This is a genomic window from Alkalibacillus filiformis, from assembly GCF_030814115.1.
In the GTDB taxonomy this organism is placed as follows: domain Bacteria; phylum Bacillota; class Bacilli; order Bacillales; family Alkalibacillaceae; genus Alkalibacillus; species Alkalibacillus filiformis.
In genome coordinates, this window is sequence record NZ_JAUSUP010000010.1 from 1 (window position 1) to 57671 (window position 57671).

The 57671-nt window shown below is 38.7% G+C and carries 52 protein-coding genes (1 of these 52 running past the window's edge); 46 read left to right on the forward strand and 6 right to left on the reverse strand.

Features of this window, described 5'->3' with window-relative positions; genetic code table 11:
- Positions 1-300: 300 nt before the first annotated feature.
- Complete coding sequence (locus J2R98_RS11770; RefSeq protein WP_307069226.1) at positions 301-2046, reverse strand: glutathione ABC transporter substrate-binding protein; 1746 nt, start codon at positions 2044-2046, stop codon at positions 301-303.
- A gap of 402 nt (positions 2047-2448) precedes the next feature.
- Here J2R98_RS11770 and J2R98_RS11775 point away from each other — a divergent pair, with 402 nt between their 5' ends.
- The 6 genes from J2R98_RS11775 (at position 2449) to J2R98_RS11800 (ending at position 8692) form a co-directional block, all read left to right on the forward strand.
- Complete coding sequence (locus J2R98_RS11775; RefSeq protein ID WP_307069229.1) at positions 2449-3342, forward strand: ABC transporter permease; 894 nt, start codon at positions 2449-2451, stop codon at positions 3340-3342.
- 18 nt (positions 3343-3360) lie between these two features.
- Positions 3361-4284, forward strand: coding sequence for an ABC transporter permease (locus J2R98_RS11780; RefSeq protein ID WP_307069231.1), 924 nt, complete (start codon positions 3361-3363; stop codon positions 4282-4284).
- 25 nt (positions 4285-4309) lie between these two features.
- Complete coding sequence (locus J2R98_RS11785; RefSeq protein ID WP_307069234.1) at positions 4310-5341, forward strand: ABC transporter ATP-binding protein; 1032 nt, start codon at positions 4310-4312, stop codon at positions 5339-5341.
- Entirely contained in the window at positions 5310-6350 is a 1041-nt protein-coding gene (locus J2R98_RS11790) for an ABC transporter ATP-binding protein (protein WP_307069236.1), read from the forward strand. Before J2R98_RS11785 ends, J2R98_RS11790 begins: the two co-directional genes overlap by 32 nt.
- A 162-nt stretch (positions 6351-6512) precedes the next feature.
- A complete protein-coding gene (locus tag J2R98_RS11795; RefSeq protein ID WP_307069238.1) occupies positions 6513-7703 on the forward strand; it encodes a glycine C-acetyltransferase in 1191 nt (396 codons plus the stop codon).
- A 32-nt stretch (positions 7704-7735) separates the two neighbouring features.
- Positions 7736-8692: an L-threonine 3-dehydrogenase gene (locus J2R98_RS11800; RefSeq protein ID WP_307069241.1), complete on the forward strand. Its 957-nt coding sequence runs from the start codon at positions 7736-7738 to the stop codon at positions 8690-8692.
- A 428-nt stretch (positions 8693-9120) separates the two neighbouring features.
- On the opposite strand, the gene J2R98_RS11805 is transcribed toward J2R98_RS11800, so the two are convergent.
- A complete protein-coding gene (locus tag J2R98_RS11805) occupies positions 9121-9603 on the reverse strand; it encodes a tetratricopeptide repeat protein (RefSeq protein ID WP_307069243.1) in 483 nt (160 codons plus the stop codon).
- 338 nt (positions 9604-9941) lie between these two features.
- On the opposite strand from J2R98_RS11805, the gene J2R98_RS11810 reads away from it, so the two are divergent.
- From J2R98_RS11810 to J2R98_RS11875, 14 genes are all read left to right on the forward strand, one after another.
- On the forward strand, positions 9942-11507 hold the full coding sequence (locus J2R98_RS11810; protein WP_307069244.1) for a BCCT family transporter: 1566 nt from the start codon (positions 9942-9944) through the stop codon (positions 11505-11507).
- Between the two features lie 158 nt (positions 11508-11665).
- Positions 11666-12199: an acyl-CoA thioesterase gene (locus J2R98_RS11815; RefSeq protein ID WP_146813368.1), complete on the forward strand. Its 534-nt coding sequence runs from the start codon at positions 11666-11668 to the stop codon at positions 12197-12199.
- A gap of 96 nt (positions 12200-12295) precedes the next feature.
- Positions 12296-12745 (forward strand): histidine utilization transcription antiterminator HutP, encoded by a 450-nt coding sequence (gene hutP / locus J2R98_RS11820; protein WP_307069249.1) that lies wholly within the window; start codon positions 12296-12298, stop codon positions 12743-12745.
- A 71-nt stretch (positions 12746-12816) separates the two neighbouring features.
- Positions 12817-14337 carry a histidine ammonia-lyase gene (gene hutH, locus J2R98_RS11825; RefSeq protein WP_307069251.1) on the forward strand — a complete coding sequence of 507 codons (1521 nt, stop codon included), beginning with the start codon at positions 12817-12819 and terminating at the stop codon, positions 14335-14337.
- 62 nt (positions 14338-14399) lie between these two features.
- A complete protein-coding gene (hutU, locus tag J2R98_RS11830; protein ID WP_307069253.1) occupies positions 14400-16058 on the forward strand; it encodes a urocanate hydratase in 1659 nt (552 codons plus the stop codon).
- Positions 16059-16187: 129 nt separating this feature from the next.
- On the forward strand, positions 16188-17441 hold the full coding sequence (gene hutI / locus J2R98_RS11835) for an imidazolonepropionase (protein WP_307069254.1): 1254 nt from the start codon (positions 16188-16190) through the stop codon (positions 17439-17441).
- Positions 17434-18381, forward strand: a complete 948-nt coding sequence (gene hutG, locus J2R98_RS11840; protein WP_307069255.1) for a formimidoylglutamase — start codon at positions 17434-17436, stop codon at positions 18379-18381. The genes hutI and hutG overlap by 8 nt, the downstream gene beginning before the upstream one ends.
- 108 nt (positions 18382-18489) lie before the next feature.
- Positions 18490-18993 (forward strand): hypothetical protein, encoded by a 504-nt coding sequence (locus J2R98_RS11845; protein WP_307069257.1) that lies wholly within the window; start codon positions 18490-18492, stop codon positions 18991-18993.
- Positions 18994-19112: 119 nt separating this feature from the next.
- Entirely contained in the window at positions 19113-19292 is a 180-nt protein-coding gene (locus tag J2R98_RS11850; RefSeq protein ID WP_307069258.1) for an SE1832 family protein, read from the forward strand.
- Between the two features lie 250 nt (positions 19293-19542).
- Positions 19543-20085, forward strand: coding sequence for a signal peptidase I (locus J2R98_RS11855; RefSeq protein ID WP_307069261.1), 543 nt, complete (start codon positions 19543-19545; stop codon positions 20083-20085).
- A gap of 52 nt (positions 20086-20137) precedes the next feature.
- Positions 20138-20704 carry a TasA family protein gene (locus tag J2R98_RS11860; RefSeq protein WP_307069264.1) on the forward strand — a complete coding sequence of 189 codons (567 nt, stop codon included), beginning with the start codon at positions 20138-20140 and terminating at the stop codon, positions 20702-20704.
- A 71-nt stretch (positions 20705-20775) separates the two neighbouring features.
- Positions 20776-21306: a SipW-dependent-type signal peptide-containing protein gene (locus J2R98_RS11865; RefSeq protein ID WP_307069266.1), complete on the forward strand. Its 531-nt coding sequence runs from the start codon at positions 20776-20778 to the stop codon at positions 21304-21306.
- A gap of 108 nt (positions 21307-21414) precedes the next feature.
- Positions 21415-22011 (forward strand): LPXTG cell wall anchor domain-containing protein, encoded by a 597-nt coding sequence (locus J2R98_RS11870; protein WP_307069268.1) that lies wholly within the window; start codon positions 21415-21417, stop codon positions 22009-22011.
- A gap of 3 nt (positions 22012-22014) precedes the next feature.
- Positions 22015-22623, forward strand: coding sequence for a class D sortase (locus J2R98_RS11875; RefSeq protein WP_307069270.1), 609 nt, complete (start codon positions 22015-22017; stop codon positions 22621-22623).
- 40 nt (positions 22624-22663) lie between these two features.
- On the opposite strand, the gene J2R98_RS11880 is transcribed toward J2R98_RS11875, so the two are convergent.
- Entirely contained in the window at positions 22664-22993 is a 330-nt protein-coding gene (locus tag J2R98_RS11880) for a helix-turn-helix domain-containing protein (RefSeq protein WP_307069272.1), read from the reverse strand.
- Between the two features lie 314 nt (positions 22994-23307).
- Here J2R98_RS11880 and lipM point away from each other — a divergent pair, with 314 nt between their 5' ends.
- From lipM to J2R98_RS11930, 10 genes are all read left to right on the forward strand, one after another.
- Positions 23308-24129 (forward strand): octanoyltransferase LipM, encoded by an 822-nt coding sequence (gene lipM / locus J2R98_RS11885; RefSeq protein WP_307069335.1) that lies wholly within the window; start codon positions 23308-23310, stop codon positions 24127-24129.
- 23 nt (positions 24130-24152) lie between these two features.
- A complete protein-coding gene (gene lipA, locus J2R98_RS11890) occupies positions 24153-25082 on the forward strand; it encodes a lipoyl synthase (protein WP_307069274.1) in 930 nt (309 codons plus the stop codon).
- A 531-nt stretch (positions 25083-25613) separates the two neighbouring features.
- Positions 25614-27404, forward strand: coding sequence for a cation:proton antiporter (locus J2R98_RS11895; RefSeq protein ID WP_307069276.1), 1791 nt, complete (start codon positions 25614-25616; stop codon positions 27402-27404).
- 432 nt (positions 27405-27836) lie between these two features.
- Entirely contained in the window at positions 27837-28442 is a 606-nt protein-coding gene (locus tag J2R98_RS11900; protein WP_307069278.1) for a TRAP transporter small permease, read from the forward strand.
- Positions 28443-28467: 25 nt separating this feature from the next.
- Positions 28468-29733, forward strand: a complete 1266-nt coding sequence (locus J2R98_RS11905; protein ID WP_307069279.1) for a TRAP transporter large permease — start codon at positions 28468-28470, stop codon at positions 29731-29733.
- 36 nt (positions 29734-29769) lie between these two features.
- The gene (gene dctP / locus J2R98_RS11910; protein WP_307069281.1) at positions 29770-30813 is read left to right on the forward strand and encodes a TRAP transporter substrate-binding protein DctP; all 1044 of its coding nucleotides are present in this window, start codon (positions 29770-29772) and stop codon (positions 30811-30813) included.
- A gap of 171 nt (positions 30814-30984) precedes the next feature.
- Positions 30985-31791, forward strand: coding sequence for a TerC family protein (locus tag J2R98_RS11915; protein ID WP_307069283.1), 807 nt, complete (start codon positions 30985-30987; stop codon positions 31789-31791).
- 81 nt (positions 31792-31872) lie between these two features.
- Positions 31873-32952 (forward strand): hypothetical protein, encoded by a 1080-nt coding sequence (locus J2R98_RS11920; protein ID WP_307069286.1) that lies wholly within the window; start codon positions 31873-31875, stop codon positions 32950-32952.
- Positions 32953-33070: 118 nt separating this feature from the next.
- Positions 33071-34312 (forward strand): aminopeptidase, encoded by a 1242-nt coding sequence (locus J2R98_RS11925; RefSeq protein WP_307069288.1) that lies wholly within the window; start codon positions 33071-33073, stop codon positions 34310-34312.
- A gap of 15 nt (positions 34313-34327) precedes the next feature.
- A complete protein-coding gene (locus J2R98_RS11930) occupies positions 34328-35563 on the forward strand; it encodes a helix-turn-helix domain-containing protein (RefSeq protein ID WP_307069290.1) in 1236 nt (411 codons plus the stop codon).
- Positions 35564-35623: 60 nt separating this feature from the next.
- Here J2R98_RS11930 and J2R98_RS11935 read toward each other — a convergent pair whose 3' ends face one another.
- Entirely contained in the window at positions 35624-36982 is a 1359-nt protein-coding gene (locus tag J2R98_RS11935; RefSeq protein ID WP_307069293.1) for a YjiH family protein, read from the reverse strand.
- A 302-nt stretch (positions 36983-37284) separates the two neighbouring features.
- Here J2R98_RS11935 and J2R98_RS11940 point away from each other — a divergent pair, with 302 nt between their 5' ends.
- The 6 genes from J2R98_RS11940 to J2R98_RS11965 all read left to right on the forward strand — a co-directional run bounded on the left by J2R98_RS11940 (position 37285) and on the right by J2R98_RS11965 (position 41376).
- Positions 37285-37422, forward strand: coding sequence for a hypothetical protein (locus tag J2R98_RS11940; protein ID WP_307069296.1), 138 nt, complete (start codon positions 37285-37287; stop codon positions 37420-37422).
- Between the two features lie 176 nt (positions 37423-37598).
- A complete protein-coding gene (locus J2R98_RS11945) occupies positions 37599-38948 on the forward strand; it encodes a sodium-dependent transporter (protein WP_307069297.1) in 1350 nt (449 codons plus the stop codon).
- 48 nt (positions 38949-38996) lie between these two features.
- Positions 38997-39329 carry a DUF5327 family protein gene (locus J2R98_RS11950; RefSeq protein ID WP_307069299.1) on the forward strand — a complete coding sequence of 111 codons (333 nt, stop codon included), beginning with the start codon at positions 38997-38999 and terminating at the stop codon, positions 39327-39329.
- Positions 39330-39356: 27 nt separating this feature from the next.
- Positions 39357-39728 carry a DUF423 domain-containing protein gene (locus tag J2R98_RS11955; RefSeq protein WP_307069301.1) on the forward strand — a complete coding sequence of 124 codons (372 nt, stop codon included), beginning with the start codon at positions 39357-39359 and terminating at the stop codon, positions 39726-39728.
- 634 nt (positions 39729-40362) lie between these two features.
- Complete coding sequence (locus J2R98_RS11960; protein WP_307069303.1) at positions 40363-40785, forward strand: hypothetical protein; 423 nt, start codon at positions 40363-40365, stop codon at positions 40783-40785.
- Between the two features lie 69 nt (positions 40786-40854).
- A complete protein-coding gene (locus J2R98_RS11965) occupies positions 40855-41376 on the forward strand; it encodes a YwhD family protein (protein ID WP_307069304.1) in 522 nt (173 codons plus the stop codon).
- A gap of 147 nt (positions 41377-41523) precedes the next feature.
- On the opposite strand, the gene J2R98_RS11970 is transcribed toward J2R98_RS11965, so the two are convergent.
- Positions 41524-43482 (reverse strand): transglycosylase domain-containing protein, encoded by a 1959-nt coding sequence (locus tag J2R98_RS11970; RefSeq protein WP_307069306.1) that lies wholly within the window; start codon positions 43480-43482, stop codon positions 41524-41526.
- Positions 43483-43679: 197 nt separating this feature from the next.
- On the opposite strand from J2R98_RS11970, the gene J2R98_RS11975 reads away from it, so the two are divergent.
- Both J2R98_RS11975 and argS read left to right on the forward strand, forming a co-directional pair.
- Positions 43680-44120, forward strand: a complete 441-nt coding sequence (locus J2R98_RS11975; protein ID WP_307069308.1) for a YwiB family protein — start codon at positions 43680-43682, stop codon at positions 44118-44120.
- A gap of 1 nt (position 44121) precedes the next feature.
- On the forward strand, positions 44122-45792 hold the full coding sequence (gene argS, locus J2R98_RS11980; protein WP_307069311.1) for an arginine--tRNA ligase: 1671 nt from the start codon (positions 44122-44124) through the stop codon (positions 45790-45792).
- Positions 45793-46104: 312 nt separating this feature from the next.
- Here argS and J2R98_RS11985 read toward each other — a convergent pair whose 3' ends face one another.
- Positions 46105-47274 carry a phospholipase D-like domain-containing protein gene (locus J2R98_RS11985; RefSeq protein WP_307069313.1) on the reverse strand — a complete coding sequence of 390 codons (1170 nt, stop codon included), beginning with the start codon at positions 47272-47274 and terminating at the stop codon, positions 46105-46107.
- A gap of 180 nt (positions 47275-47454) precedes the next feature.
- Here J2R98_RS11985 and J2R98_RS11990 point away from each other — a divergent pair, with 180 nt between their 5' ends.
- The 8 genes from J2R98_RS11990 to J2R98_RS12025 form a co-directional block, all read left to right on the forward strand.
- On the forward strand, positions 47455-49572 hold the full coding sequence (locus J2R98_RS11990; protein ID WP_307069315.1) for a (Fe-S)-binding protein: 2118 nt from the start codon (positions 47455-47457) through the stop codon (positions 49570-49572).
- Positions 49573-49954: 382 nt separating this feature from the next.
- Complete coding sequence (locus tag J2R98_RS11995) at positions 49955-50977, forward strand: ABC transporter ATP-binding protein (protein ID WP_307069316.1); 1023 nt, start codon at positions 49955-49957, stop codon at positions 50975-50977.
- Positions 50958-51890: an ABC transporter ATP-binding protein gene (locus J2R98_RS12000; protein ID WP_307069318.1), complete on the forward strand. Its 933-nt coding sequence runs from the start codon at positions 50958-50960 to the stop codon at positions 51888-51890. The genes J2R98_RS11995 and J2R98_RS12000 overlap by 20 nt, the downstream gene beginning before the upstream one ends.
- A 7-nt stretch (positions 51891-51897) precedes the next feature.
- On the forward strand, positions 51898-52860 hold the full coding sequence (gene opp4B, locus J2R98_RS12005) for an oligopeptide ABC transporter permease (protein ID WP_307069320.1): 963 nt from the start codon (positions 51898-51900) through the stop codon (positions 52858-52860).
- Between the two features lie 26 nt (positions 52861-52886).
- On the forward strand, positions 52887-53807 hold the full coding sequence (locus tag J2R98_RS12010; RefSeq protein ID WP_307069321.1) for an ABC transporter permease: 921 nt from the start codon (positions 52887-52889) through the stop codon (positions 53805-53807).
- 106 nt (positions 53808-53913) lie between these two features.
- Positions 53914-55788 carry an oligopeptide ABC transporter substrate-binding protein gene (gene opp4A, locus J2R98_RS12015; protein ID WP_307069323.1) on the forward strand — a complete coding sequence of 625 codons (1875 nt, stop codon included), beginning with the start codon at positions 53914-53916 and terminating at the stop codon, positions 55786-55788.
- A gap of 262 nt (positions 55789-56050) precedes the next feature.
- A complete protein-coding gene (locus tag J2R98_RS12020; protein ID WP_307069325.1) occupies positions 56051-57238 on the forward strand; it encodes an acetyl-CoA C-acetyltransferase in 1188 nt (395 codons plus the stop codon).
- A gap of 30 nt (positions 57239-57268) precedes the next feature.
- On the forward strand, positions 57269-57671 hold the start of the coding sequence (locus J2R98_RS12025; protein ID WP_307069327.1) for a 3-hydroxybutyryl-CoA dehydrogenase. Its footprint extends 449 nt past the window's final position; 403 of the gene's 852 nt are visible here — the first part of the coding sequence; the start codon lies at positions 57269-57271; its stop codon lies off the right edge, out of view.

A 57671-nucleotide genomic window follows, 5' to 3' on the forward strand; every position in this document is an offset into this window, starting at 1 on the left:
GCTTTTTTTCTGGCATAATTACCCCTACCTTTTCTAGACTTAATTTCATGGAAACATTTTGCCTTAGAGTGTGTCCAATTTTGATACTAACCTTAATAGTAGAAGTCTAGATGCTCATAAAGTGGTTCAAGATGCTCAAAGTAGAAGTATAGATGCTCATAAAGCGGTTCAAGATGCTCAAAATAGAAGTCTAGGTGCTCACAAAACGGTTCAAAAAATCTCAAAGTTATCGTTGAAATTTCAAATAAGACAAACAAAAAAGGCTGGCGCAATGCCAGCCTTTTTATTATGACTTAAAGATTAATCGTTAATTGTTACATCTTTAAGCTGATAAATACCTAATGCGTCTACCCAGAAACCATCAACTTCTTCTCTTACACCAGTTAGGTAGTTCTGGTGGTGAACGTAAAGCATAGGAGCGATTTCAGTTAATAGCTCTTGTACTTCAGTGTAGATCTCTTGACGTGCTTCAGGGTCACCTTCACGACGACCAGCATCTAGAAGTTCATCTAGTTCTGGGTCATCAGTGAATGTACGGTTACCTGTTGCACCCATAGCGCTTGAATGGAATAGAGCGTATAGACCATAGTCAGCGTCAGCTGTTACTGTAGACCAACCTAGTACGAACATGTCATGTTCACCGTTAGCTGTACGGTCTAGGTAAGCACCCCATTCTAGCTCTTCGATTTCAACATCGATTCCGTAATCACCTAATACGTCTTGAACGTATAGAGCAGTTTCTACACGTTGCTCATTATCGTTAGTCCATAGTGTCGTTTCGAAACCATCACCGTAACCAGCTTCCTCTAGAAGCTCTTGAGCACGGTCAGAATCATAACCTAAACCAGATACGTTATCGTCATAACCGAAAACGTCTGGAGCTAATGGACCAATAGCTGGAATACCATTACCATCATAGATACCTTCAATGATTTCCTCTTGGTTTACAGCTAAGTTAATAGCTTGACGTACACGAGCATCATCAAAAGGTTCTTTTTCCATGTTGAACCCAATGTAAGATAAGCTTACAGATTCTTGAGTGTTAACATATGCGTCTTCTAAAGCTTCTACGTTAGAAACGTCAGTTGGCTGAATTGGATCAGCAATGTGAGAGTTGTAAGTTTCTAACTCTGCTAAACGAGCGCCAGGCTCAGGAATAACCTTGAACGTTACAGCACCTGGAAGTGCATTTTCACCCCAGTAATCTTCGAAACGCTCTAGAGTCGTTTCTTCACCAGAAGTACGCTCAAATAATTGGAAGTAGCCAGTACCGTGTGGGTTGCTTGCTACATAAGTACCAACATATTCAGCGATGTCTCCTGATACTTCTTCAAATTCTTCGCCACCTTCAGCGCGAAGCTCATAGTATTCTTCTACTGACATATCATAACCAGCTTCTTCTAAAGCTTGCTCGTAGTCAGTTGTGATTGCTTCTTCACTAATCATACCACCAGCATCGTGAGCTAAGTGAGCTAATAGTGGAGCAAATGGATATTCAGTTGTAATGTGAACTTCATAGTCACCTTCAACTGATACTTCTTCAATCATCTGGTATAGGAAAGTACGTGGAGACGCCATTGCAGGGTCTAGTACACGCTCTAGGTTAGCTTTTACTGCAGATGCTGTAAACTCTGAACCATCATGGAATTGTACTCCTTCACGTAGAGTGAAAGCCCAAGTAGTATCGTCTACTTCTTCCCAATCAGTTGCAAGACCTTCAACGATTTCCATATCTTCGTCTTGCTTAACTAGTGTTTCATAAATGTTACTACGAACGTTACTAGAAGGAACGTCGTTGTCTCCGTGTGGATCTAATGAAACTAAGTCTGAAGATACTGCAAGGATTAGATGATCGCCATCAACGTCGATATCAGCATCCACATCATCACCAGCTTCTTCGTCATCTCCACCAGCTTCTTCGCCTGTATCTGGATCTTCGTCAGTACCTGGATCCTCGTCACCAGTACCATCACCAGCACAAGCTGCTAGAAATAGTGAGAAAACTAGCATTACGGCTAATAGCCAAAATGTTTTGTTTGACTTCATGCTTGTGTTACCCCCTTGGTAATTTATAAGTATTTGAGTAGCCTAAATTATTAGGCATGCCCTCAAACATAATATAAATCATTTTCAAACTATTAGCAAGGTTATATTTTGTCAAAATTAATTTGTAATTGTTAATATAAAGACTCTATATAATGAAGAAACTATGTTTTTTTGATTATATTCAATATTATTAGCAAATTCTGAATAGACTTAATTTGGGGTAAATTATTGTATTATTCGAAATGTACGTTTATGATAGTTGAGAAAGTAGACTCACTAAAATATTTTTACCAAGAAACGACATAAAAAAGCGCTTACATTTGTGGTAGAATATTTAAAGTGAGGGTTCACAAAAATTAAATATTCAAAATTTTCGATGGTTAAAAAAAGGGGGTATAAGCTGTGTCAAATCAACAGGTAGAAGAAGGCGTACAACAAAAAGTTGAAAATCCAAGAGTTAAATCAGTAAAGGATTTTTACAAACGCCTAGCAAAAAATAAAGCAGCCTTGATTGGTTTTTACACCATTTTATTTTTAATAGTTGTATCAATTATAGGTCCTTTGCTAACGTCAAACCATCCGAATGATACGGATGTTATGAACAGATTCGAAGGCCCTTCAGCAGAGTTTTGGTTCGGCACGGACCATATGGGGCGTGACATATTTACGAGAATCATTCACGGTATGTCATTAACGTTAGGAATTGGTTTTGCCTCAGTAATTATGGGGGCGCTAATTGGTATCCCGATCGGTATCATCTCGGGTTATTACGGTGGTCGCATTGATAACATTATTATGAGGTTTATTGATATTCTTTTAGCTTTCCCAGGTATTTTACTAGCTTTAGCAATTGTAAGTATTTTAGGTGGAAGCTTAATAAACGTAACGATTGCCGTAGCTATTTATGCTGTACCAGGTTTCGCCCGTATTATTCGTGGTTCAACATTGGCAGCGAAAAAGCTTGAGTATGTTGATGCGATCCGAGCTTTAGGTGCAGGTGATGGACGAATCATCTTTAAGCACATTTTACCAAACGTATTATCACCAGTTATTGTTAACGCGACACTTTATATTGCAACAGCAATCTTAACAGCAGCTGGTCTATCCTTCTTAGGTATGGGTGCACAGCCACCAACGCCAGAGTGGGGCGCGATGTTAAATGATGGTAGAGGTTATATGAGAGATGCAGGGTATATCGCATTTTTCCCAGGTGCATTTATCGTTATTGTCGTATTAGCGTTTAACATCTTTGGTGATGGTTTACGTGATGCGTTAGATCCAAAAATGAAAAAGTAGAAAAGAGGTGCAAAATAGATGACTGTATATATAATCCGTCGTATCCTGCAACTGATTCCGGTATTGTTAGGTGTTACGGTTTTAGTGTTCCTTTTAATGCACTTAACGCCTGGTAACCCGGCCCAGTTGATGGCAGGGGAGAATGCTCCACCTGAGATGGTTGCGCAAATTGAAAACCGTTTAGGATTAAATGATCCATTGCCGGTGCAGTATTTTGATTATGTTGTAGGTGTTGTCCAAGGTGACCTTGGAACGTCCATGCGTTACAACACACCAGTAATTGATGAGGTAGCTCCTCGTTTTTGGGTAACAATAGAGTTAGCATTATACGCTACGGTATTAAGTATTTTCTTAGGTTTAATTGCAGGTATTATCTCTGCGGTACGCCAGTATTCAGTAGCTGACGTATCGATTATGATTGTTGCACTATTCGGTTTATCCATGCCGAACTTCTGGTTAGGCTTAATGTTAATGCAGTGGTTCTCTATTAACTTGGGCTGGTTCCCGCCAACAGGTTGGGGTTCACCAGAGCAAATATTACTACCAGTTATAACCTTAGGTACAGCCGGTGCAGCTATTATTGCACGTATGACACGTTCAAGTATGCTTGAGGTTATTTCACAAGACTATATTCGTACAGCACGTGCTAAAGGTGTTAAAGAACGTATTATCATTTATAAGCACGCGCTTAAAAACGCACTAATCCCGGTTGTAACTGTTGTCGGTCTACAATTCGGTGCATTATTAGCCGGTGCAGTTTTAACTGAGGAAGTATTCGCAATTAACGGAATGGGTAGGTTATTAGTTGACTCTATTATGAACCGTGACTTCCCAGTTGTTCAGGCGTGTATTCTAATTATTTCAGTCGTATTCGTTGTAGTTAACTTATTAGTCGATATTTCTTATAAATTCCTTAACAAGCGTATTGATCTTAACGATTAATTGATAGAAAGCGAGGTGTAGGATCATGAGTGATGAGAAAATTTTAGAAGTTAAAGACTTAAGAACGTCTTTCTTCATAGAAGGAAATGAAATTAAAGCTGTTGACGGTGTTACTTTTGACGTTCCTAAAGGTAAAACGTTAGGAATTGTAGGTGAATCAGGTTCTGGTAAAAGTATTAGTGCATTATCAATCCTTCAATTAATCGATTCGCCAGGTGAAATCGTCGGTGGAGAAATAAACTTCAAGGGTCAAAACCTTTTAGATTATAGTGAAGCACAAATGCGTAAAGTGCGAGGTAACCAAATTTCAATGATCTTCCAGGAGCCAATGACGTCACTAAACCCTGTTTATACAATTGGTCAACAAATTCGTGAAGCATTGAAAATTCACCGCGGTCTTGATAAGAAAGACGGTACAGAAAAATCGATTGAATTACTAGAGTTAGTAGGAATTCCGTCACCGAGAAAGCGTGTAACGCAGTATCCGTTCGAATTATCAGGTGGTATGCGCCAGCGTGTTATGATTGCAATGGCATTAGCATGTAATCCTGAATTATTAATTGCAGACGAGCCTACTACAGCGCTAGACGTTACGATTCAGGCACAAATTTTAGAGTTAATTAAAGAGTTACAGGACGAAATGGGCATGTCTGTTGTTATGATCACGCACGACTTAGGTGTTGTAGCAGAGACTTGTGATTATGTTGCCGTTATGTACTGCGGAAAAGTTGTTGAATACGCAGACGTTAAGACGTTATTCAAAAATCCAAGGCACCCATATACAGTAGGTCTATTAAATTCACTACCACGTAGTGATGTGGACCAAGAAGAATTAATTCCTATTGAAGGTACAGTTCCAGCGCCACATGAGATGCCTGATGGTTGTCGATTCGCGCCACGTTGCCCATTTGCAACTGATTTATGCCACAGCGAACTACCAAACCTAGATGACGTTGGTGAAGGTGAACAAGTTCGTTGCTGGATCTACACAGATGAATGGGATGGCGATCCGGAGGTGAAAGTGTATGAGCCAGAAAAAAGAACTTCTGAAGATTAATAATTTAAAACAATATTTCCCGATTAAAGGTGGAGTCTTAGGTCGTACGGTAAATAACGTAAAAGCTGTTGACGATGTTTCATTCACAATTTATGAAGGTGAAACAGTGAGTGTTGTTGGTGAGTCCGGTTGTGGTAAATCAACGACAGGACGTGCTATTTTGCGATTAGATGACCCTACTGACGGGACAATCGAATTTGATGGTACTGATTTACTTTCTTTAAATAAGAAAGAAATGCGTAAAATGCGTAAAGACTTACAAATTATTTTCCAAGACCCTTACGCATCTTTAAACCCACGTATGACAGTACGTCAAACGTTAAACGAAGCGATGGAAATCCAAAGCGCAGTGCCACGTGATGAGCGTAATGACCGTATTGCAGAATTAATGGAAACAGTCGGTTTACAGCCACACCAAGCTGACCGTTTCCCACACGAATTCTCAGGTGGTCAGCGTCAACGTATCGGTATTGCTCGTGCACTTTCAGTTAATCCGAAGTTAATTGTTTGTGACGAAGCAGTTTCTGCATTGGACGTATCGATTCAAGCACAGGTATTAAACCTGTTAAAGAAATTCCAAAATGAGTGGAATTTGACGTATTTATTTATCGCGCACGACTTAGGTGTTGTACGTCACATCTCAGATCGTATTATCGTTATGTATTTAGGGAAAATTGTTGAGATTGGTGACACGAAATCAATTTTCGAAAACCCTCAACACCCTTATACAAAAGCTTTATTATCAGCAATTCCTGTACCGGATCCAGAAAAGAAAACAGAGCGTATTTTCTTACAAGGTGATGTCCCTTCACCAATCGATCCGCCAACGGGTTGTCGCTTCCACACAAGGTGTCCATTTGCGACAGATAAGTGTGCTGAAGAAGTACCAGAATTGCGTAATGAAGACTACATGACTGATGGTCACGCAGCAGCTTGTCACTATATTAAAGCTATTGAATCTGGTGAACATCAGCCAACGAGAGAAACATCAAAAGTAAGAGATGTATAAGCTATGGTAACAGGGAGAGGTCATCTCCCTGTTTTCTTTTATGCTTTAAAGTGTCTTATTGATAAGAAACTTATGTAACGTGGTTTCCCCATAACTGCTTAAATCATGTTATGATACATATTGGGAAAACTACATTATGACAACTTTTTAGGAGGTAATTTAATGCCTAGTGAAACTTTAGATCGTTTTTTAAATGAAAATTTACAAGAGTTAAAAGATCAAGGACTTTACAATGAAATTGATCCTGTAGAAGGTGCGAATGGGCCTGAAATTACAATCAATGGTCAGAAATTAATAAACCTTTCCTCAAATAACTATCTTGGACTAGCAACTGACGAAAGACTTAAAGAAGTTGCTCAACAAGCAGTTGATTCTCACGGTGTAGGAGCAGGTGCAGTACGTACAATTAACGGTACACTTGATTTACACGTTAAGTTAGAGGAGAAAATTGCAGAGTTTAAAGGAACTGAGAGTGCAATTGCATACCAGTCTGGATTTAACTGCAATATGGCGGCGATCTCAGCCGTGATGGATAAAAATGATGCGATTCTATCTGATTCGTTAAACCACGCATCAATTATTGATGGTTGTCGTTTATCTAAAGCGAAAATTATTCCTTACGGTCACAATGACATGGAAGATCTTCGTCAAAAAGCGAAAGAAGCTACAGAGTCTGGCCAATACAACAAAGTAATGGTGATTACAGATGGTGTCTTCTCGATGGATGGCGACGTTGCAAAATTGCCTGAAATTGTAGAGATTGCTGAAGAATTTGACTTAATTACTTACGTAGATGATGCTCACGGTTCAGGTGTTCTAGGTAAAGGTGCTGGAACAGTTAAGCATTTCGGACTTCAAGACAAAATTGATTTCCAAATGGGTACATTATCTAAAGCGATTGGAGTTGTTGGAGGATACGTTGCAGGTAAACAAGAATTAGTAGACTGGCTAAAAGTACGCTCAAGACCTTTCTTATTCTCAACATCTTTATCACCTGCAGATGTAACAGCATCGACAAAAGCAATCGACATACTAATGGAGTCAACTGAGCTATACGATAAGATGTGGGAAAATGGAAATTACTTAAAAGAGGGCTTAAAAGGATTAGGTTTTAATATTGGTGAAAGTGAAACGCCAATTACGCCTTGTGTAATTGGTGATGAGAAGACGACACAACAATTTAGTAAGCGCCTAAACGAAGAAGGTGTTTATGCTAAAGCCATCGTTTTCCCAACTGTTCCACGTGGTACTGGACGTGTAAGAAATATGCCAACAGCAGCACATACAAAAGAGATGTTAGATAATGCCATTAAGATCTATGAAAAAGTCGGTAAAGAAATGGGCGTTATCTAAAAGCTTACAAGGGGATAGGAGGAACTATTACGATGAAGAAGATTTTAGTAACCGGCTCACTTGGCCAAATCGGTTCAGAGCTAACGATGGCTTTGCGTAATCAGTACGGTGCAGACAATGTTATTGCAACCGACATTCGTGAAGCTGATAGCCCAGTTGTGACGGAAGGCCCTTTTGAAACTTTGGATGTCATGCAAGGTAAAGAAATGCATGACATTGCAAACAAATACCAAGTTGATACAGTTATTCATTTAGCTGCTTTATTGTCAGCTAAAGCTGAAAGTAACCCACAATTGGCTTGGAATTTAAATATGAACGGTCTTATGAATGCATTAGAAGTGGCACGTGAACTTGATGCAAAGTTCTTTACACCAAGTTCGATCGGCGCGTTTGGTCCAACAACACCTAAAGACTTAACACCACAGCTTACAATCCAACGTCCAACAACGATGTATGGAGTGAATAAAGTAGCTGGTGAACTTTTATCTGATTATTACTTCCAACGTTTCGGCGTTGATACACGTGGTGTACGTTTCCCAGGTTTGATTTCGTATGTGACAGAACCAGGTGGTGGGACTACGGACTATGCAGTTGAAGTCTATTACGAAGCGTTAAAGAATAAGCATTATACATCTTATATTGGTCAAGGAACTCATATGGATATGATGTACATGCCTGATGCTGTTAAAGCGATTATCGATTTAATGGAAGCTGACCCATCTAAGCTTGTCAATCGTAATGCGTACAACGTTACAGCGATGAGCGCTGCACCTGAACATTTTGAACAGGCGATCCAAAAGCATATTCCTGAGTTCACACTAGATTATGAAGTAGACCCAGTAAGACAACAAATTGCCGACAGCTGGCCAAACTCAATTGATGCCTCTAAAGCAAAAGAAGAATGGGGCTTCTCAATCGATTACGATATCGACAGAATGAGTGAGGATATGTTAGAGAAATTAAAAACTAAATTAAATGTTTCTTTGTAAATAGAGGTTGGGACAAAAGATTTGCAGTGTAATGAAAACACGAGGAGTTAGCCAATCAGCTTAATTAAGCATAGAGCAGTCGCTTAGCGGAATCAAAATGCGTAGACTCCTGTGGGAGCAAAGGCCTGGGTGAGACCCCGTGGGATGCACCTGCGTCTTCTAGCTAATCTTTGAAGCATGCTTCCTCGGTGCAAAGCACAAGAGAAGATGACTCGAAGTAGTAGCTTGGCTCACACCAGCCGCCCCTGCATAGAAAACACTGCGACAAGCGACCTTAGGAAGCTTGAGCAGATGTTGCCCTTGTGCCCTGTGGGTAAAAGCGAAGCATTTTGATGGAGCGATAATCAGAAAAAGTCAAACCCGAACGAATTCAGATTATGATTTCGTTCGGGTTTTGTGTATTAACAATTAGTTCTGACTCAACCTAATTAGTTAAACGTCTCATCTAAACAACTGGCATAAAACTCAATAAACTCTTGGTGCTTAACTAAATCTTCATCACGCGTTGTTTCTAACAGCTTTTGTGCCATAATCTCCATCGCCAAATCATAATCACCTAAATTGTACAACGTAAACGCAAAATAAACATACATCGGGTTATAACTTGGATATTCACTCATACCAACCTCTAACGTTTCTTTCGCTTTATCATACAATCCAACAGCACGATAACTAATTCCAAGGCGAAGCAATGCTTCCTTTCTTTCTCCCTCATTTAAAGAAAGGTCTAATGCTTGTTGGTAAAAAGTGATCGCTTGGGGGAACATCTCAAGTTGCTCGTGTACATAGGCAGCAGCTAATAACGTTTCATGATCTTCAGGGTGGCTTTGAACGAGTTCTGCGAAAATAGGTTGTGCCTCAGAAAAATTTCCTTCTTCTTTCAACTTTAAAGCATTTTGTCGTTGTGTCATTTTGAGAATCTCCTTTTTCTATATCCTTCTATAGTTTTAGCAAAACTAATCCCTCATTTCAAATAAAGGACTTTTTTCAATACCAAGTATAATAATTTTTTAAAAGTAGCAAATAACATGATTAGAAGGTAAATAACTTTACCTATAACATGTCAGCATAAAATGGCTTTAAATTTCGCCAAATTTTAGCACTTTTTAAGTAAACAAAAATTTTGACGAAATATGTCTTTTTAAACTACAATTTAAAACTAATTGTGCGAAAACCTTAATAGCGGAAAGGAGCTGGAGGTAAACATCATTCGTACAGTTATATAAAAGCTTTTTACAGGAGGAAAAGGATGAAGAAAAAGTATTATACCGATGAGTATTTAGGAACAGGCACACAATGGGGCCCGTTTGCGATCAGTGGAGGGTTCTTGCTTTTATTCTTATTATTAGCTTTCTTTACGCCAGATTTCGCATCTGAGGCTGTAAGTGCATCATTCGATTTTTCAGCTAGGTACTTCGGTTTATTTTGGCAATTATTAATGCTTGCAACATTGATTGTCAGTTTGATTTTAATGTTCTCACGTTATGGACGTGTCCGTTTAGGTAATAAAGAAGAGCCACAGTACGGTAACTTCCGTTGGGTGGCGATGATTTTAACGACGTTATTAGCAGCAGGTGGTGTTTTTTGGGCAGCAAGTGAGCCAATTCAACACTATTTAGATACACCTCCTCTGTTTAATTCAGATGGAATGAGTGAATGGGAACGTGTTGTACCAGGTATGTCACAAGCCTTCTTCCACTGGGGATTCTCAGCTTGGGCTGTGTTAGGTACGGTAGCAACGATTGTGATTATGTATGCACACTATCATAAAGGTATGCCGTTAAAGCCAAGAACGATGCTTTACCCATTATTAGGGGATAAAGTGTTCAAACGCTTTAATTTCTGGGGTGTATTAGCAGACGTTACATCAATTATTGCAGTAGCTGCTGGTACAATTGGTGCGATCGGATTTTTAGGATTACAAGCAGCTTACGCATTTGAAGATATATTTGGTGTTCCAAGTACGTTATTTACACAAATATCATTTATCGTTATTTTAGTGACGATTGCGACGATTTCAGCGATTACTGGTGTCGATCGTGGTATTCAAATATTAAGTCGATTTAATGTTAGCTTTGCGGTTGTTTTAATGATTATCATTTTAATTGTTGGTCCAACGATGTTCATTTTAGATGCATTCGTTACCGCAGAAGCTTTCCAATTACAAAATTATTTAATGATGAGCTTAACACGAGGCGATGAAGTATGGTTAGCATGGTGGACCGTCTTCTTCTGGGGTTGGTTTATTGGCTTCGGACCGATGATGGCGATCTTTATTAGTCGTATTTCAAGAGGTCGTACAATTCGTGAGCTTGTCGTAGCGGTAGCTATTATGGCTCCGATTGTAAGTAACTTCTGGTTTGCAACGATTGGAGGTACAGGAGTTTGGTTTGAAATCCAAAACCCTGAGAGTATTTCTGTTCCGCTGGCCGAAGTCGGACAAGAGGCTGCGGTTGCATCGATTTTAGAGCAGTTACCGTTTGGAGGTTTATTGGCCTTTGGTTTCTTGATTGTAACGGTGATCTTCGTTGCTACAACAACAGACTCGATGTCCTATGCCTCAGCAGTAGCCGTGACAGGTAATGATGAACCGAGCACTTATGTTCGTGTATTCTGGGCTCTTCTATTTGGTGCCATTGCTATTGCGTTAATTACAATTGGTGAAGGTAGCGGTGATAGTATCGGTATGTTACAAAACTTTATCGTTGTAACCGCCGTACCAGTGTCACTCTTATTGCTCCCGCCAATTTGGGATTCAGTTAAAGTGGCCAAAAGGCTTGCTGAAGAACAAGGAATTAAAAAGAAAGATGATTAAATAATTAAGCTTACTGGTGAGAGCCAGTAAGCTTTTTCTTTGAGTATTTCTTTATGTATTCAACCGGTTGAGGTGGTATACTAAGCTCGTAATGAACAAAGATTAATGTTAAGTAAATTGTCTTAACTTAATAAAGACTTAAAAGGTAGGGTGACACGATGGAAGCAAAACCGTGTATTCATTCATTAACTGTAAAAAATTCACACGTATTACCTCCAGATACGAATAGTCATGGGACATTATTCGGTGGTAAATTAATGGCTTATATGGACGATGTAGCAGCGATCGCCTCAACACGTCATGCAAGAACACCAGTTGTAACAGCTTCAACGGATTCGGTCGACTTTTTAGCACCAGTACAAGAAGGCAGTACAATTTGCTTAGAAGCGTTCGTCACATGGACGCACAATACTTCTATGGAAGTGTTCGTTAAAGCCATTACTGAAAACTTACTGACGGGTGAACGTCATGTTTGTACGACAGCTTTCTTAACGATGGTTGCAATTGACGAAAACGGCAAACCAACTCAAGTGCCTTCAGTGTATCCTGAATCTGAGGAAGAAAAGTGGTTACATGAAGGGGCGAAAGAGCGCGCCGACTATCGTAAAAAGCGCCGTGAAGAATCGAAGACATTGGCAGAAAAGTTTGGTGCAGACTTTCCTTGGGACCCAACTTCAAATCGAAAGGCATAACATAACAGTAAGGGCATACATTCATAATGACCTATATTGACACTTTTTCAAAATTGTTTTACAATTTTGATTAGTGAAGAGAATTGTGGTGTTAATATGGTTAGGCAACAAAGTATCGGAATCGGAAAATGTGCCCTTCAGTTAGTATTAGCCAGTAGTGATGAGATCGAAGGGTTAAAGTCCGAGATAAACGAGACAACTTTTCAGTATTGTTTAGGTAAAACTGGATCAATGGATTTACAAAAAGTTGTATCAGCCATTGAGACAGCAGCTAAGCGCAATCACATTATTGAAGAAGGTTTGTACCGAGAGATGCATGCGCTTTACCATGCCATTTTAGAAGCGGTGCAAGGTGTGACAAGAGGCCAAGTACAACTTGGAGACGTGATGCGTACAGTTGGATTGAGATTTGCTGTCGTTCGAGGGAAACCTTATGAAAACGAACAAGAAGGAGAATGGATTGCTGTTGCGCTTTATGGAACAATTGGCGCACCAATTCGTGGACTCGAGCATGAGACAGCAGGTTTAGGAATTAATCACATATAACGAAATGCCCATGAGTAATGAGATATTAGGGGGCTTATTCTTGAATGTAATCAAGGATAAGTCCCTTTTTTATGTTTAATGGAGGTGGTCGTGTGGAGATTAATGGACATTCGTTAACGTTAAATGAGATCAAGCGTGTTGTTTACCATTTTGAAACCGTTACCATATCAGAAACTTCACTTCAAAATGTGATTGAAAGTCGAAAAATGATTGAAACAGCTGTTGAGCAACATGACGTCATTTACGGCATTAATACAGGGTTTGGTAAGTTTAGTGATGTCGAAATCGATGAACAAGATTTAGATGAACTGCAGATGAATCTAATTTATTCACATGCTTGTGGAGTCGGGGAGCCATTTTCTAAAGAAGTAAGTCGTGCGATGGTTTTACTTCGAGCCAACGCTCTATTAAAAGGTTACTCAGGAGTAAGGCCGATTGTCATTGAGAAGTTAGTTGAGATGCTAAATAAAGACATCACACCTGTGATCCCGTCGCAAGGGTCACTCGGGGCAAGTGGGGACTTAGCGCCACTTGCACACTTGGCTCTCGTATTATTAGGTGACGGTGAAGTGCTTCATGACAGTGAAATTAAGCCAGCTCAAGAGGTTTTAGGAGAGAAAGGATTCACCCCGATTCAGTTAAAGGCAAAAGAAGGCTTAGCACTCATTAACGGAACACAGGCGATGACAGCTGTAGGTGCTTTAACTTATTTAGAAGCAGAAGAAACGTTAAAACAATCTGAACAAATTGCTGCAATGACGATGGAAGGATTAGAAAGCATTATTTGTGCTTTTGACCCAAAAATTCACGACGTTCGAGGGCACAAAGAACAAATTGAAGTGGCTGAACGTGTGAGAGGTTTTTTGCATGATAGCCAACTTGTGACAAAGCAAGGTGAAAAACGTGTGCAAGATGCCTATTCCATACGGTGCATACCACAAGTGTTAGGTGCATCATGGCAAACGTTAAATTACGTTAAAGAAAAGCTGGAAGTTGAGATCAATGCTGCAACAGACAACCCGTTAATTTTTACAGATGAGGGAGAAGTACTTTCTGGCGGAAATTTTCACGGACAACCGATCGCTATTGCAATGGACTTACTTAAAATTGGTATGGCAGAAGTGGCCAATATGTCAGAGCGACGGATTGAACGACTCGTTAACCCACAATTAAATGATTTGCCACCATTTTTAAGTCCAAAACCTGGCTTGCAATCTGGTGCGATGATTATGCAATATACAGCCGCATCACTCGTATCAGAAAACAAGACGTTAGCACACCCAGCGAGTGTTGACTCTATACCATCTTCAGCTAACCAAGAAGACCACGTCAGCATGGGTACAATTGGAGCAAGGCATGCCAATCAAATCGTTCAAAACGCTCATCGCGTAATTGCAATCGAACTCATTTGCGCGATGCAAGCAGTTGAAGTTAGAGGAGTTGAAAAATTGGCTCAAGCAACACGTGAACTTTACACGAAGGCGCGTGACGTCGTTCCGAGCATTAAACATGATCGAGCATTTTCAAAAGACATCGAAGCGTTAACGGAGTGGTTGCGGGAGCAAGATGTAAAGCCTGTATCACAAAGCTAACGAAACAAACATGAAGGTCCTATGGATGAGCATATAGTCATTATAAAAAGGAGGAACTCATAATGGTAGAAGGAATTAAAAAGATCCGTGCACCACGAGGGAGTGAACTGAATACGAAAGGGTGGGTCCAAGAAGCGGCATTGCGTATGCTGATGAACAACTTGGACCCTGAAGTAGCCGAAAATCCAGACGAGCTAGTCGTCTACGGTGGGATTGGCAAAGCCGCTCGTAATTGGGAAAGTTATGAAGCAATCATTAAAACGTTAAAAGATTTAGAAGAGGACGAGACGTTACTCGTTCAATCGGGTAAGCCGGTAGCGGTATTTAAGTCGCATAAAGACGCCCCGCGTGTTTTGCTCGCTAACTCCAATTTAGTTTCAGCTTGGGCGAATTGGGATCATTTCCGTGAGTTAGAGAAGAAAGGTCTCATGATGTATGGCCAAATGACAGCAGGAAGTTGGATCTATATTGGAACACAAGGGATTTTGCAAGGAACGTATGAAACGTTTGCTGAAGCAGCTCGCCAACATTTTAACGGTTCACTCAAAGGAACGCTCACTGTAACAGCTGGATTAGGCGGGATGGGTGGTGCGCAACCGTTAGCCGTCACGATGAACGAAGGAGTTGTCATCGCCATTGAGGTAGACGAAGAAAGAATAAAACGCCGAATTGAGCACCGTTATTTACACAAAATGACGAACTCACTTGATGAAGCATTAGACATGGCGCGTGAAGCTCAAGCAAAAGATAAACCGTTATCAATTGGGCTTTTAGGAAATGCAGCTGAATTGTTGCCCGAGTTAGTGAAGCGCGGCGTAACGCCAGACTTAGTGACCGACCAAACCTCTGCACATGACCCGTTAAACGGTTACTTACCTACGGGTTACTCACTAGATGAAGGGTCTGTCTTGCGTGATTCGAACCCAGATGAGTATTTGTCTTTATCGCGCAAATCAATTAAAAAGCACGTCCAAGCGATGCTCGACTTACAAAAGGCAGGTTCTGTCACGTTTGATTACGGGAACAACATTCGTCAGGAAGCTTATGATGAAGGGTTAAAAGGTGCGTTTGATTTTCCAGGCTTTGTGCCAGCCTTTATTCGTCCGCAATTTTGTGAAGGAAAAGGCCCTTTCCGTTGGGCGGCGTTATCAGGAGACCCTGAAGATATTTATAAAATTGATGAAGTATTATTACGTGAGTTTTCGTATAACGAGCATTTATGTAAATGGATTCGTATGGCGCGTGAACAAGTCGCTTTTCAAGGCTTGCCATCACGTATTTGCTGGCTAGGTTATGGCGAGCGTGCTCGTTTTGGGAAAATCATTAACGACATGATTGCTTCAGGTGAACTTTCCGCACCGATTGTCATCGGGCGTGATCATCTTGATGCTGGTTCAGTAGCTTCACCAAATCGTGAGACAGAATCGATGAAAGACGGAAGTGACGCTGTTGCCGACTGGCCGATTTTAAATGCGTTAATTAATAGCGTAAACGGAGCTAGCTGGGTATCAGTTCACCACGGTGGAGGCGTTGGTATGGGGTATTCTTTACATGCTGGCATGGTTATCGTCGCTGATGGGACGGAAGATGCGAATGAGCGTCTCGATCGCGTCTTAACATCTGACCCTGGCATGGGAGTCGCGCGCCACGTCGATGCGGGCTATGAACTAGCTGAAGAAACCGCTCGGGAAAAAGGCGTCGATATTCCTCTGCTAGATTAGTATAGTTCGCCTGAGAATTAGGGCGAATTTGAGATTTTTCGGGCGAAATTCTATTTTTTCAGGCGAACGCCTAATTAATTAAGGGTTCGCCTAATCCCAACGTGAGAAAACTATGAGGAGGCAATGAACATGGCAACACTTTTATATAATATCGGACAACTATTAACGATGGATCAATACGACGGTCAAGTGCGCGGCAAAGACATGAGCAAACTACCAGTCTATGAAAACTACGCAGTATTAATCGAGGGCGGTATGGTGAGTAAAATTGGACCTTCTTCCCAATTAGAAAATGAGCCGGCAGAGGAGAAAATCGACTGTGAAGGACGCCTTGTGACACCTGGTATCGTCGAGCCGCATACGCACTTAGTATTTGGGGGTTCTCGCGAGCACGAAATGGCACTAAAGCAGCAAGGTGTTCCGTATCTAGACATTTTAAAGCAAGGTGGCGGCATTCTATCGACTGTTAGGGCAACGCGCGAAACGTCAGAACAAGAGCTTTATAAAAAAGCGATGTTCCACCTTGATCGTATGGCAAGCTACGGCATTACGACAGTGGAGGCGAAAAGCGGTTACGGGATGGACCGTGAAACAGAACTCAAGCAGCTCCGCGTTGCAAATGAAGTCGGCAAAGACCACCCACTTGAAGTCGTCTCGACGTTTTTAGGAGCGCATGCTATTACGGAGGGGTATAAAGATAATCCTGATGCGCTACTCGATGAAATGGCTGCCATGTTCCCACAAATTAAAGAGGAAGGCTTAGCTGAGTTTGTCGACATTTTTACGGAAAAAGGTGTGTTCACAGTCGAACAGTCGCGTCGTTATTTAAACAAGGCGAAGGAGTATGGCTTTGATGTAAAATTACACGCTGATGAAATTGCGCCTTTAGGTGGCACACAGCTTGCAGTGGAATTAGGAGCACGTTCAGGTGACCACTTAGCTGTCGCAACAGATGAAGGAATTGAACAACTAGCAAACTCTGATACAATCGGTGTCTTACTACCAGGAACGATTTTCTATTTAGGAAAAGGAGACTTTGCGCGTGCAAGAGACATGATTGAAGCGGGGGCAACCGTTGCGATCTCAACTGACTTCAATCCGGGAAGCTCTGTCACCGAAAACATTCAGCTCATTATGTCACTTGCCGCATTAAGGATGCGCATGACACCAGAAGAAATCTGGTATGCAGTGACGACCAATGCAGCTTACGCCATCAACCGAGGTGACGTTGCAGGTAAAATTAAAGAAGGACGCCAAGCAGACATCGTCATTTGGGATGCGCCAAACTACAAGTACATTCCATACCATTACGGCGTCAATCACGTAAACACCGTGTTCAAAGCTGGTAAAAAGCTCTACACACGAGGTGGTCTCAATGTCTAACTATTTAAAACCTGCTGGAAAAGCTATTTTTAAAGATTCATATACAACTAAAATGAATGAACTATTTATAGAACCGAATGGAAGCAAAAGTCGCTACGGCATTTTAGGAGCGCCACTATCCAAACCATCGATCAGTCACTCTGGTGCAGCCTTTGCACCAGGGGCTATTCGCCAAGCGATGGGAAGTTACTCGACTTTTTCTAAAGAAATTAGCTACGATTTTCAAGGCGAAAACGTCATCGACTTCGGTGACGTTGAAATGCATCCGACTAACATTTTAGATTCACAAGATAGAATCTATCAGGCAACGAAGTCTGTTCTAGATCAAGAAGAAGCGGAACAGTTAATCGTATTAGGTGGCGATCACTCTGTAAGTTTTCCATCAATAAAAGCTCACCACGAAAAATACGGTACAATCGGTGTCATCCAGTTCGATGCCCACCACGACCTTCGCAATTTAGACGATGGTGGCCCGACAAATGGCACGCCTTTTCGTCGCTCGATTGAAAATGGCGTGTTAAAAGGTGAACACATCGTCCAAATCGGTATTCGTGATTTTACAAATGCGAAAGGCTACGATGACTATGCCAAAGAACAAGGCGTCACGGTTTATACGATGGAAGATGTGATGACGAACAATATAGATGAAATGATCCAACAAGCGCTTCAAAAACTAGAAAACAAAGTCGACCTTATTTATTTATCCGTTGATATGGACGTATTAGACCAAGCTTTTGCACCAGGCTGTCCAGCGATTGGCCCAGGTGGAATGGACAGTCATTCGTTAATGAAAGCAGTCCAAACAGCTGCGCAACATGACAAAGTACAAGCGATGGACATCGTTGAAATCGACCCAACGATTGATTTTCGTAATATGACGAGCCGAGTAGCCGCTCACGTCATCTTTTCATATTGGAAAGGAAAAGTACTAGGAAAATAGAAGGATATCTTGCTAGATGTATAGAATTTAAATAATAACCGTATAATAGAGAAAAAGATTATTAGTCTAAAATTCGAGGTGTCAAAAGTGAATAAATTAAGGTGGCTATTGCTAACAACTTTTTTGATTGGATCAGGAACAGCAGGCTATTTCGCAGTTGAAGCGAATAGTGAAAGTGGAGAGTTTCTCGACATCTCCCACACAGGCGCTCATGCGAGTCTGTTTGAGGAGTACCACGATGTTTATATTGGTAAGCAGTTAAGGTGGACTGGTGAGCAAATGCCAACCATTCAAGACGTTAACATTATAAAAGATGACGGCACGGTACTAAGTAATGGTGACGAATCGATTCACATTGAACTCTTTTTTGATCCTCATAATGAAACGGAGTTGTTTTACGGCTTTAGCCCAGAAATGCGAGAAGTAGTAGGGGAATACGAGCGCCCTAGCGACTTCACACTATCAGAACGCACGACCACGATTGTGTTTAAAGTGACATTGCATGAAACGAATTATCAGTTTGACTTAGACTATATACAAATCGAATATGAAGTCAATGATCAAGAATACGCTCAGGAAATTCCACTGAGAAGTTTCGTTTTTCACCATTAAAAGACTAGGAAGCTATTTCCTAGTCTTTATCATTTTCGTGACATTTGAATCTCATGAATTGCAAGAAAACTCTTATAAGGTTTACAATGAACTTGATCCTTTTAAATGGAGTGATTTAAATGACAAAAGAAGAAATCCAAACACAAATTGATCAGTTAAAGATGGATTATATTCGAATTCAAGGTGATCTAGATAAATTAGAAGCAAACGGTGGCAACGTGGCGATGTTAGAAAAATCGCTAAACCGCATCGAGGACGAGCTGGCTTCATTAAGAAAGCAAATGAATCGTGTAGATTAAAGTTAAATAAAAGCTGGGGTTAGTCAATTGACCCCAGTTTTATTTTGGTCTTTTTGTTCGTTATCAAGAATAAAACCGAGCGAAATATTAAGATAAATGGAGTATTCAGCACATAAACAGTTAATTTGGTTCTTTAAAAAGAATATTTGGAGGTATTTAACATTTTGAATAATCTGTAAAGTGAACTATAATTACAAATGGTTGTTCGTAATAAAGAACAAACCTCTATAAACATTTGAGGGTGTTGGTCTTGGCTAAAAAAGTCTGGAAATGGTCTTTAAATATAGTTCTTAGTTTATTAGCTGTCTTATTGTTACTTACTGTTTACACAAGCTTCCAAGCGAATAATAATCCAGGAAATGTACCGACTTTTTTTGGCATAACACCATTAACGATCTTGTCGGATAGTATGGACCCAGAATTCATTTCTGGTGATCTAGTATTTATTAAGAATACCGAAGCTACAAAGATTAGTTCAGGAGACATTATCACCTATCAACTAGGAGATATGTTAGTGACTCATAGAGTAATAGACAGAGTAGAGCAAGATGGGGTAATTGAATATGAAACAAAAGGTGACAACGTAGAATTACCAGACCAAAGTCTCGTGTCAGAGCAAAACCTAGTAGGAGAATATGTGTTCAAAATCCCGAAAGCTGGTCATCTTATGCAGTTTGCCTCAACGCCTATGGGGACATTGGTACTCTTTGGAATACCGTTTGTTTTGTATGTAGCTGTAGAAATTTATGATCGTGTCAAACGAAGAAACGATCGTGAACAAGAAGCAGCTTGATGAACTTAGTAACAATTAATTTTTTTATAAATCTGTTGGGAGGAGAATGATTATGAAAAACACGAAGAAGGTTTTGGGTACGCTAGCATTAACAGGTGCCATTTTAGCAGGGGGAGCATTTGGGACGTATTCGTATTTCTCGGATGAAGATAGTACAACGGGGAGTGTAGAAGCTGGTACATTGGGGATTTCAGTAGGTGAACTATTTAGTGAAGAGAATTTTGCGCCAGGTAAAACAGCTAGTGCAACTCCTGAAGTAACCAATGAAGGTTCTTTACCAATGTTTGTCGGATATAACTTTGATATTGAAGTTAGTGATGGGCATGGAGAAAAATATTATTTGGAGATCAAATTGCCTGGTGAGGAAGAAGGAACTAAAAAAACAGTAGATGGTTGGAATGCATACTTTGCTGAAGAAGATTGGAACTACCTTGATGAAGCGCTGCTTGATGGTGAAGCTTTAGAGTTAGAAGTAATAGCTTCTCTAGATGAAAGTGCTGGAAATGATTATCAAGAGTCTGAAATAAATGTAACACTTAATGTAATGGGTGTTCAGCAGTTCGATTTTGATTATTCAGCAGACGCTTTTGAAGCTTGGAATGAAGAACACGGTAACTAGTAGTAAGTAGAGTTTAATAAAGTGACCTGTTTCAAGGTCACTTTATCCTTATTCATAATGAGGTGCTATTCATGAAAAAATATTTATTTTTTAGTTTAATAACGGCAAGCATCTTAATCCTAGCTATTAGTTCTATTGGTGGGCAAACATGGGCATACTTTTCTGCCGTTGATAGTGCTAGCGGGTCTGTTACTGCAGGGGAGTGGTATGAGTTTAGCCCTGATGGTTGTTATATTGTTGTCGAAGCTGAGAACACAACAGATTATGATATTAATGATTTTGTTATGACGTATGACGGTTTACAACAAGGGTCTACAGAAATTAAACCAGAAGAAAAGTTTGGTCAAGAAATGGAAATTTTATCTAATAGTTCAGAGGTTTTCACATTTGAAATACACCATCACCAACATGAAGGTAAATGTCAGCAATTCACTAACCACGCCCAAGTGGATATGTTCTTTAACTTAACCGCTAACAACAATGAACTGGGTGGGGAGGCTAACATTAAGTTTGATATCCCTGAAGTTTATTATGTTGATGTCACAATAACTGAAGAAGAGATTTTAATAGATACTTATTCACAAGTGGTTGAAAGTAATTAAATAGAATTAATTATGTACGTTTAAGTTCACGCTGTTTTAACGACTAAAGGCTCTTACGCCTTAAATCGTTACAAACCTCAAGTTTATTAACCTTGTGAGGTGGAAAAGATGAGCAAAATGATAAAGATCTCTATTTCCACTCTAATAGTTATAGCATTGTTTTTATTCCTATCAGTTCAGACGGTGGCTGATGAAGGCCAAAGCTTGATTGAATTTGACGATGAAGGTTTCTTTCAAGTGACGAACTTTGCGCCAGGTCAGACTGAGGAGTCGACGATTAGTGTGCAAAATGTTGCTGACTCGTCCATTGAGTATGCTGTGACGTTAGATTATGACGGAGATGAAAACTTCTACGAACAATTATTAGTTAACATGTACGTAGAAGAACAGTTAGTATATGAAGGTTCGTTCTCGGGATTAGAAGAGGTTGCGGCTGGTGAGTTAGCTGAAGGTGAAGAAGTCCCTTTAACTCTATCAGTGCACTTCCCGAAAGAAAGTGGTAATGAATATCAAGGTAATAATATGAATTTCGTCTTAACGGCTCATGCAGAAGAGGTAGCTGAAGAAGAAGTTGCTTCAGGCGTCTTACCACAAACTGGTGAAGGCATTCCTTACTTATATTACATTGGTGGAGCGCTATTGTTGTTAATAGGTGTAGCACTTCTCTTATCTAAAAAACGACCCAAGACGATTGTTGAGGGCTAAGCTGTGAGAAAAGTTATAGCAGTTTTGTTTGTACTCGCAGGAATTGCAGTCATAGCTTACCCTTCTTTTCAAAATCAGTACTATTCAGCACAAGAACAAGGGCTCGTCGAAGAGTTCCAACAACTAAACACGCTTTTTGAACTACATTCGAGTCATAAGGAATTGCCTGCGAGGGAAGAAGGGGATGACAATTCGGCTAATAATCCCTCTGATGAGTTAACTACAGATGCAATTGGATTAATCCATATTGAAAAAATTGATTTAACCTTGCCGATGTTATTAGGTGCTACGGATGAAAACTTGGACGTTGGAGCAGGAGTTTTAGGGAAAGACGCAACATTTGGAGAATCAGGTAATACTGGGATTGCAGCTCATAGAAGTCGTACATCAGGAAGATTATTTAATCGACTGGACGAAGTGGAAAAAGGCGATCGAATTGTCATTGAAACTCATGGTGGTGAGTATGAGTATGAAGTTTATAATTTACTCATCGTTGAACCTGAAGATGTATCTGTTTTAGAAGAGCAAGGCGATGATTCGATTGTGACGTTAATCACTTGCACAATTGACCCGACACACCGAATTATTGTTCAAGCAAAAGAAGTTCAATAAAAAAGCTGGTCGTAAGCATTCATACTTACAACCAGCTTTTTTAGTGCCCTTGATTCTTTTTCCATTTATTAAATTCAAGAAATTCACGGAACTCATCTTTAGATACGCCAGAGTCCATTGCATCTTTTACGAGCTTTTCCCACTCGCGGTCTAATGGTTCATCGCTCATTTCTTTAGGATCTTTAATTAAATGGTCAACATCAAGGTTTAATACATTGGCGACCTTTTCAAGAAATTGAATAGAAGGGTTTTGTTGAATGTTTCGTTCTATGGCACTTAAATATGACTTGGCAATTCCAGCTTCTTCAGCCAACTGCGTTAGGGTCATCCCAGCCTCTTTACGATAATTTTTTACACGCTCACCGATCATTGTGAAAACTCCTTAGTCTACTCATTCATTTGAGCAAATTCGTGTTATTTCTACAAATAATATAGCATATTTCTTAAACTATTTCTTCAATTTTAAGCAATTTGCTGAAAATTGCAATGATTTTCGTACAAATGTCTTAGTTCGTATATTAAAAGTCCTATTTGTTAACGTTATAGATGTCACCAATTTACAGCCTTTGAGATTATTGATATGATGTAGATGTTTGGAAAAGGTAAAAAATTCTAAGCTTTGTTATATTATTAACACTTGAATTTTAAATTTTCAAACAGAATAGTCTAGAAAGTGTGACTCTTATAATGAGTGAAACGTGGTATTTTATTAATTCAAAAGTAAATTCAGCTGCTTACAATATGGCTTTAGACGAATGTCTATTGAAGTGGCATAGCGAAGGCGAGATTCCACCGACATTACGTTTTTACACGTGGGAGCCAGCTGGTTTGTCTTTAGGTTACTTTCAAAAAGTAGAAGGCAAAATACATATTGATAATGTAAAAAAATATGGCTTTGATCTCGTTCGACGTCTTACAGGTGGTCGGGCTGTTTTGCATGATGATGAATTAACTTATAGCATCATTATTTCAGAAGATCATCCAAGCATGCCAAAAACAGTGACTGAAGCGTACAAAGTCATTTCACAAGGTTTGTTAGAAGGCTATCGATTACTTGGGTTAGAAGCAGAATTTTCGATTCCAGAAGGTAAGCTAAACCAGTCAGGGTCAGCGGTCTGTTTTGATGAACCGTCATGGTATGAACTCGTACTTCATGGAAAGAAAGCAGCGGGGAGTGCGCAAACGAGACAGCGTGGTGTTATTTTGCAACATGGTTCTGTGCCGATCAGCATGAATTTCGATGAGCTGTTTGACATGTTCGTCTATCCTGATGAATCGAAGAAAGAAAGAGCGAAACAAATACTTAAGAACAAAGCAACTTCAATGGAAGTAGAAATGGGGCGGAAACCTTCTATTAGAGAAGTGGAGAAAGCGTTTTTCCACGGTTTTGAAAAAGGGTTAGGTGTCCATTTTGAACCATATATGCTAACTGATGAACAAGAAGAAGAAGTTCAACAGTTGATGAAAGAACAATATGAGACTGATGAGTGGAATTACTCAAGATAATCTTCCGTAAAGGGGTGGCACATGTGAGTAAAAAAGAAGAATACGTAAGAAAACCTGAATGGCTTAAAATTAAGCTCAACACGAACAAAAACTATATCGGACTTAAAAAGATGATGCGCGAGAAAAACTTAAACACGGTTTGTGAAGAAGCGCGTTGTCCGAATATCCATGAATGTTGGGCTGTTCGTAAGACGGCGACGTTTATGATTTTAGGAAAAACATGTACGCGCGGTTGTCGATTCTGTGCAGTTAATACAGGGCTTCCAACTGAGTTAGATTGGGGCGAGCCTGAACGTGTTGCTGAATCTGTAGAAATTATGGACTTACGCCATGCAGTTGTCACAGCTGTAGCACGTGACGATTTAAAAGATGGTGGTGCAGCGATTTTCGCTGAAACAGTTAAAGCAATTCGCGAGCGTAACCCAGGTACAACGGTTGAAGTATTACCTTCTGATATGAAAGGTGATTACGAGAATATTAAAATGTTAATGGATGCAGGACCAGACATTTTCAACCATAACGTTGAAACTGTCCGTCGCTTAACACCAACTGTCCGTTCCCGTGCAACGTATGATCGTTCATTAACATTGTTAAAACGTGTTAAAGAAATCGCACCTGATACACCGACTAAATCAAGCATTATGGTTGGTTTAGGTGAAACGAAAGAAGAGATTGTCGAGACGATGGATGACTTATTAGCACACGATGTTGATATTTTAACAATCGGTCAATACTTACAGCCAACACGTAATCATTTGAAAGTAGAACGTTACTATGAGCCGAGAGAATTTGCTGAACTTCGCAAAATCGCATTCCAAAAAGGCTTCCAGCATTGCCAAGCAGGACCACTAGTCCGTTCTTCTTACCACGCAGATGAGCAAGTAAGTGAAGCATCAAAACGTCGCCGCGAACAATATGAAGAACAATATATTAAAAACCAACCTGTATCATAATTGAGTTGAACTCCCGCTATTCTCGGATTAGAGAATAGCGGTTTTTTTGATTGGACATCACAATGAACGCTGACAAATTTTTATGAGCGCTGATAAAATTGAATGAACGCTGATAAACAGACTGCGAACGCCGATAAACTGGGACCGAGCGCTGATAAAAAAGGTTGAGCGCCGATAAAAAATCTTGAACGCTGATAAAAGTTGGTGTGTGCTAATAGGTGACGAGTGCCGATCAATATGAACGAACGCCAAAAAGTGTATGCAAGCGCCAAAATAGTGTGACCAAGCGCCAAATAATCCAAACCTAACAACCACAAATGAAACCTCCCTAACAATCAACTCTCCAAACCACTTCTAACCCCCGCCAAACACCAGCAAAACAGCAATTGAAAATTTATGATTGACGGGCTATTTTTCCAAAATTATAATGGCATGGTGTCTTGTGTGAAAAATAGAATTTACCTTATTGAATTAACTAATAAACGTATTCAATATGTGTAAATTAATATAGAAGCGTTAGGAGGAACAGTGTTGGAAAACTTATTAATGATTATGATGATCATCGGTGCTTTAGGGGTGCTGTCACAGTGGGTTGCATGGCGTACTCGTTTACCAGCAATTGTAGTCATGGCGATTGTTGGCTTACTAGCTGGTCCTGTATTCGGTGTTATCAATCCTGAAGCAGACTTAGGCGACCTTTATGGCCCGTTAATCTCGATTGCTGTTGGTATCATATTATTCGAAGGTAGTTTGAATTTAGATTTCCGTGAAATTAAAGGAATGCGCAAGCCAGTCTTTCGTATTGTAACAATTGGTGCCTTTTTAGCATGGATTTTGGGTTCATTAGCGGCGCATTACGTAGCTGGCTTATCATGGGCTGTTGCGTTCGTTATTGGTGGTATTTTCATTGTAACGGGACCAACTGTAATCTTGCCTCTTTTAAGACAGGCGAAGTTAAAGCCTAGAGCAGCAGCTATTCTAAAATGGGAAGGCATTGTCGTAGACCCATTTGGCGCATTATTAGCTGTGTTCTCTTTTGAGTTTATCAAATTCTTAACGATCGAATCCGTAACATTTGATGCAGTTATTATGTTCTTATTAGCATCTATCTTAGCTGGTATCATTGGTGCAGCCTTCGGTTACGGAATTGGCTGGTCGTTTGAAAGAGGTCTAGTGCCTGAATTCTTAAAGTCACCAGTCGTTTTAGTGACAGTCATTATGGCCTTTGCCCTAAGTGACTTTATCATGCACGAGACGGGACTACTTGCAGTAACCGTTATGGGTATGACCATTGCGAATATGCACATTTCAGCTATTAGTGATATGCGTCACTTTAAAGAGAATATTTCGATATTACTCATTTCAGTCATTTTCATTATGTTAACAGCATCATTAGATCGCGAAACACTATTATCAATTTTTGATCTAAATATTATGCTATTTATCTTAATGATGTTATTTATTATTCGTCCGTTAACAATCTTCTTATCAACGATTGGAACGAACCTAGAATTCCGTGAAAAACTCCTCGTTGGTTGGATTGCGCCAAGAGGTATTGTTGCATTAACGGTATCAGCTTACTTTGCTAACGTTTTAATTGATGCTGGATTCCAAGATGCTGAAATCTTAACGTCACTAACATTCGGTTTAGTATTCGGTACAGTGTTAGCTCACGGCTTTTCAATTGGATGGCTATCTCGCAAGTTAGGCTTATCAACTGATACTAAAGATGGAGTCTTGTTTGTTGGCTCTAACAAGTTCTCAGCTAACTTTGCGAAGGCACTGCAAGACCTAGGGGTGCCAGTCATTATTACTGATGCATCCTCAAGTCGATTAACACACGCGTCAAAAGCAGATGTACCTTATGAACATGAAGAGATTTTATCTGAACAAATGGAGTATCAATTAGATATGACACCGTATGATTACATGTTGAGTGTGACCGAGTTTGACTCCTATAACACACTTGTAAGTGCAACATTCAAACCTGAATACGGTAAAGAACACTTATTCCAGTTACCATTGCAAACAAATGAAGGTGACCATTTAAGTGAAGTAAGTCATCATATAAGTGGTACAGTTCTATTTGATGGTAAAATAACGTGGACTTCTCTTAACGAAAAAATCAATGATGGTTTCATTTTTGAGAAAACACCGATTACAGTGTCAAACACTTACGATGACTTCCTAAATGATCTCGGCGAAGAAGACGTCCCACTGGCGATTGTGAGACAATCCGGTTCGATTAGTTTCTTTAGACCAGAAAATAACTTAAACGCCGAAGTAGGAGATCAAATTATAAGTTTAGCTAAACCAGAATAAATCATGTCCCTCCTTACTATTTATTAAGTAAGGAGGGATTTTTTTATGGATTAAAATTTAATTAATAAGTATGTTACCCCAATTTGTTTTGATTGAGTTTAATAAAAATCCTGTTCTATATAAGAAATTTATCTGGAAGTCAAATTACAAATTTAAAGGAAGAGCGAACAATAGAAAGAATATTGAATTATAAAAAAGAATAGACAGCCATAGATACAAACTACAATACTATGACAAGAATAATCAGGATATTTCTGAAAATTCGGCGTTTGTGACGAACCTTTTTTGTTCGATACCATTTAAGTTAGTAATATAGTTTTACATATATAATTCAATATAAGAAAATTTTAGAAATATAAGTTTCGGAATGATTTATTTGGGGTAATAGAGTATTAGGCACTCTATGTCATTAGTAGACAGAGGAGGAACAACGTGAAAGATCATTCGTTTTGGAAGAGCCCATTTTTTAGACGGATTGGAAAAGCTCTTCGCATCATAGATCAAGGCTTCTTAAAGTTAGAAGAAATTATTTTAAGTGGGGCTGTCATCGTGATTGCTGTTATGATTGCTGGTAATGTTCTTAGTCGTGAGTTGTTTGGGCCGAGTATTTGGTTCCACTCAGAAGTGTCTTTGTTTGCAGTTGTCATTGCAACGTTTATGGGGATTAGTTACGCAGCGAGAAAAGGACGTCATATTAGTATGTCAGCCATATATGATACTGTTCCTTGGAAAGTAAGAAAAACAATGGCGATCTTTATTCCAGCTGTCACAGCTATAACTTTATTCTATTTATCATATGTTTCGTTTAACTATACATTAACTGTATTTGATTCAGGGAGAACAACAACTGCTCTAGAAGTTCAACAAGGGTTTCTTTATATGTTTATCCCGATCGGCTTCTTTACAGGGGCGGTTCAATTTACGCGTAACACCATTGTAAACCTTGTAAATAAAGAGGTTTATATCGGAACTGATGCAAAGGATTATAACGATTTAGAACCAGAAAAGCGTGAATTAGATGATAACTTGCAAGTCTAAAAAAGGGTAAAGTGAGGAGCAAACCATGTTAACAGCGTTATTAGGTATTATGTTTGTTCTCCTGATGCTAAACTTTCCAATGATGATTCCGCTCATTATCGCACCTTTTATCGTAGCGGTCTTTTTCTCACCATTATTGGATACGTCAATGATGGTTCCACAATTAATTACGGGGATCAGTACTTATGAGTTATTGTGTGTACCGTTATTTATTTTCGCAGCCGATATTATGACATCAGGGAGAACTTCAGAACGTTTACTTGATTTTATTGGATCGTTCGTTCGTCACATTCGTGGTGGTTATGCTGTAACAACAGCTGCTGCATGTACGATGTTTGGTTCGATTTCAGGTTCGACTCAGGCAACAGTTGTTGCAATTGGTCGACCGATGCGTGAGCGTATGCTTCGTGCAGGATATAAAGATTCAAGCACAATGGCGTTAATTATTAATGCAAGTGATGTTGCATTACTAGTGCCGCCAAGTATTGGACTAATTATTTATGGACTAGCTGCAAGGCAGTCCATTGGTGACTTATTTATTGCTGGTATTTTACCTGGTGTAATGGTGTTTTTAGTTTTTGCTACATACAGCATTATTTACGCCAAGATGAAAAATATACCTTTAGCAACTAAAGCTGATTGGAAAGAACGTTTTCAAGCTTTCCGTAAAGCGATTTTACCGTTAGGGTTTCCGATCTTAGTAATCGGTGGTATCTATTCAGGTTATTTTACAGCAACAGAAGCAGCAGGTGTTTCGGTATTATATGCTTTAATTCTTGAAGTTTTAGTTTACAGGTCAATCCATATTAAAAGGATTCCAAGCATTGCATTATCTACTGGTTTAGTAACATCAGTAGTATTCATATTAGTAGCAGGTGGTCAAGTCTTTACATTCTTAATTAACTTAGAAAATATTCCAAGAATGTTAACTGAAACAGTTTTAGGTACTGACCCGACAGCGCTTTACGTATTAATTATTGTAAGTGTTTTCTTCTTTATTGGTTGTATGTTTGTCGACCCGATTGTCGTTATATTAGTTTTAACGCCAATTTTCTTACCGGCTGCAGAAGCTGCAGGTGTCGACCCAATTCATTTAGGAATTATAATTACGTTCCAGGCGGCGTTAGGTTCAGCGACACCACCGTTTGGAGTCGACATATTTACCGCGAGTGCGGTCTTTAACCGGCCATATATGGAGGTTATTAAAGGAACACCGCCATTCATTATTATGATGGTGCTTATGTCGATTATATTAATCCTGTTTCCACAGATTTCTCTTGCATTATTGTAAGAGAAACTATAAAACACTATATATTTTTAGGGGGTAATGATTATTTTTAACTTAAAGAATGTTGGTTTAGCTTTAGCTATGGTTCTAACATTAGGATTTTTAGCAGCTTGTGGAGGAGATGGAGATGAATCTCAAAACTGGCGCTTCGTAACTGAGGAAGTAGAAGGGCAAGTACAGTATGTATATGCACAAGAATTTGCTGATCGCATGTACGATAAGACAGATGGTGAAGTACAAATTGATGTATATGAGTTCGGTGGCCTTGGTGAAGAAACAGACCAAGTTGACCAGTTAATGCAAGGTGCTGTAGAAATGGCAGTCATGTCACCAGGTTTCACAGGTGATATGGTATCTGAAGGTCAATTATTTGCATTACATTTCTTATTCCCAGATGATGTAGCAACAACTCAAGACATTTTAACGAACAGTGAAGCTTTAAATACAGATCTACGTGAGCGTTATGAAGAGCATAACATTTCACCGCTAGCGTACTGGACTGAAGGTGCAATGCAGTGGACTTCAAATGATCACCCACTAACATCACCTGAAGACTTTGAGAATTTCCAAATGCGTATTCAAATGTCTCCGTTAATTCGAGCGTCATATGAAGCATACGGTGCAGACCCACAGGATATGAGTTGGGGTGAACTATACACTGCATTAGATCGTGGAACAGTTCAAGGACAAGAAAACCCAATCTTCTTTATTGGTGATGCATCATTCCACGAAGTACAAGATTACATGACAATGTCTAACCATAACAACTATGTGGCTATGACAACAGTAAATACTGAGTGGTATAACGAATTAGATGATGACATTCGTGCTCTAGTTGATGAGACAACTCAAGAGATGCAAAGCTGGATTTTTGAAGAGCAACAGCGACAAAACGAAGAGTTCATCACAATTATTGAAGAAGATACAGATAACCCAACAGAAATTGTTGAGTTAACTGAAGAAGAGCGTCAAGTATTTAGAGATATCGCTACAGATGTTCGTGAATTCTACCGTTCTGAAGTATCAGGAGTTGGTGGCGAGATCCTAGATAAGCTTGAAGAAGAAATTGCAGAACACGAATAATAATCTGTGGAAAGAAAGAGCAGTGCCGAATAGGTGCTGCTCTTTTCATGTTTTAATGTCAAACGTACTCAAAACAAACCAACCATTTATTACCTTCATTAGGAAAACAGCATTGTGGAGATAATAATATCAGCATTTTGCTTCCTATATATATGCTGAGGAGAGTAAAACATGGATTGGTCTTTGTTATTAGAATATAGTTGGGTCTTACTTATTTTAATTGTATTGGAAGGAATACTAGCGGCGGATAACGCTATGGTACTTGCAATTATGGTTAAGCACCTCCCAGAAAAAGAACGTAAAAAAGCGCTATTTTACGGTTTGTTAGGTGCATTTATTTTTCGTGTCGGTTCACTGTTTATCATTTCATTTTTAGTAGATGTATGGCAAATTCAAGCGATCGGTGCATTATACTTATTATTTATAGCAGGTAATCATGTTGTTCGGAAGTTTGTTTTGAATCAATACAGTAAAGAAGCAAAGCTTGAAAAGGCAAAAAAGAAAAAGGAATCAGGCTTTTGGACGACGGTACTAAAAGTTGAACTAGCGGATATCGCCTTTGCTGTAGACTCAATATTAGCAGCAGTCGCCATAGCAATGGTTTTACCTGAAACACCATTACCTGCAATAGGTGGAATGGACGGTGGCCAGTTTCTCGTCATATTATTTGGTGGTTTAATTGGTGTAATCATTATGCGTTTTGCAGCCACCTACTTCGTAAAATTGATCAAGAAAAGACCAGGCCTCGAGACGGCTGCTTTCTTAATTGTTGGTTGGGTAGGTGTGAAATTAGTTGTTTTCACACTTGCTCATGAAGATGTTGGGATTTTACCGTATGACTTTGCGCATTCAACACTTTGGAAGGTTATATTTTACGGCGTTTTAGTATTAATTGGTGTGATCGGTTGGTTCTCTTCAAGTAAAAAACCGATAGAAGAAGATGAAACAAACGAATTAATTCATGAAATGAAAAAGTAGACCTTGTTAGGTAGCTTGGCAATGTTCTTTTCCAAGCTCCCTGTTCATATAGTATGTTACAGGAGTTTAAGGAGGGAGCTTATGGTTCACTACAGGTACTTCATGGGAGGCACAACAGCAAAAGGGTATGTGAACTTTTACGAGAATTTAATCGAGCAGTTGGATCGAGTTGTTTATATCGAAGGCGGTTTTACATCAATTGTTAGTCCTATACTTCAGCGCATAGCAAACAGATACTCAGACGACTATGATATAGAATACATTCACAATCATTTAATGCCAGATCAACTAGAAGGGATTGTCATTCCTTCGCTAAGCATCGGTGTATTTGATCGTACGAAAATGAATCAAAAACGACTCGTTTACCCATCTTTATATGAAAAGCTAATTTATTTAGGTGACGGATATGATACGGATTATTTAAAAGAACATGAGTATGAACTAGTACAGTATCAGGAAGAAGTGAAACGCTTGTATGCAGAGTCGATTAACCATTTCCAAACCGCCTTAGAGCACCACCACCGTGTTGAAAAAATTTATATTGATTACTTAAATGTTAGGAAGGCAAATAAGGAAACTGAAGATCTTTTAAAAGACCTATTAGCTGATCACCGCTTGAATAAACCTGGAGCTGTTAAACACCGCTATTTAGGAGCAGCCACCCCTCAAGGTCCAATCGATTACGTTATGGAATTAACCGAACAGTTAAATAGACGAATTTTTGTTAAAGGTCGATCAGGAACAGGAAAGTCAACGATGCTTCGCAAATTAGCTCATGAAGCAAAAGACCGTGGATTTGATGTCGAGATTTACCATTGTGGGTTTGACCCAGGCAGTTTAGATATGCTGATTTTGCGAGAGCTTAGTGTAGCTATCTTTGACGCAACAGCTCCGCATGAGCATGATCCAGTGAAAGCTACAGATGAAGTTCTAGACGTATATAAGTTGTTCGTTGATGGTAACCCTGACGTTGTTCATCAAGACCGTTTGAAAAGATATAAAGGGGCATATAAAGATGAAATGATAAGTGCAAGGGATGTTTTAAAAGAGATTAAGGAACACCAAGTGAAGTTTGAGAAAATCTATAAAGAAGCGTGCGCTCCTGAGTTTATTCAAGAAGTAGAAGAGGATTTGTTAGAATGGATTAAAAGTGTTGAGTAAAAGGTCCCAGACAGCTGTGATTGATTAATCATAGCTGTTTTTGTATTCAAAACTTTTTTAATTGGGCATAGTATGAAATAATGAAGTAAATGCATTCAATAAGGAGTGGCAAGTCAAAATGGTACCAACAAAAGAGCAATTATCGAAGTATGCTCATTTAACAATTAAAATGGGTGTAAACGTACAAAAAGGACAAGCATTATTAATTAATGCTCCAATTGAAGCAAGACAATTTGTTCATCATCTTGTAGAAGAAGCTTATGAGGCAGGTTCAGAAGATGTTCAAGTAAATTGGATTGACGAAGTGTTAACGAAAAAACGTTATGACCATGAACCATTAAGTGTACTTGAGCATGTTCCTAATTGGGTTGTAGAACGACAAATGACTCATGCAAAAAATGGTGGTGCAGTGCTTAACATTCACGCGCCAAACCCAGATTTACTTGAAGACGTTGATGCAGAACGCGTTGCTAAAGCGAGTAAAGCACGTAGTGAAGCATTGAAAGATTTTAAAAAGTATATTATTAATGATAAGATCCAGTGGTCAATCGTCTCTGTTCCAACAGAAGCTTGGGCTAAGAAAATTTTCGATACAGATGACGCTGACAAAGCAGTCGAAGATTTATGGAAGCGGATTTTCCAAATTATCCGTGTTGATCAAGACGATCCAATTCAAGCTTGGAAAGATCATAATGAGACGTTATTCCACATTCGTGATTACTTAAATGATAAGCAGTACGATGCATTAGAGTATAGCTCTGAATACGTTGATTTAACAGTTAAACTTCCAGAAAACCATGTTTGGGCAGGTGGCGGAGCCGTTGCGGAAACGGGAGCATCATTTAATCCGAATATGCCAACAGAAGAAGTATTTACAGCACCAGACTTCAGAGGTGTTAACGGCACAGTTCAAAATACGAAACCATTAAACTACAATGGTAATTTAATCGATGACTTTAAGTTAACATTTAAAGATGGTGAAGTCGTTGAATTTGAAGCAGGTAAAGGTGAAGAAACGTTAAAGCACTTACTCGATTCAGATGAAGGATCGAAGTATTTAGGTGAAATTGCACTAGTTCCTCATTCATCACCTATTTCTCAATCGGAATTAGTCTTCTTTAACACATTGTACGATGAGAACGCTTCATGTCACTTAGCGTTAGGTTCTGCTTATCCGACGAACGTTGAAGGTGGCGAAAAGTTAGAAGATGAAGAGTTAAAGGAAAAAGGTATTAATACGAGCCTTATTCACGAAGACTTTATGGTAGGTTCAGCAGATCTAAACGTCTATGGCGTAACGAAAGATGGCGATCAAGAACCAATCATTAAAGATGGTGAATGGGCAATTAAAGGTGCATAACTAAGGTGATTAACTATGTCATTAATAGGTAAAGCAATTAAGTGGTATCGGACAGAGCAGGACCTCACCCAAGAACAGTTGGCAGATGGCATCTGCTCTGTCACTTACATAAGTAAATTAGAAAATGGTCAAATGGATCTTAAAGAGGAGCTCGTCCTTCAACTGACTGACAGACTTCAAATTGATCAGTATCAATTGATCGGTCAGCCAAATGAAGAGTTTAGAGAAGTTCTTAAAAAGTGGCTTTACGACATTCATATCTATCATATACCAGAAGCTCAAAAGTTAAAAAAGCAAGTTGAAGAAATGGTTAATGATTGTCTGTATATTGAGGATCAGTATACGTATTTTTTGGCGGAGTTAGGCTATTGTTTATTATCTGATCGGTTAAAAGACGCGGATGCACTGATTGAGTTTATTGAGAAGCGAAGAATTATTTTTGAGGCTTGTGAACCATTCAGTTTTTATAAATTTGTCGGAATATATTATCGTAGAAAAGGTCTTTATAACAATGCCATAATTCACTTGGAGAAAGCGGAAGACATTTTAGGTGATCGTGAAGACCCAGAACTCCACTTGGTGATGGCAACCATTTATAGTCGTTTAAATAACATATTAGTATCTAATAAACACGCACAAAAAGCGTATTCGATCTTCCAAGAGAAACTATTCTATGTACGAATGATTGATTGCCAAGTGGTATTAGGAGTTAACTATTGTTTAGTGGGCGATTTCTACTCAGCTGAGGCTTATTTTAACAAGCTAAAAGAAGTAGATGGTGAACATCTATTAGATCGGACAAGAGCGAATATTTACCACCATATTGCTTATATCCATTTTCATAAAAAAGAATTCGACGTAGCAGAGAGTTATTTTAAGCGCGTATTGCAGTTTAATGTTAATGAAAGTGACTTTTTAAATTCAAGGTACTTGTTAACTTATATATACTTTTCATCGAATCGATATAAGCTTGCTAAAGAATACGTCCAAAAAGGGTTGATTTTAGCATATGAGCATAATCATCAACGTTATCAAGTTAAATTTAAAGTGTTAAACATGAGACTAGAGAATGATGATGAAGGTTTATTGCAATATTTAAAAGAGAAAGTCATCCCATTTTTCGAAGGTAATGGTGAAAATATTGAATTAAAGCATTACTATTATTTATACGGTAAACTATTGTATCATTTTAATAGATACAAAAAAGCTTCCGAATATTTCATGTTAGCACGTGATGACTTTATGGTATAACAAGATCCCCAACAAGTGAATTTCACTCGTTGGGGATCTTTATATTGAATTTAAATTATATTAGAAAATTAAGTGAGCCATTAATATGATGACAGGTAGTGTAATTGCAGTACGTAGTAGGAAGATTGCAACTAATCTTCTAAAGTTAATTGGAATATTAGATGCTAATAAAACACCACCGACTTCTGATAAATAAATTAACTGAACAACACTTAAAGCAGCCACGATGAATCGTGTCATTTCATTACCGACTGACTCAATCATTAAAGCAGGTAAGAACATGTCTGTAAAACCGATTAGAATCGTTTCAGCAGCAGCCTGTGCTTCAGGTACTTGCATCAATTCTAAAATCGGTACAAATGGTGTACCAATCCATGTGAAGAATGGTGTCATTTCAGCAACAATTAAACCGAGTGTACCAACAGCCATAACGATTGGTAACACACCAACCCACATGTCTAAAATATTTTTAGATGCAGCTTTCATGTAACCTGTAATACCTGGTGACTTTTCAGCACGCGTAACAGCCTGCCTATAACCCCATGTAAAAGTATTGTAATCACTAGGAATTGACTCGTCTAATTGGTTCTTCTCACCTGAATACGTATCGTCTGGAATACGAGATAATGGTGGAATGCGTGGCATGATTAATGCCGCGACTAAACCAGCTACGAAAATCGTTCCATAAAGTGGTAAGAACATATGCATTAAATCAACTTCTTGGATGATTGTGATCGTAAACGTAATAGAAACAACTGAGAATGTCGTACCGATGACCGCAGCCTCACGTTTCGTATAGTATCCTTGTTCATATTGTTGGTTCGTTAATAGAACCCCTACTGTACCATCACCAAACCATGAAGTTAAGTTATCAACCGTTGAACGACCTGGTAGTTTAAAGACTGGACGCATAATTTTGGCAAATAACGCACCGATCAATTCTAATAAACCAAAGCTTAATAGTAACGGTAATAATAGACCAGCAAATAAGAATACGGTTAATAAGAAAGTGAGTAGACCATCTAATAGTAATCCGCCAGTATAGTCAGAATAGATGCCTTCCCAACCAATCTGAAAATACGTCAAAATAGCGAAGATCATACCAAGTAGGCGGATGGTCATCCAAACAGGTCCTACATTGAATAAAGTGCCAGCTAACGTATCCTTTGAAAACTTACTCGAATCATTGTTATGGACTAAGTGTGCTATAACTGAAAGAATCGCAGATATAGATATGATCAGAACTATTAGTATAACAGCAAAATCACCGAGAAATGCTAGTAATTCATTGGCTAATACAGCAACAGGAATGCTTGTCTCCCCACCGTACGTAATTGGCGTCATGAAGAAGAAAATACCTAATGCCGACAGAATGAGAAACTTTAAATGATATTTTAATGAAATAGATTTTTGTTCCATCAATAGACCCCCTTTATCTTGTAATATTATGACACATTCATGTTTATGCAACAAGATGTAAAATCATAACTAAAAGTCTGTTAGTTTAGTGAAGAAGAATAGTTAGCTTGACTAAAAGTTCTTATTTCGAACTAATTGTTTTTTGAATATAACAATTTTAAATTTTCTGAAAAAGAACTTTACAACTTATTATAATACAATTATAATAGAAGTTGAAGGATTAATTTGCCCCGTTTTGAAACATGTAATAGAAAGAGAAAGAGGTAGCGTAAATAGTTTTGCATGATCGGGAGGTTACATAGGTGAAAAAAACTTGTGAAAAACTAGTGGATGAGTTTAAATCAGAACTAGGGAGAGATTTATGTTCGAAAGAAAAAGACTTTATCTGTTGGTTGTATCGCGAACATAAAAAAGAGGCAAGTCAACAAATAAAACTATAGATTAAACACAGAACACTGCCTTTAGCAGTGTCTTATTTTTATTTAATATATTTTATTAGTTTAAAGCATTGACACTAAAAAGGGGTTAGGTGTTAAAATTTAATAGAATTAAAGGTTCAAATATAGTTCCACATGTGTTAAATTAAGTCATTATAAATTAAAAAGGAGTGAACATCATGAGTGGGTCAGGAATAGGCCACGATCAGTGGAAAACAAGATTTGGTTTCATGTTAGCGGCCATGGGGTCAGCAGTTGGGTTAGGAAACATTTGGCGTTTCTCTTACGTTGCAGGTGAAAGTGGAGGAGCGACATTTCTTTTAATATATTTATTCTTTGTTCTTATTATTGGTATTCCGTTACTTTTAACGGAATTTAGTATAGGAAAAGCGGGACAAATGGACGCAGTTGGTTCATTTAAACGTTTAGCACCGAATACAAAATGGCACCTTACGGGTTTAATGGGTGTAATCGGCGGTATTTTAATTTTAAGTTTCTATAGTGTCGTTTCTGGTTGGACTTTATTTTATTTATATCAATATGTAACAGGAGCTTATTGGACTGAGCCAGATGGTGGTTTCGGAGCTGCGTTTGAAGCATGGACGAGCAACCCTGTAGCACCATTGTTTTGGCAAGCACTATTTTTAGGACTAACGATTTTAATCGTTATGAGAGGTATTAAAAAAGGTATTGAGAAAGCTAACAACCTTCTCATGCCCGCTTTAGCTATATTACTAATATTTATGGCCGTTTACGGTTTAACGTTAGATGGAGCAAGTGAAGGTTTAGCATTCTTATTTACACCTGATTGGTCAATGTTAACAGAGCCATCTGTATACTTCATGGCATTAGGACAAGCCTTCTTCTCACTAAGTATCGGTATTTGTGGTATGTTGACATACAGCAGTTACTTAAAGGCTAAAGATCGTTTGCCAGCAGCAACAGTTGGAATCGGCTTAATGGACACTGTTTTTGCGTTAATTGCTGGTGTTATGATCTTTACAGCTGTATTTAGTTATGGAGTTGAACCTGATTCAGGTCCGCCTCTTGTATTTATCATTTTACCGAGTATCTTTGAAGGTATGCCAGCAGGTCACATTGTCGGAATTGTGTTCTTCGTACTATTAACAATGGCGGCATTCTCATCAGCGTTATCATTATTAGAGTTACCAGTGGCTTACGTTCACCGTACTTTAGGTTTAACTCGTAAAGCGGCGACACTAATTATGGGGTCAATCATTTTCGTGTTAGGAATCGCGGCTTCATTAGGTTTCGGTGTATGGAGTCATATCCAAATCAATGGTAATAACATTTTAGATATGATGGACAATATCACAGCAAACGTCATCTTACCGTTAGGTGGTTTACTAATGGCGATCTTCGTTGGTTGGTATTTAAATCGCAACCAAGCTATTAATAACAGTGAAATTGAGTCACCTATATTACAAAAGGTTTGGTACAACATTGTTCGTTTCTTAGTACCAGTCGTAATGATTGTCATCTTATTCATCTCGTTATTCGACATTTAAAAATTGTGTTATAATCCACTTAGAAACTTAGTAGATTAGGTGGTTTAAATGACAATTTCTTATGAAGCGATCGTCGAAAAGATGAAAAATGAATTACAATCGATTGACCCAACTTCATCTCAATCAGACATCCATGCTAAAATGTATGCAATCCGTTCGTTAGCTGATGTCGTATTAGCATCAGAAGGTGAAAGTCATAGTACACAAACGAAATCGGATTCGGTTGTGACATCGCAGTTTGTGACACAAAAGAAAGATGATCCAGAAATCTCGGACATTGAAGCTAAAATGATGGGAATAGAGAAAAACAAACCAAGTCTCAATGAAGGAAAGAGATTGAAAGAACACGATGCAAACGGCGATTCATTATTCGATTTTTAAATTAAACGAACAAGAGGAGCGGTAAAGATGAAGATCTTGTTAATGATTGGGGCAATTAGTGGCTTTATTACAGTTGCATTAGGGGCGTTTGGTGCACACGGGTTAGAAAATCGAGTGAGCGAAAAAATGTTACAAACTTGGGAAAAAGCCGTACAATACCAAATGTTTCACACGATTGCTATTTTTATAGCATCGATTCTAATGCTCAAAACTGAACTAGCCGTCTTTCAAACATCAGGTTGGGTATTCTTAGTTGGAATTCTCATCTTTTCAGGTAGTTTATATATTTATTCAGTAACAGGTATGAAATTCTTTGCTATGATTACACCAATAGGAGGCCTAGCCTTCCTAATCGGTTGGATTGTCTTAGCATACGGAATCTCTAAAATGGTTGTTTAATAATAACCAACCAAAGCCTACTCTATACCCCAGTTAGTGGACTTAAGAAAAAAAGTCTTCTAGCTGGGGTTTATTATGTTATTTGTTGTCTTGCTCCTTGTTATAATAGGCATAATAATAAAAAGGTCAAAGTAACGCTTAATCATACCGCAGTGGAAATACACTTCGCTTTCCATGGGCACGGCCTCAACTTCCCAAAACTCACTGCCGTGTCGTTTTGGGTGATTTTCGGCTCGCGCTGTTCCCATTGGAGTCTTCGTGTATTTCCACTGCTGGGCTAAATCTTCTCTCTGGTGGATGTGTCGTAATGATTAAACGCATTATTAATGCCAAGCAGATAGAACAACTTGAACAGAATAAAATTGTTGATAAGCATCTGACCGTTTAATTAGTTACAGCTCTGACTAGCCCGCACACTGTGATGCTCAAGACATTGGGTTGAAAATATCTTTCTAGTTAAAAATAAAAAAGTAGGAAAAAAGCTATTAAAGCACACACGGTCATAAATAGGTGTAAGTTATACACGGCCACATTTGAAATTGAAGATTTTTAAAACATTTGAGCAAAATCATTTAATGAGTCAAGCCATTGTTTTAATATAAAACTATATAAAAACGATAAGGGGTTATAATTAATGAAATTAATAAGTAAAGGATTAATACTAAGTATGGCCTTAATTATGTTACTACCTATTCTAGTTAGTGCTGATGAAGAGACTCAAGAAGATCAATATCGTCTTTCAATCGAAAATGAGTGGTACCCAGTACAAGACGATTTTGAACATCTTGAACTACCATATATTTCATACATATTAGATGCCTTTTTTACAGATGATGAATCAGAGCGTGAGCAATTGAACAGACAAATAGACAATCGAATTGCTAATGAGTTATATGAATTTTTCTCAAGTGATCGCGTTGTTGGGCTTACGTATTCAGAGGATTTGCTTGACTATTTAGACACAAACTTCGAGATCGATGAAGGTGGCGGTTTCTTTAGTACGATTGGCAATTTCTTTAGTGGCATAGCTAATTTCTTTGGTAGTTTGTTTTCATAGTCATTACTTTTAATGAAAACGGTAATATGGCACAATAATAATGAAGGATGACTGAAGGAGGCGTGAATAATGGCTGATGAAAACAATCAAGAGAAGAAAAGCAGTAACAAATTTACGATTATGAAAGACGATCCAATAGATGGTCACCCAGGCTATAGTGGTGGTGGCGCTTTTAGTTTAGAAAACATGTCCCCTCTGATCGTTGATCCAAACGAAGACCGCGTATGGGTTGATATGGGAGCCATGCACGCACGTAGTGAAGTAGAAAAACGCATTAAGTTCGTAACAGATCAAGAAGAAGTTCCAAATGGTAAACCATATTGGATTGTTTGGGTAACTGTTGAACGTGGCGAACATGGGCCTTATTACTATGGAGTTGCAGCTTGTTATTTAGAAGTTGATCGTGAAGCGCGCCGTGGTTATAAACTTTTAGCTGAACACGTTAATCGTATGGATAAATCGTTAAAAGGAAAAATTATATTAGAACATATGGATGATCATTCCAAAGCATTATTGAGGGATTTCTTAAAAGACTTTAATGAGCAATATTGGAAGTTATCAACAGATGAGTTAAAAGACGTTCTGAAATAATTTATGTCTGAATTGTGAACAGTTTAACTTATGATTGTACTTTTTGCTATTTCTTTGTAAAATAAAAACTAAACATGGGTTAAACATCATGTTTATTAGGACAAAAAACAGGGTTAGCGAACATCGCTAACCCTGTTTTTTTATGTTTTATTCCACTTCGATCTCTTCACAAGCTTCTGTCGGTTCCGTTCCTCTAATGTAATAAGTCAACCTGGACCTGTCTTCACAAGCTGGTCCGTTTAAAGAACCTGTCATAGGGTCCATATAGACACCAGTAACACCTGATGGGACTTTAAATGTCTCAACAGTAAGTCCTTCGTGGAGTTCACTCATATAATCACCCCAAATTTGTTTAGCTGCTTGTTTTTCTTGTGTTGTTTCAAGGCGCCTATGGTCATCAAACCCTGTCCATACAGCAGTAGTATAGTTAGGGCTAAACCCAACCATCCAAGCATCATTTTCAGTAGTTCCGGATTTACCAGCATACTCATGTTCAAGTGCGTGACTAATCGAAGCACCTGTGACGCGTAGATAGTCACTTAAGCGGTCATCAAACATACCAGTCATCATATGTTTTAATACAAATGAGTAATTTTCATCTAAAACGCGTTCAGGTGTTTTAGCTTGATGTTGGTAGACTGTGTCTCCGTTGCGATCTATAATCTTTTCAACGATATAAGGATCAATTTTCCAACCACTATTGGCTATTAGAGAATAAGCTTTTGTCATGTCAAAAGGAGAGATAGAGGTTGTTCCTAAAGCTAAAGGTAGCCTAGGTTTAAGATCACCTTCGATCCCGAATAATTCTGCAGATTCTACTAAATTTTCTGGCCCCATAAACATGTTTGTTTTGACAGCATAAACGTTATCAGAAACGGCTAATGCTTGTGCTAACGTAACAGGTCGTTCTGCATAACGGTCATTGTAATTCGATGGATCATAGATCGAGCCATCTTCTAAAGTGAATTGAGTAAACGTGCTCTCTAACGTTGTCGAAGGTGTGTATCCATAGACGAGTGCCGCATAGTATAAAAAAGGTTTAAAAGCCGAACCAGTCATTCGTTCAGCTCGAACAGCTCTATTAAATGGTGTCGTATGAAAGTTGCGTCCTCCGTGTAAAGCGACAATTTTACCTGTTTGGTGATCGAGTGTTACAGCTCCAACTTGATATTCTTCATCTTCAGGTAATCGTTCCATAGACTTCTCTTCTAATATAGCTTGAGCTCTAGGGTCGATCGTTGTATGAATTTGATAGCCACCAGCCTCAAGCTCTTCACGCGTTACATCTAAAATGTTAGTAGCTTCATTCATCGCATAATCTAAAAAGTAATCTCCAATATCTTGTTGAGCTTCCACCGTTGTAACGATTGCTAAAGACTCCTCTAAAGCTCTTCGATATTCACTGTTTACAATTTTACCGGTGTCTCTCATTCTGCTTAAAATCCATTGCTGCCTCTCAACAGCACGTTCATAATTGTTTATTGGTGAATATAAAGACGGACCACGTGGCACAGATGCTAACAAGGCAGACTCTGCAATGCTTAATTCTGAAGCAGTTTTATCGAAATAAAACTGACTAGCAGCTTCAATCCCATATTGTCCATGCCCGAAATAGATCGTATTTAAATAACCTTCTAATATTTCATCTTTTGACTGAAAAACTTCTAGTCGTAAAGCAATTAATGCTTCTTGAATTTTTCGTTCCCACGTTCTGTTATGTGTAAGAAAAACGTTTCTAGCGTATTGTTGTGTAATCGTACTAGCCCCTTGGCTGCGCCGTTGAGTCATAATGTTGTGATAGGCTGCGCCGACGATTCGTTTAAAATCAAAACCATAGTGGTCATAAAAGTGTTGGTCTTCAGCTGCTATAAAAGCATCAATAACATGAGGGGAAATGTCTTCAAGGGAGACTGAATAACGACTTTCAACCCCGTGATTAACAGAAACCACTTCATCATACTGGTCATATACGACGGTATTTTCAGCGATTTCGAATTCAGGGGGACCTTCGAATAAAATATATGTAAAAATGACAATTATAGTTGATAATAAGAAGACGACAGAAAAGAAGCTTACAATCATTAACCGTTTCAATAGTTTCTTCATGTTTGGTGTCTCCCGTCTTTTGCAGTCTTAACAGTTAGTATGGAATAACTAGGAAGAAATTAAACATATAACCACTTGCAAAAGAACAGCTGTGAAATATTTGTGCTTTTCCGTGTTCTTCTCTTTTATTTTTCATTCCGTTATAATACAATTTGTTATACGTAATGTTTCGGAAATGAAAGTGAGGCAGATTTGAATTGTCTAACCAAGTGTTAAATGTTGATATATCAGTTGATACAGAAATTAAAGACCCTAATGGAACAGAGGAAGTTATTAGCCGACAAGAAAAGGGTTCTTATATTCAAAGAGGAAGTTTACATCTAATTAAATATAAAGAGGAAATGGAAGAAGTCGGAGTCGTTCATACGACAGTCATCATCACTGGTGAAAAAATTACACTTAAACGTGAAGGTCCAGTGAAAATGCACCAAGTATTCCGCATTGGAGCGAATACGGAAAGTATTTACCAACACCCGTACGGTCAGTTCCGCATGGAAACACGTACGAATAGAATGGAATATTACAAAGGTGAAGGAAACCGATCGGGTAAGATTTTTATACAATATGAAGTCGTTCTTAACGAAGACGAACCGAGAGAACATACGTTAGAAATGAAATTTAAAGAGGAGGATGCTTGACGTGAACGTTGTTGAACAAGTTGAAAGTCAATTGAAAGAAGCGATCAAACAAGCTGTATTAAAAGCAGAGCTAGCAAGTCAAGAGGAGATGCCACAAGTCGTATTAGAAACACCTAAAGATAAAAGTCATGGTGATTATGCGACGAATATGGCAATGCAATTAGCTCGAGTCGCTAAGAAAAATCCTCGTCAAATTGCTGAAGAGATCGTAGAGCAAATCGACCAACAAAAAGCTTCTGTAAAATCGATTGATATAGCGGGTCCTGGATTTATTAATTTCTTTATGGACACGTCTTACTTAACAGATGTCGTCAATACAATTTTTGACCAAGGTGAAGATTATGGACAGTCTAACGTTGGGCAAGATGAGCGTGTACAAATTGAGTTCGTGTCAGCGAACCCTACTGGTACATTACACTTAGGTCACGCACGTGGTGCAGCGTACGGTGATACGTTGGCTAATGTAATGGAGAAGGCTGGCTATAGTGTTGAAAGAGAATATTACATCAATGATGCTGGTAACCAAATTGATAACCTGGCCAAATCAATCGAAGTCCGTTACTTTGAAGCGATTGGTGAAGAGAAAGATATGCCTGAAGACGGTTATCGCGGCCAAGATATTATTGATTTAGCGAAAGGCTTAGTTGATTCACACGGCAGACAGTTTTTTGAAATGGATGAAACTGAACGTCTACAAAAGTTTAGAGAGCATGGCTTAAAGCATTTACTACATCAAATTAAACAAGATTTAGAAGCGTTTCGAGTGCCTTTTAATTCATGGTTCTCTGAAATGTCGTTATATGAAGAAGGTAAAGTAGAAGAAGCGGTCACATCACTACGTGAGAAGGGTTATGTGTATGAAGAAGACGGTGCTGTTTGGTTCCGTTCAACTGAATTCGGCGATGACAAAGACCGTGTTTTAATTAAACAAGACGGAACTTATACGTATTTAACGCCTGATATTGCCTATCACCAAAACAAAATTAATCGTGGCTTCACACATTTAATTAACATATGGGGTGCGGACCACCATGGTTATGTCACGCGAATGAAAGCAGCTATTCAAGCATTAGGTAATTCCAAGGACTTACTTGATATTAAAATTACTCAAATGGTTAACCTATTCGAAAACGGCGAAAAAGTAAAAATGAGTAAACGTACAGGTAAAGCCATAACAATGAAAGAATTAATTGAAGAAGTCGGTCTTGATGCTACGCGCTATTTCTTTATTATGCGCTCTAACGATTCTCATTTAGACTTCGATATGGACTTAGCGCGTTCAGAATCTAATGATAACCCTGTTTATTATGTTCAGTATGCACACGCACGTATTTGTAGCATGCTAAAACAAGCTGAAGAAAAAGGTGTAGACGTTGAGGCAACAGCTGACTTGTCATTGTTAGTCGCTGAGAAAGAGATTGACTTATTAAAACGTTTAGGTGATTATCCGCAAGTGATCTCTGAAGCGGCAACGAAGAAGATGCCACACCGCATTCCGCAGTATGTATTTGATTTAGCATCTGATCTTCATAGTTTTTACAACGCAGAAAAAGTAATCGACTTAGAGCAAGTTGAACTAACAAAAGCTCGTATTGCATTAATGAAAGCAACGAGAACAGTTCTAAAAGATGCCCTACAAATCATTGGTGTTCACGCACCTGAACAAATGTAATGATAGACCATAGCTACTGCATGGAGAGTATTTGATGGATTGTACAGTAGTTAAAAGCTAAAAGATGCCCCTAATACTCGTTTGGGAGCATCTTTTTTAATTTAAAATAAGTTGTCTAAAGTCACGGGGTTAAAAGAGAGAAAGTTTAGCTGAGCAGTGGAAATACACGGAGACTCCAATGGGAACAGCGCGAGCCGAAAATCACCCAAAACGAAACGGCAGTGAGTTTTGGGAAGTTGAGGCCGTGCCCATGGAAAGCGAAGTGTGTTTCCACTGCGGAGGTTTAAGTTTTTACTAGAGATTTGATGGTCTTTAAAGCAAAGGTCTAAAAATATAAGCGATCGCTTTATTAATTGCCATAACAAACCGATTAGGCTGCTCAAGCCACTCTTTATATAGACCAACGGAATCTTTTACATCTTGCTCATAATAACTATTAATCCTCTTAATCACTTCTTCGTCATAAATTAATACGTTAACTTCATCATTAAGGTAAATGCTTCTACGGTCAAAATTAGCCGTCCCGATATCAATAACGTAATCATCAATTAATAATAATTTGGCATGATAGAAACCGTTATTAAATAAGTGAACATTCGCCCCAGCCTGTTCCATTCTTTTTAAGTAAGGAATCGAAGCTTCTTTAACAAAAGGATGATCTGATTCATGCGGGTATAAAACATCGATCTGTACACCTTGCTTAGCTTTCTCTTCTAATAAAGTAATTAAGGCTTCATTAGGAATGAAGTAAGGTGACCCTATTTTTATTTGTGATTGAGCCCTGTTAATCAAGTCATAAAAGCTACCTTCTAAAGAACCGTGAGAAGTAGGTCGTAATTGGGTTTTGCTTGCCCCTTTTATGTTTGATTGTGTTGATACTGGAAGTAGAACCCCATTATTTCGTACCCAATCTCGTTTGAATAGGTCTAAAACATCTTTTACAATCCCTCCAGTCAACCTCAAATGGTAATCCCGCCATAAAGAGAACTTAGAACTTCCATTGACGTATTGGTTACCGACGTTAAAACCACCAACATATGCAGCAGTTCCATCAATAACCGTTATTTTACGGTGGTTACGGTGATTGACAGAGTGAAAGAAGTTCTTAAAAGAGATTTTATTACTAAACGAAAAATGAACACCTGATACTTTTAAATTTTTTCTAATTTCTTTAGAAAGAGCTCTTGAGCCAATCCGGTCAACAATTAAATAAACAGCCACGCCTTCATCTGCTTTTTCTTTCATTAATTGTATAAACTCTTGTCCAAACTGGTCTTTTTTTACAATGAAGAAATTAATACATATGAACTGTTTAGCATTACGTATATCTTCGAAGTATTGATTGAATAGATCGCGCCCATTCCAAAAAAACGTAATATCAGCATGTCTTATCGGATAGTTAGGTAGATCTTCTTCTTGTTCTTTACGGTTAGTAATTAAAAATATAATGATAATAACTGCAATGGCAATTAAGACCCACATGGTGCGCGTCCTCCTTCTTTGGTAGTATGTTTTTATTCTAATTAATGTATACAAAAAATGATTGACTGAATGTTCATTCAGTGTATAATGAAATTATACGAAAACTTCATCAATTCTGACGCATTTCGTGTTAGAATGTGATTAATTGTTCGAAATATAAACAATCATGGGGGGAGACAGATGGAAGCGCTATTATGGGTGAATTGGATTGCTTTTTTAGCAATTACAATCTATGCAGTACTCTTGTTTGTGAAAGTTGTGCGAACTAGAATTGCTTACATTAAATTAGGGCGTAAATCTGAATATGATCAAGACGTTAAACAGCGTCTTAAAGATATTTGGGTATACGTATTTGGTCAGAAGAAGCTGTTAAAAGACATGAAATCCGGAATCATACACGTGATGATGTTCTACGGATTTTTACTTGTGCAGTTTGGTGCGATTGATTACATTTGGAAGGGGTTAAATCCTGAATCACATCTTCCATTTGGAATTTTCTATCCAGGTTTTGTGTTTTTCCAAGAGATTGTTACATTAACAATTTTAGTGGCGGTTGTATGGGCTTTTTATCGCCGTTATATTGAGAAGCTTGTTCGTCTTAAACGTGGGTTTAAGGCTGGATTAGTATTAATCTTTATCGGAACATTAATGGTAACAGTGTTAGCAGGTAACGGTTTTGAACTTATTTGGCATGAACATAGCTTAACATGGTCCGAACCAGTTGCGTCAGCTATTGCAGCTGCTTTCATGTGGATGAGTCCTACTGTAGCAGCCGTTATGTTTTATATTATGTGGTGGATTCACTTAGTTGCGTTACTAGCGTTCTTAGTTTACGTACCACAATCTAAGCACGCTCACTTAATTGCAGGTCCTGCGAACGTTTACTTTAACCAAGACAAAAAGCACGGCAAGCTTCAGCCAATAAACTTTGACATGGACGAAATGGAAGAGTCAGATGAAGAACCGTCATTTGGTGTTGGTAAAGTAGAAGACTTAAGCGAATTGCAGTTACTTGATTTATACGCTTGTGTTGAGTGTGGACGTTGTACTGATGTCTGCCCGGCATCAGGCTCTGGCAAAATGCTATCACCAATGGATGTGCTCGTTAAAATTCGAGATCACTTAACTGAAAAAGGTGCTGCGGTAACTGGTAAATCAGCATGGGTACCGTCATATGCTTTTGCGGATTCAGCAGGGAATCAAGCAGTAGATCCAAACAATTCATTAGCTGAACAGGTCATGAACCAACAGTTAATTGGTGATGTTGTAACTGAAGAAGAGTTATGGGCTTGTACGACTTGTCGTAACTGTGAAGATGCATGTCCAGTTATGAACCAACACGTTGATACAATTATTGACCTTCGTCGTTATTTAGTTATGACTGAAGGTAAAATGGATCCTGATGCACAGCGTGCTATGATGAACATTGAGCGTCAAGGTAATCCTTGGGGTCTATCTAAGAAAGACCGTGAAAACTGGAGAGAAATGGATGAAACACTAAACATCCCTACAGTTAAAGAAATGAGTAAAGAAGGAGAAGAGTTCGAATACCTTTTCTGGGTAAGCTCAATGGGTGCATATGACAACCGCAGTCAGAAGATTGCTGTAGCTTTTGCACGCTTAATGAATAAAGCAGGCGTTAAGTTTGCTATCTTAGGTAATAAAGAGCGTAACTCAGGTGACACACCACGTCGTTTAGGTAATGAATTCTTATTCCAAGAGCTAGCAGAGAAAAACATTAAAGAATTTGAGAAAAATGATGTGAAAAAGATCGTAACAATCGATCCACACGCTTATAATATCTTTAAAAATGAATATCCAGACTTTGGCTTTGAAGGTGAAGTTTATCACCACACTGAGCTATTAGCAGAGTTAATTAATGAAGGACGTCTTGAGCCGCACGAGGCCGTGAATGAGAAAATTACGTTCCACGATTCTTGTTACCTTGGACGTTATAATGAGGTTTATAACCCACCGCGTGATATTTTACAATCGATTCCTGGCGTTGAATACGTTGAGATCGAACGTAACCGTGAAAACGGTATGTGCTGTGGAGCGGGGGGCGGTATGATGTGGATGGAAGAAACAACTGGTAACCGCGTCAACGTCGCTCGTACTGAACAAGCACTAGAAGTATCACCGAATACGATCTCAAGTGGATGTCCTTACTGTTTAACGATGTTAACAGATGGAACGAAAGCTAAAGAAGTAGATGAAGAAGTAACAACGCAAGACGTTGCAGAAGTGTTAGAACGTTCAATCTTTGGCGAGCCAGCTAAAGTGGAACAAACAGCATAATTAAACAGGATCCCTATAAGGTTTGATCCAAAACCTTATAGGGATTTTTAGTATAAACTTGACTTGTTTGAAATAGGTTAATATTGCTAATAGACAAAATATACAAATATACTTGAATATTTAGAATTCAATGATAGAATGTTTAATAACTAGCTGAAGTGGGAATAGTTAAAAATTTAATATATTTTCGAAAATTACAGAAATAAGGTTGCATTTTACAGAATTGTTACTTAAAATTATAGATATTGAAATATTTAAAAAATTTAATTGTCAAAATTCTTGCTTATGTCTACTATTTTTCAAAGTTAATTTTCGGAATATACAAATAAAGAGAAAAACCTATAGAGGTCAGCAAGAAAAATATAAGTGTAGGGTGATAGGGTTGAGCAAAACTTTATTGGAGATTAAGAACTTAACAACATCCTTCCGCATAGGGGAAGAGTATTACGCAGCAGTTGATGACGTTTCGTTAAACCTTCAAGAAAATGAAGTGTTAGCGATCGTAGGGGAATCGGGTTCAGGTAAGAGTGCAACAGCTTTCTCGCTTATGGGGTTACACAACAGAGCGAAAATCGAAGGTGAAATTTTATTTAAAGGGCGAGATATTGCTAATTTGTCAACGTCAAAAATGAATAAAATTCGTGGTAATGAAATCTCAATGATCTTCCAAGATCCATTAACAGCTTTAAATCCATTAATGGAAGTCGGAAAGCAAATTGGTGAAGTTTTATTATTACACAAAAAAGATATGTCAAAACAAGAACGTCGCGATTATTCAATCGAACTTCTTGAAAGAGTAGGGTTACCGCGACCAGAACGTGTAGTGGACCAGTTTCCGCACGAATTATCTGGTGGTATGAGACAACGTGTAATTATTGCGATTGCAATAGCTAACAAGCCTGAATTGTTAATTGCAGACGAACCAACGACTGCATTGGATGTAACAATTCAAGCTCAAATATTAGATCTAATGAGAGAGTTAAAGGATGACTTGAACTCAGGAGTAATCTTAATCACTCACGATTTAGGTGTTGTTGCTGAAATGGCCGATCGAGTAGCCGTTATGTATGCTGGAGAAATTGTCGAAATAGCAGATGTTGAATCATTATTTGTTAATCCTCAGCATCCATATACACGTTCTTTACTAAGTTCAGTTCCAGCAACAGACTTTGCACAAGACCGTTTGCACGTTATTCAAGGAATTGTACCTTCTTTGAAAAACTTACCTCGTGAAGGTTGCCGTTTCAAAGAACGTATACCGTGGATTGAAGATGCCGCTCATGAAGATGATCCACAATTACATGAAATAAGTGAAAACCATTATGTACGCTGTACATGTTACCAGCATTTCTACTTCCCAGAAGAGAGCAAGGAGGAGCAGACTAATGGCGTTACTGAAAGTTGATGACTTGAAAATCCACTTTCCGATACGAGGTGGAATTTTAAATAGAAAAATTGATGAAGTAAGAGCGGTAGACGGTGTTTCCTTTGAAGTTAAAGAGGGGCAAACTTACGGATTAGTTGGAGAGTCAGGGTCAGGTAAGACAACGACTGGCAAAGCAGTTATGGGCCTTAACAATATTACGGAAGGCGATATGTATTTTGAAGATGCTCATCTTAATGCTAAAAAGGGGAAGAAAGTTGACGTTAGAAAAGACGTCCAAATGATTTTCCAAGACCCATACTCCAGTTTAAATCCTAGAAAACGAGTGTTAGATATTGTTGCTGAACCGTTTAGAAACTATGAGAAGATGTCTAAAGCTGATGAAAAAGAGAAAGTTAAAGAGTTACTAGAGCGTGTAGGAATTAGTAAGGATAGTATTTTTAAATATCCACACGAATTCTCGGGTGGACAGAGACAAAGAATTGGGGTAGCAAGAGCAATTGCTCTAAATCCAAAATTAATTATTGCAGACGAACCAGTTTCTGCATTAGACGTTTCGGTGCAAGCACAAGTATTAAACTTTTTACAAGATATTCAAAAAGATATGAACCTTACTCTATTATTCATTGCCCATGATCTAGGGGTCATTAAACATATGTGTGACCGTATTGGGATCATGTATCAAGGAAGATTAGTAGAAGAAGGTTTGAAAGAGGATATTTTCAATAACCCTCAACACATTTATACGAAAAGGTTAGTTGCGGCAATTCCAGATGTTGACCCTAGAAGACGCGAAGAGCACCAAAGGTTTCGTGCGCAAGTTAAAGAGGAGTATCAGCAATCATTTTATGATTACTTTGATGAAAACGGCATGGCGTACGACCTTAGAAGTATATCAGACACACACAAAGTTGCGTTACCAGAAAGAGGTTGATTAGATTATGTGGAAATTTATAGTTAGAAGATTAATCATAACAATGCCGCAGTTAATCTTATTAAGTTTAATTGTTTTTATACTTGCATCTATGATGCCTGGTGATGCATTGACTGGACAAATTGATCCAAACATTTCATCAGAGGCAATTGAAGAGCAACGTGAAAAGTTAGGTTGGAATAATCCGTGGTACGTCCAATATTCTGATTGGGTTGTTGGAGTCGCACAAGGAGATTTCGGACAATCGTACCGTTTTAAAATGCCGGTTACTGATTTAATTTGGGACCGCATGATTAATACATTTTGGTTATCGTTAATCTCTGTATTCTTTATTTATGCATTAGGTATTCCGATGGGAATCATTAGTGGTCGTTGGAATGACAAACTAGTTGATCAAATTATCACAGGTTACACTTATTTAGGATTTGCAACACCGATTTTTATCTTTGCATTAGTAACATTATGGGTGTTCGGATTCCATCTCGGTTGGTTCCCAACAGGTGGTTCAGTTGCACCAGGTTTAGAATCGGGGTCAATGGAGTATATTCTGAGTAAAATTCACCACTTACTATTGCCGGGGCTTTCAATAGCATTAATTGGTTTAGTGGGTACAGTACAGTATTTAAGAAGTGAAATTGTCGATACGAAACAGAAGGACTTTATTATTACGGCACGAGCAAAAGGTGCTCCAGAACAACGTGTTTATAATAGACACATTTTCCGTAACTCGGTTTTACCGATAGCTGCTTTCTTCGGTTATGAAATTACAATGTTAATTAGTGGATCGATCTTCGTAGAGCAAATCTATAGTTATCCAGGAATGGGTGCTCTATTCCTAGAATCGATTGTACTTAGAGATTACTCTGTAGTAACAGCCTTAGTATTATTATTCGGTTTGGCTGCCATTTTAGGTGCATTACTATCAGATATTATACTAAGTATTGTTGATCCACGAATTCGAATTAAGTAGAGAAGCTATCTTAGGGGGTGAAACGAGTGAGTAATAAACAAACAGAACAAGAGTTAGAACACAAGGTTGATGAAGTAGAAGTTGAAAAAAGTCCTTCGGGATTAACTATATTTTGGAAAGAAATATTAAAGGATAAACTAGCTTTTATATCGTTGATGTTTTTAGTCTTAACATCATTAGGGGTATTCGGTATATCTTTAATTTTAGATCAAGAGGAAATAATTAGAGTAGATTTGTTTGCCCTGCACGAACCGCCGTCGATTGAGTTTTGGCTAGGTACTGACTATGGTGGACGTGACATTTTCGGGCAGTTGATTATAGGAACGAGGAACTCTCTAGCAATTGGCTTTCTTGTAACCTTATTATCAGGTTTTATTGGTATTGTGTTTGGTGTTGTATCAGGTTACTTTGGAGGTCACGTTGATAACGTAATGATGCGTATCCTTGATTTCTTCATGGTATTACCGAACATCATGATTATCATTGTATTCGTAACAATCGTTCCATCGTATAATGTTTGGTCATTTTCACTAGTTATGACTGCATTCTTATGGATGGGGATTGCAAGGTTAATTCGTTCAAGGGCATTACAAGAGAAAGAACTTGACTACGTTCAAGCGTCGAGAACGTTAGGTTCATCCCACATGAAAATCATATTCACACAAGTACTACCAAATATAACATCGTTAATTGTTGTAACAATGACATTGAATTTAGCAGCAAATATAGGAATCGAATCAGGACTATCATTCTTAGGATTCGGTTTTCCAGAAAGTACACCTAGTTTAGGTACTCTATTAAGTTATGCAACGAACCCAACGACATTAGAGCATCGTTGGTGGATTTGGGTACCTGCCGCAGTGCTAATTTTAATTCTCATGTTAGCAGTACGTAACGTTGGTGAAGCGTTAAAACGAGCTGCTGATGCTCGACAAAGAAGAGCATAATGAATTTGGTACAATCGTTAGCCTCATATAAATGGGGCTACGATTAGTATAAATATAGTCAGAATACTCTGACTTAAAATATTGAGGAAAAAGGGGAGGTATTTCAATGAGCAAATCATTGATGGGCAAGTATTTATTTGTCCTAATGCTCGCTCTGTTCCTTGTCCTTGCTGCTTGTGGCGGTGATGACGAAGGTGCTGAAGATCCAAGTGATGACGGTTCAGAAGGCACTGAGGAAACAGAAGAGCAAAAAGAAGAAGAAGAGGAAGAAGCTGTCGATCCAGAAGATCAAATCTATGATATCGACGACTTCAGTACAGCAGTATCAAATGATGGTGACCCAATCGATGGCGGTTCACTAAACTATGGTTTAGTATCAGACACTGTATTTGAAGGTACATTAAATTTCAACTTTTATGGAGGTACTCCTGATTTTGAAATTTTACAGTGGATCGATGAGGCATTATTGTCAATGGATGAAAACTACACATATACTCAAGATGGTGCAGCGACATTTGAAGCTGACCAAGAAAATAACTCAATCACATTTACTATTCGTGACGATGTTCAATGGCACGATGGTGAAGAACTAACAGCTGAAGACTGGGTATTTTCATATGAAGTAATTGCAGATCCAGAGTATACAGGTGTTCGTTACGGTACAGCAGGTTTCACTTTAATTGAAGGTATCGAACAATACCGTGAAGGTGAAACTGACTCAATTCCTGGTATTGAGATTCATGACGAAAAGTCTTTCACTATTAATTACGAGCGTTTAACGCCTTCACTACTAACTGGTGGTGTATGGACTTACGCTTTACCTAAGCACATTTTCGGAGATATTCCAGTAGCTGAAATGGAAGAAAGTGATGCTGTACGCCAAGAGCCAATTGGTATTGGTCCATTCATGGTAGATTCAATCGTTCCTGGTGAGTCTGTATCACTAGTGAAAAACGAAAACTACTGGCGTGGAGAGCCTAACCTAGATGAGGTTACGGTTCGCGTTATTAACCCAAGCGTTGTAGTTCAAGAATTAGAAACTGGTGGAGTTGACTTAGTATCGTCATTCCCAGTTGATCAGTATCCTGAAAATTCTCAAATGGAAAACGTAGAGTTCTTAGGTCAGATTGACATGGCTTACACTTACATTGGCTTCAAACTAGGTGACTGGGATGAAGAAGCTAGTAAAGTAAATTATATGCCAGATGAAATGAAGATGGGTGACGTTGAACTACGTCGTGCTATGTGGTATGCAGTAGATAACGACACTGTTGGTGAACGTTTCTATAACGGTTTACGTTGGGCTGGTACAACGCTAATCGCACCTTCTCACCCAGATTATCACGATGATTCAATTGAAGTTCCAACTTTTGAACCAGAAGAAGCTGAACGTATTCTAGACGAAGCTGGTTATGAAGATGTGACTGGTGACGGTTTCCGTGAAACTCCAGATGGTGAAGAGTTAGTAATTAACTTTGCTTCAATGTCTGGTGGCGATGTAGCTGAGCCAATCGCTAACTACTACGTTCAATCTTGGCAAAATGTTGGATTAAATGTTCAATTACTAGATGGTCGTCTACATGAGTTCAACTCATTCTATGACCGTGTAGGTAATGGAGGAAATGATGACCCAGATGTTGACATCTATATGGGTGCTTGGAGCGTAGGCTCTGACGTTGACCCTTCAGGTCTATATGGTAGTAACGCAATGTTTAACTTCCCTCGTTATGAGAGTGAAGAAAACGACCGTCTATTAGAAGAGGGTATTTCTGAAGAAGCATTCGATGTTGAATATCGTCAGGAAGTATATAGTGAGTGGCAAGAATTTATGGTGGAGGAAATCCCTGTATTCCCAACACTATACCGCTCTGAGTTACGCCCAGCTAACCTACGTGTAACTAACTACAATATTGAACAAGGTTCAGGCGTATACCTACATGAATTAGGTGTTACTCAAGAAGAACCAGTAGTAGCTGAATAATAATTTCTAATAACGCATAGAGGTGATCCTCTATGCGTTATTTTTATGCCTAAATTAGTATTAACGTAAAGGCTATAAGAATTGACAATAGTATTAGTTTAAACAATCACCTATGTTCCGATGAAAGGCTAATAGATCATTAGTCTTTTCTTAAATAAGCACAAAAATTTTCAAAAATTCATATTTATTGAACGAACGCTCAGTCGAATGTATGTTATAATTAATGGTAGCGGTTACAAAGAAGTGAAGGGAGAGTTGCATAATGACAAAAACAGTTATTGTATCAGGAGCAAGAACGCCTTTTGGCAAGTTTGGAGGGGCTTTAGCACCTCTGACATCTGCTCAACTAGGTGGTATTGCGATTAAGGAAACGTTAGAAAGAGCAAGTGTTTCTGGTGAACAGATCGGTGAAGTCATCATGGGCACTGTTTTACAAGGTGGTCAAGGGCAATTACCTTCAAGACAGGCGATGCGATATGCGGAAATTCCATGGGAGACAAAAACAGAAACAATTAACAAAGTTTGCGCTTCAGGTATGAGAAGTGTTGCCTTAGGTGATATGTTAATCCGATTAGGTGAAGAGGACGCAATCGTAGCTGGTGGTATGGAAAGTATGAGTAATGCTCCATACTTTATGCCGAACGCAAGGTGGGGCTTTAGAATGGGCGATCAAAAAGCTGTCGACATGATGGTCCATGACGGCTTAACTTGTTCGTTTGAAAATGTTCATATGGGTACTTACGGAAATAGAACGGCTAATAATTTCAATTTAACTCGTGAACAACAAGACGAATGGGCAGCACAAAGCCATGAACGTGCGCTTAATGCGATAAAAGAAGGTAAATTCGACGATGAAATTACAACAGTAGAAGTACCACAACGTAAAAAAGATCCAATTAAAGTAGAGCAAGATGAAGCGCCTCGTGAAGGTACAACGGCTGAAGGACTAGGAAGGCTTCGTCCAGCATTTGATAAGGACGGTACTATAACAGCAGGTAACGCGCCAGGTGTTAATGATGGTGCTGCAGCGATGTTATTAATGTCAGAAGAAAAAGCTAATCAAAATGGTCATGATCCTTTAGCGACAATTGTTGCCCATGAGGAAGTGGCAGTAGAAGCTGAACGCTTTCCTGAAACACCAGGAATCGTTATTAATAAGTTGCTAGAAAAGACAGGTCACAAGATTGAAGATATCGACCTGTTTGAAGTGAATGAAGCTTTTGCGGCTGTCTCATTAGCTAGTAGTGACATTGCAGGATTAGATCCGGAAAAAGTAAATGTAAACGGTGGTGCTGTCGCGTTAGGTCACCCAATTGGTGCAAGTGGTGCGCGCATCATTTTAACACTTGCATATGAATTGAAACGTCGTGGTGGCGGTTTAGGTATTGCATCGATCTGCTCAGGCGGTGGTCAAGGCGATGCACTACTAATCGAAGTTCCAAAACAGTAACTTTTCAGATCCATAGAGGAGGAACGAACTATGTCAGTAAACAAAGTGATGGTAATCGGTGCTGGGCAAATGGGCTCTGGAATAGCTCAAGTTTTTGCACAGGCTGGTTTTGAAGTGAAGTTAAACGATATTGCGGATGAGTCACTAAATAAAGGCTATGCAAGAATTGAAAAATTACTTTCGCGTAATGTTGAAAAAGAAAGAATGACAGAGCAAGAGAAAGAAAGCGCCCTTAAACAGATCAGCACGACTACAAAACTAGAGGATGCTAGTGATTGCGATCTTGTCATTGAAGCAGTCGTTGAGAATATGGATGTTAAAACAAAAGTGTTTAAACAGCTAGATGACATTACACCAAAACATGCCATTTTAGCAACGAACACTTCATCTCTACCAATTACAGATATCGCTGCTGTAACAAACAGACCAAGCC

Excerpts from the sequence above, each read along its gene's own strand:
- J2R98_RS11770 (WP_307069226.1), bottom strand. The coding sequence starts at position 2,046 with ATGAAGTCAAACAAAACATTTTGGCTATTAGCCGTAATGCTAGTTTTC.
- J2R98_RS11780 (WP_307069231.1), top strand. The coding sequence starts at position 3,361 with ATGACTGTATATATAATCCGTCGTATCCTGCAACTGATTCCGGTATTG.
- J2R98_RS11785 (WP_307069234.1), top strand. The coding sequence starts at position 4,310 with ATGAGTGATGAGAAAATTTTAGAAGTTAAAGACTTAAGAACGTCTTTC.
- J2R98_RS11790 (WP_307069236.1), top strand. The coding sequence starts at position 5,310 with ATGAGCCAGAAAAAAGAACTTCTGAAGATTAATAATTTAAAACAATAT.
- J2R98_RS11795 (WP_307069238.1), top strand. The coding sequence starts at position 6,513 with ATGCCTAGTGAAACTTTAGATCGTTTTTTAAATGAAAATTTACAAGAG.
- J2R98_RS11800 (WP_307069241.1), top strand. The coding sequence starts at position 7,736 with ATGAAGAAGATTTTAGTAACCGGCTCACTTGGCCAAATCGGTTCAGAG.
- J2R98_RS11805 (WP_307069243.1), bottom strand. The coding sequence starts at position 9,603 with ATGACACAACGACAAAATGCTTTAAAGTTGAAAGAAGAAGGAAATTTT.
- J2R98_RS11810 (WP_307069244.1), top strand. The coding sequence starts at position 9,942 with ATGAAGAAAAAGTATTATACCGATGAGTATTTAGGAACAGGCACACAA.
- J2R98_RS11815 (WP_146813368.1), top strand. The coding sequence starts at position 11,666 with ATGGAAGCAAAACCGTGTATTCATTCATTAACTGTAAAAAATTCACAC.
- hutP (WP_307069249.1), top strand. The coding sequence starts at position 12,296 with ATGGTTAGGCAACAAAGTATCGGAATCGGAAAATGTGCCCTTCAGTTA.
- hutH (WP_307069251.1), top strand. The coding sequence starts at position 12,817 with ATGTTTAATGGAGGTGGTCGTGTGGAGATTAATGGACATTCGTTAACG.
- hutU (WP_307069253.1), top strand. The coding sequence starts at position 14,400 with ATGGTAGAAGGAATTAAAAAGATCCGTGCACCACGAGGGAGTGAACTG.
- hutI (WP_307069254.1), top strand. The coding sequence starts at position 16,188 with ATGGCAACACTTTTATATAATATCGGACAACTATTAACGATGGATCAA.
- hutG (WP_307069255.1), top strand. The coding sequence starts at position 17,434 with ATGTCTAACTATTTAAAACCTGCTGGAAAAGCTATTTTTAAAGATTCA.
- J2R98_RS11850 (WP_307069258.1), top strand. The coding sequence starts at position 19,113 with ATGACAAAAGAAGAAATCCAAACACAAATTGATCAGTTAAAGATGGAT.
- J2R98_RS11860 (WP_307069264.1), top strand. The coding sequence starts at position 20,138 with ATGAAAAACACGAAGAAGGTTTTGGGTACGCTAGCATTAACAGGTGCC.
- J2R98_RS11865 (WP_307069266.1), top strand. The coding sequence starts at position 20,776 with ATGAAAAAATATTTATTTTTTAGTTTAATAACGGCAAGCATCTTAATC.
- J2R98_RS11870 (WP_307069268.1), top strand. The coding sequence starts at position 21,415 with ATGAGCAAAATGATAAAGATCTCTATTTCCACTCTAATAGTTATAGCA.
- J2R98_RS11880 (WP_307069272.1), bottom strand. The coding sequence starts at position 22,993 with ATGATCGGTGAGCGTGTAAAAAATTATCGTAAAGAGGCTGGGATGACC.
- J2R98_RS11905 (WP_307069279.1), top strand. The coding sequence starts at position 28,468 with ATGTTAACAGCGTTATTAGGTATTATGTTTGTTCTCCTGATGCTAAAC.
- dctP (WP_307069281.1), top strand. The coding sequence starts at position 29,770 with ATGATTATTTTTAACTTAAAGAATGTTGGTTTAGCTTTAGCTATGGTT.
- J2R98_RS11915 (WP_307069283.1), top strand. The coding sequence starts at position 30,985 with ATGGATTGGTCTTTGTTATTAGAATATAGTTGGGTCTTACTTATTTTA.
- J2R98_RS11920 (WP_307069286.1), top strand. The coding sequence starts at position 31,873 with ATGGTTCACTACAGGTACTTCATGGGAGGCACAACAGCAAAAGGGTAT.
- J2R98_RS11925 (WP_307069288.1), top strand. The coding sequence starts at position 33,071 with ATGGTACCAACAAAAGAGCAATTATCGAAGTATGCTCATTTAACAATT.
- J2R98_RS11930 (WP_307069290.1), top strand. The coding sequence starts at position 34,328 with ATGTCATTAATAGGTAAAGCAATTAAGTGGTATCGGACAGAGCAGGAC.
- J2R98_RS11935 (WP_307069293.1), bottom strand. The coding sequence starts at position 36,982 with ATGGAACAAAAATCTATTTCATTAAAATATCATTTAAAGTTTCTCATT.
- J2R98_RS11945 (WP_307069297.1), top strand. The coding sequence starts at position 37,599 with ATGAGTGGGTCAGGAATAGGCCACGATCAGTGGAAAACAAGATTTGGT.
- J2R98_RS11950 (WP_307069299.1), top strand. The coding sequence starts at position 38,997 with ATGACAATTTCTTATGAAGCGATCGTCGAAAAGATGAAAAATGAATTA.
- J2R98_RS11955 (WP_307069301.1), top strand. The coding sequence starts at position 39,357 with ATGAAGATCTTGTTAATGATTGGGGCAATTAGTGGCTTTATTACAGTT.
- J2R98_RS11960 (WP_307069303.1), top strand. The coding sequence starts at position 40,363 with ATGAAATTAATAAGTAAAGGATTAATACTAAGTATGGCCTTAATTATG.
- J2R98_RS11965 (WP_307069304.1), top strand. The coding sequence starts at position 40,855 with ATGGCTGATGAAAACAATCAAGAGAAGAAAAGCAGTAACAAATTTACG.
- J2R98_RS11970 (WP_307069306.1), bottom strand. The coding sequence starts at position 43,482 with ATGAAGAAACTATTGAAACGGTTAATGATTGTAAGCTTCTTTTCTGTC.
- J2R98_RS11985 (WP_307069313.1), bottom strand. The coding sequence starts at position 47,274 with ATGTGGGTCTTAATTGCCATTGCAGTTATTATCATTATATTTTTAATT.
- J2R98_RS11990 (WP_307069315.1), top strand. The coding sequence starts at position 47,455 with ATGGAAGCGCTATTATGGGTGAATTGGATTGCTTTTTTAGCAATTACA.
- J2R98_RS12000 (WP_307069318.1), top strand. The coding sequence starts at position 50,958 with ATGGCGTTACTGAAAGTTGATGACTTGAAAATCCACTTTCCGATACGA.
- opp4B (WP_307069320.1), top strand. The coding sequence starts at position 51,898 with ATGTGGAAATTTATAGTTAGAAGATTAATCATAACAATGCCGCAGTTA.
- opp4A (WP_307069323.1), top strand. The coding sequence starts at position 53,914 with ATGAGCAAATCATTGATGGGCAAGTATTTATTTGTCCTAATGCTCGCT.
- J2R98_RS12020 (WP_307069325.1), top strand. The coding sequence starts at position 56,051 with ATGACAAAAACAGTTATTGTATCAGGAGCAAGAACGCCTTTTGGCAAG.